We start from the raw sequence: 54942 nt of genomic DNA, 5'->3' as shown, positions 1-54942 counted from the left end.
AGGACACAGCCATGCATATATTGCTGACAGGTGGTACAGGGTTGATCGGCCAGCACCTTTGCCATTACTGGCTTGGCAAGGGCCATAGTCTGACCGTCTGGAGCCGGCGCCCTGAGCAAGTGCCGCGATTGTGCGGCAGCGGGGTGCGGGGCATTGGCCGGCTGGAAGACCTGGGCGCCGATGAGCAAGTGGACGCAGTGGTCAATCTGGCCGGTGCGCCGATCGCCGATCGGCCCTGGTCGGCAGCGCGCCGCAACCTGTTGTGGGCCAGCCGCATCACGCTCACCGAGCAACTGCTGGCCTGGCTGGGCAGCCGTGAACAGCGCCCCGAGGTGCTGATTTCCGGTTCCGCCGTGGGCTGGTACGGCGATGGCGGCGAGCGCGAACTGACCGAAGCCTCGCCGCCGGTTCGCGAAGATTTCGCCAGCCAGCTGTGCATTGCCTGGGAAGAAACCGCCCAGCGGGCACAGCACCTTGGCATTCGCGTGGTGCTGGTGCGCACCGGGTTGGTACTGGCCAGTGACGGCGGCTTCTTGTCGCGCCTGCGCCTGCCGTTCAAGTTGGGGTTGGGCGGGCCGTTGGGTGATGGCCGGCAGTGGATGCCGTGGGTGCATATCGACGACCAGATCGCCCTGATTGATTTTCTCTTGCAGCACAAGGATGCCAGCGGTCCTTATAATGCCTGCGCGCCAGAGCCGGTACGCAACCGCGACTTCGCCAGGCAGCTGGGGCGTGCCCTGCACCGGCCAGCGTTCGTGCCCATGCCCGGCCTGCTGCTCAAGGCCGGTCTCGGCGAGTTGTCGACCTTGCTGCTCGGCGGCCAGCGAGCGCGACCTGTGCGCTTGCTGGCGGCGGGCTTCACCTTCCGCTTCAACGATCTGCAATCGGCCCTGGGCAACCTGTCCAGCCGCCTCTGACATAGGACGCTGCATGACCGATCACGCTCTGTTGCTGGTCAACCTGGGTTCCCCGGCCTCCACCTCGGTGGCCGATGTGCGCCGCTACCTCAACCAGTTCCTCATGGACCCTTATGTGATCGACCTGCCATGGCCGGTACGGCGTCTGCTGGTGTCGCTGATCCTGGTCAAGCGGCCGGAGCAGTCGGCGCACGCCTACGCCTCGATCTGGTGGGATGAAGGCTCGCCGCTGGTCGTGCTGACCCGGCGCCTGCAGGCGGCGATGGTTGAGCATTGGCCACACGGCCCGGTGGAAGTTGCCATGCGCTACGGTGAGCCGGCGTTGCCCGAGGTGCTGGCGCGCCTGGCTGCACAAGGTGTGCGCAAGGTGACCCTGGCGCCGCTTTATCCACAGTTCGCCGATAGCACGGTGACCACGGTGGTGGCGCAGGCACAACAGACTGTCGCCGAGCGGCACTTGCCGCTGGAGCTGCGGGTGCTGCAACCGTTCTACGATGATGCGGCGTATATCGATGCCCTGGTCGCCAGCGCCAAACCGTATCTGCAACAGGATTACGACCACCTGCTGCTGAGCTTCCATGGCCTGCCTGAGCGCCACCTGAAGAAGCTCGACCCGACCGGCAAGCATGACTTCCAGGCGGCAGACTGCTGCAAGGATGCCAGCGCCGAGATGCGCGCGGTGTGCTACCGCGGGCAATGCCTGGCAACGGCCAAGGCTTTCGCGACGAAGATGGGCATTCCGGACGGCAAGTGGTCGGTGTCGTTCCAGTCGCGCCTGGGCCGGGCCAAGTGGATCGAGCCCTACACCGAGACGCGTCTGGATGAGCTGGCCAAGGCCGGGGTGAAGAAGCTGCTGGTGATGTGCCCGGCGTTCGTTGCCGATTGCATCGAGACGCTGGAAGAGATCGGCATGCGCGGAAGCGAGCAGTTTATCGAGGCGGGCGGCAAGGAGTTGGTGCTGGTGCCGTGCCTGAATGATCATCCGGAGTGGGTGAAGGTGCTGGCGCAGATGTGCGAAAAGGTTTGAAGTGAGGGGGCCGCTTTGCGGCCCCTTCGCGACACAAGGCCGCTCCTACAAGAGACCGCGATCTTTCTGTAGGAGCGGCCTTGTGTCGCGAAAGGGCTGCAAAGCAGCCCCGAGGATCTCAAGGCAGTTGATCATCCAGCTTCTTGTGCTTCCAGCCGTCATTGCCCGGCAGGATCAGGTTCAGGGCAATCGCCACGATGGCGCACAGGGCAATACCCTTCAGGCCCCAGTCGTCCGGGCCGTCGCCGCTACCGATCAGCACGCCGCCGATACCGAACACCAGTGTCACCGAAACGATCACCAGGTTGCGCGCTTCGGCCAGGTCGATCTTGTGGCGGATCATGGTGTTCATGCCCACCGCCGCGATCGAACCGAATAGCAGGCACAGGATGCCGCCCATCACCGGTACCGGGATGCTCTGCAGCAGCGCGCCGAACTTGCCGATGAAGGCCAGGGTGATGGCAAAGACTGCCGCCCAGGTCATGATCTTCGGGTTGTAGTTCTTGGTCAGCATCACCGCGCCGGTCACTTCGGCGTAGGTGGTGTTGGGCGGGCCGCCGAACAGGCCGGCTGCGGTGGTGGCCAGGCCATCACCCAGCAGGGTGCGGTGCAGGCCGGGCTTCTTCAGGTAGTCGCGGCCAGTCACGCTGCCGACTGCGATCACCCCGCCAATGTGCTCGATCGCTGGCGCCAGGGCGACCGGGACGATGAACAGGATGGCCTGCCAGTTGAAGGCTGGCGCGGTGAAGTTGGGGATTTCCAGCCACGGCGCGGCGGCGATCTTGGCGGTGTCGACCACGCCAAAGGCGAACGACAGGGCAAAGCCTACCAGTACGCCCGAGATGATCGGTACCAGGCGGAAAATACCTTTGCCGAACACGGCGACGATCAATGTCGTCAGCAAGGCCGGCATGGAGATCAGCATCGCAGTCTTGTATGGCATCAGCGCAGTACCATCACCGGCCTTGCCCATCGCCATGTTGGCGGCGATCGGGGCCATGGCCAGGCCGATGGAAATGATCACCGGGCCGATCACCACGGGCGGCAGCATGCGGTCGATGAAGCCGGTGCCTTTGATCTTCACCATCAGGCCCATGAAGGTGTACACGAAGCCTGCGGCCATCACGCCGCCCATGGTCTCGGCCAGGCCGAACTGGCCCTTGGCGAGGATGATCGGGGTGATGAAGGCAAAGCTCGAAGCCAGAAATACCGGAACCTGACGGCCGGTGACCAGCTGAAACAGCAGGGTGCCTATACCGGCGGTGAACAACGCCACGTTCGGGTCGAGGCCGGTGATCAGCGGCATCAGCACCAGCGCGCCGAATGCCACGAAGAGCATCTGCGCGCCCGAAACGACCTGGCGCCAGAGCGGGTCGTTGAAGCCGTCCTGCATGGTCAGGCGTCCTTCTGCTTGGTGCCGAAGATCTTGTCACCGGCATCGCCCAGGCCTGGGACGATGTAACCATGCTCGTTCAGGCGCTGGTCGATCGAAGCGGTGTAGATCTGGACGTCCGGGTGGGCTTTTTCCACCACCTCGATGCCTTCTGGTGCGGCGACCAGCACCATGGCACGGATCTCCTTGCAACCGGCCTTCTTCAGCAGGTCGATGGTCGCGACCATCGAGCCGCCGGTGGCGAGCATCGGGTCGATGATCAGGGCCAGGCGCTGGTTGATGTCCGGTGCGAGCTTTTCCAGGTAGGTGTGCGCTTCGAGGGTTTCCTCGTTGCGGGCAACCCCTACGGCGCTGACCTTGGCGCCCGGGATCAGGCTGAGCACGCCGTCGAGCATGCCGATACCGGCGCGCAGGATCGGTACCACGGTGATCTTCTTGCCGGCGATTTTTTCAACTTGCACCTTGCCGCACCAGCCGTCGATCTCGTAGGTTTCGAGGGGCAGGTCCTGGGTGGCTTCGTAGGTCAGTAGCGCGCCGACTTCCTGGGCGAGTTCGCGAAAATTCTTGGTGCTGATGTCGGCACGGCGCATCAGGCCGAGCTTGTGGCGGATCAGCGGATGGCGGATCTCACGAGTGGGCATAGGGGGCTCCGAAAGGCGGGCAAAAAAACCGCGCTAGATTAATCTATTCAGCCTTTGCTGTCGTGCAGTCCTTTTGCACGTTAGTCCATAAATGCTTGATCTGTGACGAGCGGATGCGTACCTTTGCCCGCTTTTCCAAAATGCACCCCCCGGAGAGCGCCATGTCCGCCGATCTCGAGCACATCCGTCAAGTCATGCGCGAGGCAGACTGCCTGTACAACGAAGCCGAAGTCGAAGCGGCCATCGCCAAGGTCGGCGAGCAGATCTGCAAGGACCTGCACGACACCAACCCAGTGGTGTTCTGTGTGATGAACGGCGGCCTGATCTTTGCCGGCAAACTGCTGACCCACCTGCAGTTCCCGCTGGAGGTCTCGTACATTCATGCCACCCGTTACCGCAACCAGACCAGTGGTGGCGAGTTGTTCTGGAAGGCGAAGCCGGAAGTGTCGTTCATCGACCGCGACGTACTGATCGTCGATGACATCCTCGACGAAGGCCACACCCTCAGCGCCATCATCGAGTTCTGCAAGCATGCCGGCGCACGCGCCGTGCACACCGCCGTGTTGATCGACAAGGACCACGACCGCAAGGCCAGCCCAGGCCTGAAGGCGAGCTATGCCGGCCTGCCGTGCATTGATCGCTATATCTTTGGTTACGGAATGGACTATAAAGGCTACTGGCGTAACGCAAACGGCATTTTCGCAGTCAAGGGACTGTAACCATGATCCAGCCTGAATTCATCGATCAAACGCTGTTTACCGGGCTGGCAAAAAAAGCCGCCGATGCGCCGCGTTTGCGGCACCATCACAACTTCCATGACATGGCAGACCCTTGTCATCGCCTGGCGATCGGCATGCAGCCCTCAACCTATATCGCACCGCACCGGCACCTGAGCGATGACAAGGCCGAAACCTTGCTGGTGCTCAAGGGCCGCCTCGGCCTGCTGCTGTTCGATGAGCAGGGCACGCTGACCAGCACGCGTGTTCTCGAAGCCGGTGGCGAGTGCATGGGCGTGGACTTGCCGCCTGGCGTCTACCATGGCCTGGTGGCGCTCGAAGCCAATACCATCATGTTCGAGTGCAAGGCCGGGCCTTACCGCCAGCTGGTCGAGGGTGAGCATGCGGCCTGGGCGCCACGTGAAGGCGAACCCGGCGTGGCTGAGTACCAAGCCTGGATGCTCGCACAGTTCGATTGAGGCCTGCCGTTGCCTGCATGCTAGAGTGCTCCTTCATGCCAAGGAGCCTCACATGCGTGCGATTCTTCCCCTGCTGCTGGCGGTGAGCCTGCCTCTCGCCGCCGCACCGCTGCACAGCCAGTTCCTCCCGCCCGATGACCAGTCCCTGCGCCAGGAAGCGCCGACCGGCCAGCAGTTGCTGCAAGTAACCGATTACTCGGTGGTGGTGGGGGCCCAGCGCCAGTCCGACCAGCAGCCTATCCCGATCACCGCTTCGCTGCAGATGCGCCTGAAGGGCAAGCCGCTGAGCAAGGGCGCGACGGTCAGTCAGGTGCTGGTGAATTTCGACGGTGAGGCCGGCAAAAGCCTCAAGAAACCGGTGTACGACGACAAAACCCGCACCCTGAGCCTCAATTACCCCGTCAGTGACTACCGGGTGATCATGGACCTGCTGCGCAACGAGACGGTCTATGTGCAGTTCCTGACCTACGCCAATGGCCACATCTGGGCCGACCTGCACACCGGCACCGTACGTTCGCGTTGAGGCGTGCTACCTGTGGGGGGTAAACTGCCGGCCTTCGAAATTCCATGATGGTCAGTTGGAGCCGGCAATGCGCAAAGACAAGAAGCAGGTGATTGGTGACGAAATCAGTGACGACTACATCAAGTCGTTCCTCCAGTTTGAGCCGGCCGATGGCGTGACCTCGCCTTCGCATCACAAACTGATCAAAGGCTACCGTGGCCTGCGCGTCGATGACTTCGAGCGCTTCGTGGGCTTCTTCGTCGAGGCTGGCCTGGACCTGGATGGCAAGGACGAGCACGGCAAGACCTTCGTTGAAGTGATCGCCGACCAGCGCAACGCTCCGGAGTACGTCGAGATCATCGCCAAGGCCCGCGGCTGATAAAGCCCAGGCACAAAAAAACGCCCCGCGGGGCGTTTTTTCGTTTCAGGCCGGCTCAGGCGTAGTGCTTGGCCGGGCTGTCTTCCACCAGTTCCAGCGCCACATCGTTGTCGGCACTGATCTTGCGGTACAGCGCTGCATCGGTGGCCAGGGCCTTTTCGCGGGCCGGGAAGATTTCCTTGAGCTTGGCAGCCCAGGCACCTTTGGCCTGCTCGGGGAAGCAGCGCTCGATCAGTTCGAGCATGATCGACACGGTTACAGACGCGCCTGGTGAGGCGCCGAGCAGTGCTGCCAGGCTGCCGTCCTGTGCCGAGACCAGCTCGGTACCGAACTGCAGGATGCCGCCTTTCTTCGGGTCCTTCTTGATGATCTGCACGCGTTGGCCAGCCACTTCCAGGCGCCAGTCTTCAGCTTTGGCCTGTGGGTAGAAGCGGCGCAGGGACTCCAGGCGCTGTTCCATCGATTGCATCACTTCGCTGACCAGGTACTTGGTCAGGTCCATGTTATCGCGGGCTACAGCCAGCATCGGGCCGATGTTGCCCATGCGCACCGACAGCGGCAGGTCCATCAGCGAGCCGTGCTTGAGGAACTTGGTGGTGAACCCGGCGTAAGGGCCGAACAGCAGCGAAGTCTTGCCGTCCACCACGCGGGTGTCCAGGTGTGGCACCGACATCGGCGGTGCACCGACTGCAGCCTGGCTGTACACCTTGGCCTGGTGCTGCTTGACGATTTCCGGGTTGTCGCAACGCAGCCACTGGCCGCTCACCGGGAAGCCGCCGAAGCCTTTGCTTTCCGGAATGCCGGACAGTTGCAGCAGCGGCAGCGCCGCGCCACCAGCACCCAGGAACACGAAGCGGGCGTCGACTTCGCGGGCGCCGCCGCTGTTGACGTCCTTGATACTCACGGTCCAGCCGCTGCCATTACGGCGCAGGCCGACGACTTTCTTGCTGTACTTGACCTGCGCGTCCGCGCTGTCGCCCAGCACCTTGAGCAGCTTGTTGGTCAGTGCCCCGAAGTTGACGTCGGTGCCTTTGGCCACGCGGGTTGCGGCGATGTGCTGGTCGGCCGGGCGGCCTGGCATCATCAGCGGCATCCACTGGTTCATCACGGCCTTGTCTTCGGTGTATTCCATCTCGGCGAAGGCGTGATGCTGCTTGAGCATTTCGAAACGCTTCTTGAGGAAGGACACACCCTTGTCACCTTCGACGTAGCTCAGGTGCGGGACCGGGTTGATGAATGCACGTGCCGAGCCGAAGGTGCTCTTCTTGCTCAGGTATGCCCAGAACTGGCGCGAGACCTCGAACTGGGTGTTGATGTGCACGGCCTTCTTGATGTCGATGCTGCCATCGGCGGCCTGGGGCGTGTAGTTGAGCTCGCACAGGCCGGCATGGCCGGTACCTGCGTTGTTCCAGGGGTTGGAGCTTTCCGCGGCTCCGGAGTCCATTGCCTCGACGACCTCAAGCTTCAGGGTCGGGTCAAGCTCCTTGAGCAGTACGGCCAGGGTGGCACTCATGATGCCTGCGCCTACCAGTACCACATCAACCGATTCGTTCTGCGCCATTTAACGCGTCTCCACAATCTACAGCTACCTAATTGACAGCATAGGACCACTGGGGTTGCCAGGATCGCCATGTCCGACTCTTCGCAGTTCTTGCCACTTCCGCGGACACCGCCAATCAGTCTTTGGGTTGCGATATTGAACCCTGATTGCCACGGGTGCGGCAATTCGACTTATGGTCAAGGTGTCGTGCGTGCGCTATGGAACGACCTCAGGCACTCATCCGAAATGAATGCATAAGCCGCCTGTTCAGGGCTGTTCGGGACACATCTGCTGCTTTTGCACATGCCAGACTGTTCATTTGCTCGCCACACTCTTGTGAAGTAGTGAAAACCGTTTTTTCACGCTCTTTTGGAGACGTGAACCTCAAAAGGGGACTGCGCGATGGCAACCCACAGGTTCATGCAGTGCGAAGGGCCGGAAAAGCAGGCACGACAGCCGATGCAAGACCTGAGTGGAAGGCTCTCTGTGGGCGAAGCGGGTGAAGGTGCCGGGGTCAGTCGGCGAGTGCGGGGCCCGATCAGGAGACGTCCTTATAATCGGGGGGAGATTATAACGATGTCGCGGGCAGAAAGGTCGTAATTCGTGGTTTTTATTGCAGCGTTTGTCAGGCCGCTAGGATGCGCTGGTGCCAACGGCGGCTTGCGCGGGCGCAAACCCGGGCTTCGGCGGGCAGTTCACGGCCCAACCAGGCCAGCTGGATTTCGCTAATCTGCACCCATCCGCTACCGCTGGGGACCTGGCTGCATTGCTTGAAGGCTAGGCATTTGCCCTCGCCGTCGAGGCGGGCGTAGGCATTGTGGCGCGGGCGTTGGCAGAGCAGTGTCCAGAGCGAGGCCATGGCGGTACGTCCTGTTCGTTTGGGCTTGGCGCAAGGATAACGGCGCGGCCATGAAACGATTGTGACAAGCGGGCCGGACCGATGACTGGTCTGTGCCTGGCTGGGTATACTGTGGGCCTTTGCCGTATTTTCTGGAGAAACGCGCATGTTGCAACGTCTGTTGTTCGGTTTGATTGCCGTGGCCAGCCTCAGCCTGGTCGGTTGTGCCCACAGCCCGCAACAACTCAGCCCGCAACCCACGCTCAAGGCTCAGCTCGCCCCGGTCGGCCACGGCCAGCCGGTGGTGGTCAAGGTGGTCGACGGGCGTGCTTCGCAGTCCCTGGGCACCCGTGGTGGCATGTACCCTGAAACCAGTACCATCAGCGTCAGTGGCAATGATGTCGTGCCCAAGCTGCAGGCCCAGGCCGAAGCCGCCGTGCGCCTGCTCGGCTTCACCCCGACGGCTAACGCCTACAACGCACCGCAGCTGACCGTGACCCTGGCCGAACTGAAGTACCAGTCGCCGAAAGACAACCTGTACGTGACCGAAGCTACTATCGGGGCCACCTTCCGTGCCGATGTGCAGAATGCCAGCCGCCGTTACAGCGGCCGCTACGGTGCTTCGCTGGACCAGCGTTTCGGCATGGCGCCGAACCAGGACACCAACACCCAGCTGGTGGGCGATGTGTTGAGCGATGCACTGACCCGCCTGTTCAAGGACCCGACCATTGGTCAGGTGCTGGGCGAGTAAGCCTCACGCTGCAAATGAAAAACCCGCTGCCTGAGCACCAGGTAGCGGGTTTTTTGTTGTCTGTAACGACCTAGGCGGCTTCGATGTGAAAATCCAGCAAGCTGACGCCGGTGCTTGCATCCACCTCGGGCAGGTCCTCGTGCATATGCCCACCCAGCGCGCAGTACACCAGCCACTGGCGGTCCTGGACATTGATGGCAAAACCATCGATCAACGCCTGCTGCTCATCGCTCTGGGTCACGAGATAGAGGCGGTCCTGGTTTTCGGCGTGCAGCATCAACAAGCTCCGGTAGGGGAAAAGGCCGGTAGAATGGCCTGCCCTGATGACGAGCATGTGACAGATGAAATCTAGTGACACTTTGTCGCCAAGACCGGGCGGGCAGGGCGGACTCCGGTAGAATGCCGGGCTTCGCTGTGGCTATGACCGAGGTTGAGTGATGTCGTTGCAAGTGCTCTGGGGCTTTCTTTCCGCCCACCCTACCAAGCTGATCAATCTGCTGGCGCTGTTGCTGACCTGCCCTGGCGGGTTGCTGCTGCAGAGCGCGCGGCGGCGTGAGGCGACCAGCCGTGAGAGCCTGGCAGTGGAAGAGGGGCTGGTGGATGCCTTCGACCAGCGCGTGCCGCGCTACTACTACATCCTCGGTTTTTCCTGCCTGGCCATGGCGCTGCTGCTGTCCTGGTTGAGCACCTGGATCTGAAACGACTGGGGCCGCATTGCGGCCCCAGGAAGATTGATCAGGCGACAGGTGCCTGCTGCTTGACCTGATACTGGTTGCGCACCGGTGTCGCATACTGCAACACCAGGTACGGTCGCTGCTCCTCGGGGCAGGCATCCAGGCGGCGCTGCCATTCTTCCCTGGCCTTGGTCAGCTCTTCGGCCGGGAACACCTTCTCGGCGCTCGGCACCTGCAGTGCCTCATCCTTCTCGCTCCACAACGCATAGGCCAAGTAATGCACCGGGAACAGGCGGTAGCCGCCGAGGATCTGCCGGTCGGTTTCCTGTGCCAACTGCTTGGTGTCCTCGTAGTACTCGGTCACCGGCGGGGCGAAGTGGATGTGCACCCGGCCTTTATAGCCGGTGATGCCCTTGGCGATGCTGTTGTCGTCCTCGCCCGGTGCCTTCTTGTAGGTGCCGGTGGTGGCGCGGATGTACAGCTCGCGGGCCTTGGCCTGGTCGCAGGGGTCGTACTCGTAGCTGATCGACACCGGGATCAGGTTCAGGCTCTGGATCACCGCCCCGAACGGCTCGTCCTTGCGGCTCATGTGGAACATCTTGAGGATCGCCGAATCGGTACGGTCATCACCGTCCTTGGCGCGGCCTTCGGCCTGGGCGATCCAGATCGACGTGCCGTCATTGCGGATCGAGTGGTTGATGTAGGCCGAGAGCAACTGGTAGGCCGCGAGCTTTTCGCGGCGGCCGCTGATCGAGCGGTGCACGATGAAGCTCTTGTTCAGGCGCATCATGTCGCTGACGAACGGCTTCTGCAGCAGATTGTCGCCGATGGCGATGCGCGGAGTCGGCAGGCCGGCGTGGTACACCGCGTAGTTGACGAAGGCCGGGTCCATGACGATGTCGCGGTGGTTGGCCAGGAACAGATAGGCCGTGCCCGACTTGAGCTGTTCGACGCCGGAATAGGTGACGCCGTCGGTGGCGCGCTCGATGGTCTGGTCGACGTAGTACTCGACTTTGTCCTGCAGGGTCGACACACAGGTGACACCGGCAAATTCCTTGCGCAGGCGCCGGGCGATCAGCGGCTTGAGCAGCCAGCCGAAGGCGCCGGCCGCGCGCGGGAACTTGAAGTGGGTGAGGATATCGAGGAATGCCGGGTCGCTGAGCAGGCGTGCCAGAACGGCAGGGACCTCAGCATCGTCGTACGGTCGGATGGCATCGAATTCGCCCATCATGCTCTCTTGTTGGAAACGGCTAGGGTAATAAGGTAAGGGGTGGGGCCCGAAAAACGGCTCGTGCACACGCAAGCCCTGTAAACAGACCGGCAATTATACGCACAAGTCACCCCGGAGGCCGCGATGCTCGAACAAGCGTTCTACGATTGCCCTTATTGTGGTGAAGAAGTTGAAACGACAGTGGACCTGTCCGGCGGCGATCAGGAGTACATCGAGGACTGCCAGGTGTGCTGCAAGCCTATCCGCTTTGTGCTGCAGGTTCATGGCGACGAATGGATGCTGGATGTCTACGGTGAGAACGACTGATGCGGCGGATCTACGAACCGGAAAACCTGCTGGAGGCCGAAATGCTGCTGGGCATGCTCGTCAGCGAGGGTATCGAAGTGCACTTGGTCGGCCGCGACCTGATCGGCGCTGCCGGTGAGTTGCCGTTGCAGGGGCTACTCGGGCTCGCGGTGCCCGACCAACAGGCCGAATACGCACGGCAACTGATCGATGCGTACAATGGTGCCGAGCCGCTTGCCGGCGACGAGCCGGAGAGTCATCCCGGTACCTTGATCTGCTAGGTTCTGAAATCGCCCATGTGTGGACGTTACGCCCTCTTTCGCTGGCCCCAGGCGCTGGCCAGTCTGCCGGGCTTCCCTGCCGGCCAGCCGGCCCAATGGAATATCTCGCCCGGTGCTTCGGTGCTGATCCGGCGCCAGCTCGACGGCCAGCAGCAGCTGGCCAAGGCGCGCTGGGGGTTGACCCCCGCCTGGCTCACCGACCTTTCGCGTACCCCCGCCCATGCCCGGGCCGAGACCTTGGCCGAGCAGCCGATGTTCCGCGAAGCGTTTCGCCTGCGCCGTTGCCTGATGCCGGCCAACGGTTTCTATGAGTGGCGCGGCACGGTGCGCAAACGGCCTTACTGGCTGACACCAGGGGAGGGCGCCTCGCTGTATTTTGCCGCCATATGGGAGGCCTACCCAGTGCAGGACCAGGTGTGGTTGAGCTGTGCAGTGGTGACCCAGGCCGCGATGAACCAGCGCCGGCCGCTGATTCTCGACGAAGCCGGCCAGGCCGCCTGGCTGGACCCGGACACACCCTTGCCGCGCTTGCACGAGTTGCTCGCCAGCCCGCCGGCGACGCTGCGCGAGCGGGCCCTGGCGAACTTCGTCAATGACCCGAAACTGGACGCGCCAGAGTGCCTGACCCCCGCCTAGATAAAATCTTCCCTGCGGCTATGGCGGGTTACAGGCGACTCAGCCTAGGATACGGCGCATGTAAAAAGGGAGTGTTTTGATGCGTAAGTCTTTTGTCGTCAGTCTGTTGAGTGCTGGCATCCTGCTAGCCGGCTGCCAGGCGGTGAATACCACCAGTGGCGGTGCTGTCGGCGTCGAGCGCCAGCAGTACATGTTCAGCATGCTCTCGACCGACGAGGTCAACCAGATGTACGCCCAGTCGTACCAGCAGACCCTCGGCGAGGCGTCGAGCAAGGGCGTGCTGGACAAGTCCAGTGCCGATGCCAAGCGCGTGCAGGCCATCGCCAGCCGGCTGATCGCCCAGGCGCCCAAGTTCCGCCCCGATGCGGCGCAATGGAACTGGGAAGTCAACGTCATCAAGAGCGACGAGCTCAATGCCAACTGCGGGCCGGGTGGCAAGATCATCGTGTACACCGGGCTGATCGACCAGCTCAAGCTCACCGATGCGGAAATCGCCGCAGTGGTTGGCCACGAAATCGCCCACGCCTTGCGTGAGCACAGCCGTGAAGCGATGTCCAAGGCCTACGGCGTGCAGATGGCGCGCCAGGGCGCAGGTGCATTGCTTGGCCTTGGCCAGGACAGCATGGCGCTGGCCGACGCGGTGGTGAACTATTCCATGACCCTGCCCAACAGCCGCGCCAACGAGAACGAAGCCGACCTGATTGGCCTGGAGCTGTCGGCGCGTGCCGGTTATGACCCGAACGCCGCGATCACCTTGTGGAACAAGATGAGCAAGGCTTCGGAAGGTGCGCCGCCCGAGTTCATGAGCACTCACCCGGCGTCCAGCAGCCGGATCGCCTCGTTGCAGGCGGCGATTCCGAAGGTGATGCCGCTGTACGAAGCTGCGAAGCAGTAAAGCCGATAGGGGCTGCTTTGCAGCCCATCGCCGGCAAGCGCGGCTCCCACAGGTATCGCGTTCCTGTGGGAGCCGCGCTTGCCGGCGATGGGCGCGCAAAGCGGCCCCAGCTTTTTCAGATCAGCCCACCCAGCCACTGGTCTTCATCGCTGAGTACACGGCCACGATTGCCAGCACGAAGAACGCGGTCGCTGCCAGGCGACGAATCAGCGTCAGTGGCAGTTTCTCCGCAGCGAAGTTACCTGCCAGTACCACCGGCACGTTGGCAATCAGCATGCCTAGGGTCGTCCCGACGATGACCAGGATCAGGTGTGGATACTGGGCAGCCAGCATCACCGTGGCAACCTGGGTCTTGTCACCGATTTCAGCCAGGAAGAAGGCGATCAGCGTGGTCAGGAACGGGCCGAAGCGGCGGGCGGGGTTCTCGTCATCGTCCATCTTGTCCGGTACCAATGTCCACAGCGCAGTAGCGGTGAAGCTGGCGGCAAGAATCCAGTGCAACACCGACTCGGTGAAGAAACTGCCGACCCAGGCACCCACGGCACCGGCCGCGGCATGGTTGGCCAAGGTGGCGGCAATGATGCCGGCGATGATTGGCCAAGGCTTGCGGAAGCGTGCGGCGAGGATGAGCGCGAGCAATTGCGTCTTGTCGCCGATTTCGGCCAAGGCAACGATTGCGGTGGGGACCAACAGAGATTCCAGCATCAGGATTCCTACGGGGGCGGGTCGACACGGCTATGACACGTACAACCTTCCCGCCCCGGGTAAGGTGTGCGTGTCATAGGTCTTGTCAAACCGAGGACCTGTCTGTGCAGGTCGCTGGGTCGCACGCGCCATGGCCTGTGGGCCAAGTATGTTGACGCGTACCGGGCGAGCAGGGTGCTCGCGGGAGACTACTCCCCTAGGACGGTGCGGATTCTGCCTAGCCGAAACCGTTTCGGCAAGCCCTGTTTTTATCCGCGTGTGGCGCGATAGATGCGGAAGCCATCGGCCTCGGCGCAAGTCTGGCAATTGCCCAAGGCACCTTCGATCAGTGGCTGGTAGCGCAGAAAGCTATTGGCAACAAGGCGCATTTCCCCGCCTTTTCGCAGATGTTGGCCGGATTTTTTCAGCAGGTTTTCCGATGCCTGGTAATTGGTGTGCACCCCGGTGTGGAACGGTGGGTTGCTCAGGATCAGGCTCAGGTCGGCGGGCGCAGCATCGATGCCATCGCCGCTGATGACTTCGCCTTCCAGACTGTTGGCTGCAAGGGTCAGGCGGCTGGCTGCCACGGCGAAGGCGTCGACATCCAGCAGAGTGACCCGGCTCTGTGGATAACGACGCTTGACCGTGGCACCGAGCACGCCAGCACCGCAGCCGAAGTCGAGCACTTGGCCGACCGGCAGGTTGTCCAGGTGCTTGAGCAACAGGGCAGTGCCGCGGTCGAGGCGGCCATGGCTGAATACCCCCGGCAGGCTCACCACCTGCAGTGGGCCATCTTCAAGTTCGAGGGTGAAGCGCTCGGCCAGGCTCTCCAGCGGTCTGGCTTGAGGGGCGTTGTCCACGGTCACCTGCCACAGCTGGCAATGCCGCGCGCTGTCCAGTTTGCGCGGCTTGCCGAAAGCTTGCAGCTGTTTGGCCGCGCCTTCGATGCCGCCACGCTTTTCACCCACCAGATACAGCTCGCGGCCCGCCAGGCCGGACGCCAGGGCATTGAGCAGGTAGGCCGCCAGCTCGCGGGACTTCGGCAGGAACACCACGGCCGTCTCGAAATCGACCGGCGGCACATCGACGCCGTAGTGGCTGCGCCCGCTGAAGCGGCTGTCGAGCATGGCCTGGTCACCGGCATGCCAGGTCCAGCCATGGGCCTGGGGCAGTTGCCCGAGCAGGCCGTCGGCGGGGGCGCCGGCGAGCAGCAACGGGCCCTGGAACAGCTCTGCCTGGCGGAGCAACACTTCACTGCGCGGGTCCATGGACGACGCCTCCTGAAAAAAGTGGCGCAGTGTAGCAGAGCCGGGCGTGGGACTGAGCTGGCGCTCAGCTGACCACGCGGCGTGGCTGGCCTTCGAAGAAGGCCTTGGTGTTTTCGCTGAGCTGACCGACGATGCGCTGGCGCGATTCGACCGCACCCCAGGCGCTATGTGGGGTAATCAGCAGCCGCGGGATACCCTTTTCCAGCAGCGGGTTGCCGTTGACCGGTGGCTCGACGCTCAGCACATCGGTGGCCGCGCCGCCCAGGTGGCCGTTGCGCAAGGCATCGGCCAGGGCCTGTTCATCGATCAGTCCGCCACGGGCGGTGTTGACCACCAGCGCGCCTTTTTTCAGCAGCGCTAGTTCGTGGGCACCGATCATGTGCCGGGTATGTTCGTTGAGCGGGCAGTGGAGGGTCAGCGCGTCGACCTGCGGCAGCAGTTCGTCCAGCGCCAGGCGATCGTCACGGGCCGGGCGGCCAGGGATCTGCCCGCTCAGCACGCGCATGCCGAAGGCTTCGGCCAGCCGTGCCACAGCACCACCCAGTTCGCCATGGCCGAGCAGACCGAGGGTCTTGCCTTCCAGTTCGACGATCGGGAAGTCCAGCAGGCAGAACTGGCTGGCCTTGGCCCACTGGCCGTCGGCCACCGCCTGGTTGTAGTCGCACAGGCGCGTGGCCAGGGCCAGCAGCAGGGCGAGGGTGTGCTGGGCCACCGACGGCGTGCCATAGCCCTGGCAGTTGCAGACGGTGATGCCCTGGGCGCGGGCTGCGGCCAGGTCGACATTGTTGGTGCCGGTGGCGGCCACCAGGATCAGCTTCAGCTGCGGGTTGGCGGCCAGTGCGGCGGCATCGAGCATGACCTTGTTGCTGACCACCGCGACAGCGCCCTGCAGGCGTTCGGCGACCTGCTCCGGGCGGGTGGCGGCAAACAGCTCGAATTCGTCGAACTGCTCCTGCAACGGCGACAGGTCGAGGTCGCCAAGGTCCAGGGATTGGTGGTCGAGAAACACGGCACGGCGCAAGCTGGGCATCACGGGAAGCTCCGGAGGCAGGGCAGGGGTTGATCCATCTCCCCGCACAATGCCACTCATACCTTGTGCCGCCAAATCATTCCTTCGGCTGATTTGACCGTCACATTGAGCTACTACAGTAGATCCAGACTTGTTCGGCATGCTTTTCAGAAAAGGGATCACCATGTTGCAGACCCGCATCATCAAGCCCGCCGAGGGCGCCTATAACTTCCCTCTGTTGATCAAGCGCCTGCTGATGTCCGGCAGCCGCTACGAAAAGACCCGCGAGATCGTCTATCGCGATCAGCTGCGCCTGACTTATCCACAGCTCAACGAGCGTATCGCCCGCCTCGCCAACGTGCTGACCGAAGCCGGGGTCAAGGCCGGTGACACCGTGGCGGTAATGGACTGGGACAGCCACCGTTACCTGGAATGCATGTTCGCCATCCCGATGATCGGCGCGGTGGTGCACACCATCAACGTGCGCCTGTCGCCCGAGCAGATCCTCTACACCATGAATCACGCCGAAGACCGTTTCGTACTGGTCAACAGCGATTTCGTCGGCCTCTACCAGGCCATCGCCGGGCAACTGACCACCGTCAACAAGACCCTGCTGATCACCGATGGCCCGGACAAGACCGCCGACCTGCCGAACCTGGTCGGCGAATACGAGCAACTGCTCGCGGCCGCCAGCCCGCGCTACGACTTCCCGGATTTCGACGAGAACTCGGTGGCTACCACCTTCTACACCACCGGTACCACGGGCAATCCCAAGGGCGTCTACTTCACCCACCGCCAACTGGTGCTGCATACCCTGGCCGAAGCCGCGGTGACCGGTAGCATCGACAGCGTGCGCCTGCTTGGCAGCAACGACGTGTACATGCCCATCACGCCGATGTTCCACGTGCATGCCTGGGGCATCCCCTACGCGGCCACCATGCTTGGCATGAAGCAGGTCTACCCGGGCCGCTACGAGCCGGACATGCTGGTCAAGCTGTGGCGCGAAGAGAAGGTCACCTTCTCGCACTGTGTACCGACCATCCTGCAGATGCTGCTCAACTGTCCGAATGCCCAGGGCCAGGACTTCGGCGGCTGGAAGATCATCATCGGCGGCAGCGCCTTGAACAGCTCGCTGTACAAGGCCGCGTTGGCCCGTGGCATCCAGCTGACCGCCGCCTACGGCATGTCCGAAACCTGCCCGCTGATTTCTGCCGCGCACCTGAATGACGAGCTGCAGGCCGGCAGCGAGGATGAGCGCGTTACCTACCGCATCAAGGCCGGCGTGCCGGTGCCGTTGGTGGAGGCGGCGATCATCGATGGCGAGGGCAACTTCCTCCCGGCCGATGGCGAGACCCAGGGCGAACTGGTGCTGCGTGCGCCGTGGCTGACCATGGGTTACTTCAAGGAGCCGGAAAAGAGCGAGGAACTGTGGCACGGCGGCTGGCTGCACACTGGTGACGTCGCCACCCTCGACGGCATGGGTTACATCGATATCCGCGACCGCATCAAGGACGTGATCAAGACCGGCGGCGAGTGGATCTCCTCGCTCGACCTCGAGGACCTGATCAGCCGTCATCCGGCCGTGCGCGAAGTGGCGGTGGTCGGGGTGGCCGACCCGCAATGGGGCGAGCGTCCGTTCGCCTTGCTGGTGGTGCGTGATGACAAGTCGATCGATGCCAAGGCGCTCAAGGAGCATCTCAAGCCTTTTGTCGAGGAAGGGCACATCAACAAATGGGCCATTCCAAGCCAGATCGCCGTTGTTACTGAAATTCCCAAGACCAGTGTCGGCAAGATCGACAAGAAGCGTATCCGCCAGGACATTGTCCAGTGGCAGGCCAGTAACAGCGCCTTCCTGTCTACCTTGTAAGCCCGTTGCGGGTCGCATGCGACGGTTTGCGACCCGCATGCTAGACAGCTTGTGGCCTTGCCAAACGAGAAAAATCGGCCATGCTTGAGCACGGCCGATGCGCTACCCGGGAAACACCGGGGCGATTTGGCAGACGGTGCGCAAATCACACTTTAGAGGGATCAAGCACCTGAGCCTGCTGGCTATAGTCGGGGCCAGGGGATCTTCAGGAATGGGGAGAGCGGTACGCGCAAGACGTGCCGCTGCAGGGCAAACCTGCACACCGGTCGCTCGGGCCGTTTCTGAAAGGACTCACTGCCATAACAATAAAGTACATGGAGTAGCGTCGATGAAATCTGCAAACCCGTTCTGGCGCCGGGCCAAGCTGCCCTTGGCCGTCAGCCTTGCTTCCACGCTCGCAAGTCCTGCTTTCGCTGTCAGTTTCAACATTGGTGAAATCGAAGGCCAGTTCGACTCGTCGCTCTCCGTCGGGGCCAGCTGGTCCACTGCCAATCCCAACAAGAATCTGATCGGGGTCAACAACGGCGGCAAGGGCCTGTCGCAGACCTCTGACGACGGCCACCTGAACTTCAAGAAGGGCGAAACCTTCTCGAAGATCTTCAAAGGTATCCATGACCTTGAACTCAAATACGGCGACACCGGTGTGTTCGTACGTGGCAAGTACTGGTACGACTTCGAGCTGAAGGACGAAAGCCGTCCGTTCAAGGACATCAGTGACTCGGGCCGCAAGGAGGGTGCCAAGTCGTCGGGCGCGGAGCTGCTCGATGCCTTCGTCTACCACAACTACTCGATCGGCGATCAGCCGGGTTCGGTACGCTTCGGCAAGCAGGTGGTGAGCTGGGGTGAAAGCACCTTCATCGGCGGCGGCATCAACTCGATCAACCCGATCGATGTGGCCGCGTTCCGCCGCCCGGGTGCCGAGATCAAGGAAGGCCTGATCCCGGTCAACATGTTCTACATCTCGCAGAGCCTGACCGACAACCTGTCGGCCGAAGCCTTCTACCAGCTTGAGTGGGACCAGACCGTCGTCGACAACTGCGGCACCTTCTTCTCCCAGCCCGATATCATCGCCGACGGCTGTACCGACAATCTGCGCGTGCTCAACAGCAGCCGCACGGTGCCGGCAGCAGCACAGCAATTTCTCGCCACCCGCGGCGTCAACATCAACGAAGAGGGTGTGATGGTGGCGCGTGGTGCTGACCGCGATGCCCGTGACAGCGGCCAGTTCGGTGTGGCCATGCGCTACATGTTCGAACCGCTCGACACCGAGTTCGGCGCCTATTTCATGAACTACCACAGCCGTGCGCCGATCTTTAGCGCCACTGGCGCCTCACCGTCGGTATTCGCCGGCCTCAGCCAGTTGCCACCGCAACTGCGCGCACTGGCGCCGCTGATCGTGGCGGGTAATTCGAAGTACTTCGTCGAGTACCCCGAAGACATCCGCCTGTACGGCCTGAGCTTCTCCACCACGCTGCCTACCGGTACCGCCTGGAGCGGTGAGGTCAGCTACCGGCCGAACGCGCCGGTGCAGCTGAACACTACCGATATCCTGTTCGCCGGTGTCCGCCCGATCGGTGGCGCGCTGAGCAACGCCTCATTGCTCACTGGCACCCCGGGCCAAGACCTGCACGGCTACCGTCGCAAGGAAATCACTCAGTTCCAGACCACCCTGACGCACTTCTTCGACCAGGTGATGGGCGCCAGCCGCATGACCGTGGTCGGTGAAGTCGGCGTTACCCATGTGGGTGGCCTGGAGAACGCGCACGATACCCGTTACGGTCGCGACCCGGTATTCGGCCCTGGCCCGCTGCCAGCAACCGGCGGCGCCGACACCTGCCAGGCGCTCAACGCCAGCACCATCGCCGGTGCCGGTGCCGGTGCCTCGACCACCAACCTCAACCGCAAGTGCGAGAACGACGGCTACACCACCAGCACCTCCTGGGGTTATCGCGCCCGGGTCATCTGGGACTACAACGACGTGTTCGCCGGAGTCAACCTCAAGCCCAACGTGGCCTGGTCGCATGACGTCTCCGGTTACTCGCCGGGCCCTGGCGGCAACTTCGAGGAAGGGCGCAAGGCCGTCAGCCTGGGCCTGGATGCCGAGTACCAGAACACCTATACCGCCAGCCTGTCGTACACCAACTTCTTCGACGGCAAGTACAGCACCGTGGATGATCGCGACTTCGTCGCCCTCAGCTTCGGCGTGAACTTCTAAGAACATTGATCCAGGACGACACGAGATGAACAAGACCAGAAGTCTGCTGCAAGCCGGTGTACTGGGCCTGTCCCTGCTGGCGACCAGCGTCATGGCTGCGGTATCCGCCGATGAAGCGGCAAAACTGGGCAGCACCCTGACCCCGATGGGTGCAGAAAAGGCCGGTAATGCCGATGGTTCGATCGGCCCCTGGGAGCCGCTGGCGAAGACCGCGGGCAGCGTCGATGCCAAAGGCTTCCTTGCTGACCCCTATGGCAGTGACAAGCCGCTGTTCACGATCACCGCGCAGAACGCCGAGCAGTACAAGGACAAACTCTCGCCGGGCCAGCTGGCGATGCTCAAGCGCTACCCGGACACCTTCAAGATCCCGGTCTACAAGACCCACCGTGGCTCCACGGTGCCTGACGATGTGTTCGCTGCGATCAAGAAGAACGCCACCGCGACCACCCTGGTCGAAGGCGGCAACGGCCTGAACAACTTCCAGACTGCCGTGCCTTTCCCGATCCCGAAAAGCGGCCTGGAAGTGATCTGGAACCACATCACCCGCTACCGCGGCGGCAGCGTCACCCGCCTGGTAACCCAGGCCACGCCGCAGCAGAACGGGTCGTACAGCCTGGTGTACTTCCAGGACCAGTTCGTGTTCCGCGACCGGATGAAGGACTACGACCCGAACAATCCGGGCAACATCCTGTTCTACTTCAAGCAGGAGGTTACCGCTCCGGCACGCTTGGCCGGTACCGTGCTGCTGGTGCACGAGACCCTCGACCAGGTCAAGGAGCCGCGCAAGGCTTGGATCTACAACGCCGGCCAGCGCCGTGTGCGCCAGGCCCCGCAGGTGTCGTATGACGGCCCGGGTACCGCGGCCGATGGCCTGCGCACCTCGGATAACCTGGACATGTACAACGGTGCGCCGGACCGCTACGACTGGAAGCTCGAAGGCAAGAAGGAGATGTACATCGCCTCCAACGCCTTCAAGCTGGACGACCCCAAGCTCAAGTACGCCGACATCCTCAAGGCCGGGCACATCAACCAGGACCTGACCCGCTACGAGCTGCGCCGCGTCTGGCACGTGGTCGCGACGCTGAAGCCGGGCCAGCGGCATATCTACGCCAAGCGTGACTTCTACATCGACGAAGACACCTGGCAAGCTGCGGTGATCGACCAGTATGACGGCCGCGGCCAGCTGTGGCGCGTGTCCGAGGCCCATGCCCAGCCGTACTACAACGTGCAGGTGCCGTGGTACACCCTTGAAGCCATCTATGACCTGCAGTCGGGCCGCTACCTGGCCCTGGGCATGAAGAACGAAGAGAAGCGTGCCTACGACTTCGGCTTCAGTGCCAGCAAGGCCGATTTCCAGCCAGCCGCCCTGCGCCAGTCGGGTATCCGCTAAGCTGAAAACCTGCAACTCCGTGTGACCCTCCCAGAACGCCCCGGCTTGCCGGGGCGTTTCTGTCTGCCCTGCCGATAAGGCCGATGAATACCTCGCCAAAGCCCCGCGCCAGCCACAGTCCATCAGCCATGTTGCTTTTTGTCGCAGTCTTTTCCGGGGCAATGGCTCCCATCGTCTTCAAATGCGTTCCATTACCCGCTAGTCTCGCAAGGATCCGTACCGCCGTAGTCTTCCCAACAGAACGAGCCGGCCATGACAGACCTGTCCCGTACGCATGGATTCGCCAGCCAGGCCCTGGGCCTGCTGGACGGGCGCTTCTTCCGGCCGCCGCAGCCGGACGGCCACGTGCCGCGTGCCCGTCTGTGTCAGCGGCTGCAGAGTGGCCTTGGCGGGCGCTTGCTGCTGGTCAACGCACCTGCCGGCTTTGGCAAAAGCTCCCTGGCCATCGAATTCTGCGAGTCGCTGCCCGGCCATTGGCGCAGCCTCTGGCTCGGCCTGAGCCAACGGGATGCCGACCCCGGCCGTTTCCTCGAACGCCTGCTCGAAGGGCTGCAGCAGTACTGCCCGGCATTGGGCGGCCAGGCCATGGGCCTGCTGAAGATGCGCCAGCGCCACCAACCCTTTGCGTTCGAAGAGTGGATCGACAGCTTGCTCGACGAGTTGGCGCTCTACCTCCAGGCCGATACGCCTTTGCTGCTGGTTCTGGACGACTACCACCTGGCCCAGGGGCCGGTACTCGATCGCTGCCTGCAGTTCTTCCTCAATCACTTGCCTGCAGGCCTGGTACTGCTGGTGACCAGCCGCCAGCGCCCGGACTGGCACCTTGCGCGGCTGCGCCTGTCGCGGCAGTTGGTCGAGCTTGGCGAGCAGGATCTGCGCCTGACCGCGGACGAATCACTGGCGGTGATTGGCCGCCAGCCCACGGGGCTGCGCGGTCAGGCGCTGGACAACCTGATTCTGCGTAGCGATGGCTGGGTGGCCGGGCTGCGCTTCTGGCAGCTGGCCGCCAGCGAAGCCGGTGACGAGCATGCCTTGCCCCAGGCCCTGCACGGTGGTGAAGGGCTGATCCGTGATTACCTGTTGGAAGAAGTCATCGTGATGTTGCCGGCGGACGTGCAGGCGTTTCTGTTCGACACGGCTTGCCAGGAGCGCTTCTGCGCAGCGCTGTGCGATGCGCTGCGTGAACGTCACGACAGTGACGCGATCCTGCGTTATCTGCAGGCGCATCAAGTGTTTCTGGTGCCGCTGGACGAGCATGGCCACTGGTATCGCTACCATCACCTGTTCTCCGACTTGCTGCGCAGCCGCCAGTCCAGCGAACCGTTGGCGCGCCTGCACCTGCGTGCCTGCCGCTGGTTCCAGGCCCAAGGGTTGCTCGACGAGGCGGTTGAACAGGCGTTGCGTGCCGGCCACCTCGATGTGGCAGCCGACCTGGTGCAAAGCCTGTCCGAAGAGCAACTGCTGGCTGAGCAGAACGTCGGCATGCTGTTGCGCTGGAAGATGGACCTGCCCGACAGCCTGCTGATCAGCACGCCGCGGTTGATCGTGCTGTACAGCTGGGCACTGGGCCTGGCCTGCCAGCTGGATGCCGCGGAGGATCTGGCCGGTTACCTCAGTCGTTTCTTGCCCGCCCCTTCAGCCACTGCCCAGAAGTCGATGCTGGCGCAGTGGCTGGCGCTCAGCGGAGTCATTGCCCGTGGCCGGGGTGACCGCGAACGGACCCTGGCCTATTGCGGCGAAGCGCTGCAGAGCCTGCCGAGCAAGCGCTATGGTCAGCGTCTGGTGTGCCTGTCGACGCTGTCCAACCTGGCCATTGCCGACGGCGACTTCTGGCGTGCACGTGGCTGGAACCGCGAAGCGCTGGAGCTGGCGCAGCGTGTCGGCAACCCGTTGTTCGAGGCGCTGGCGCATTACGATCGTGCGCGGGTGCTGCATGCCCGCGGCGAGGTATTGCGGGCGCTGGATGAAGTGCGCCAGGGGCTGCAACGCCTGCAGGGGTTGTCGGCCCAGCGGCTGTATGCGGTGCGGGCGCGGCTGACTCTGTACGAGGGCTACTTGCTGGTGGCGCGCCTGCAACCCGCGCAAGGGCGCGCGCGTTTGCGTGCTGGGCTAGGCGAGGCGCGCGCCTGCCGCGACATCAGCGTGCTGATCGGCCATTGTGTGATTGCTTCGCTCGATGGCCGTGAGGGCCAGTATGCCGAGGCGTTCGCCGAGCTGGCCGAGGCAGAACGGCTGATGCACATCTGGGATGTGCCACCGATCTTCTACCTGGCGATGATCACCCTGGTGAAGTGCGAGCTGTGGCTCGCGCAGGGGCGTATCGACCTGGCCGAGTCCTGGTTGCTGCGCCTGGGGCAGACCTACGGCGGTGAGCACCCAGCGGCGGCGCCAGAGTTCCACCCTTTGCTGCCGTTGCATATCGAACTGCAGCAGGCCCTGCTCGAGCGTGTGCAGCAGCGCAGTGAAGACGCCGTGGCGCGCCTGTGCGCCCTGGCCGAACGCGGCCAGGCCAGTGGCGGCATGATGCTCACCCTGCACGCACTGTCGCAGTGGGTCGACCTGTTGTTGAGCGAAGGGCGTGAAGCACAGGCAGCGCAGCTGTTACCCATGGCGTTGAGCGCAGCCCGGGGCGGGGTGGTGCAGCCCTTCCAGCGACTGATCGAATTGCACCCTTCATGGCTGCGTGAGCAACTCCTGGCGCAACCCGCCTGCCAGGCCCAGGCCGAACTGCTGGCGCGTCTGCCAGAGCCTGTGGCACTGACAGGCAGCGCCACCGAAGCATTGAGTGGTCGCGAGCTGGCGGTGCTCGAGTTGATCGCCCAGGGCTGTTCCAACCAGCAAATCAGCGAGCGGCTGTTCATCTCTCTGCATACCGTCAAGACCCATGCCAGCCATATCAACAGCAAGCTGGGGGTGGAGCGTCGCACCCAGGCAGTGGCCCGCGCCAAGTCGTTGGGCTTGCTGGCCTGAAGCTGGCCGCAAGGGGGATGGCACTGTAAAATGATGGCGCAAAGCCATTGTGCCGTTAGCGAGTGAGTGCGCTGCATTCTCCACCCTCATCTTTCCTGACCGGCTGCCGATACAAGTTTCGGCGGTATGCATCGCCTCGCGCCATCCACCCATCCACCCAATACAGGTCGTGTTGATGCTGCAGTACGGGCAAAAGAGCTTTCTGATCGTCGACGACTTCACTGACTTTCGCACGTCGACCCGTTCCATGCTGCGCGAACTGGGCGTGCGCGATGTGGATACCGCGGACAGTGGTGAGCAGGCCCTGCGCATGTGCGGGCAGAAGCGCTACGACTATGTCCTCCAGGACTTCCACCTTGGTGACGGCAAGAAGAACGGCCAGCAGGTCCTTGAGGACCTGATCCTCGACAAGCTGATCAGCCATGAGTGCGTGTTCATCATGGTCACGGCCGAGAGCAGCCAGGCCATTGTGCTCAGTGCCCTTGAGCATGAGCCGGATGCCTACCTGACCAAGCCGTTCAACCGCGTGGGGCTGGCCCAGCGCCTGGACAAACTGACCCAGCGCAAGACCCTGCTCAAGCCGATTCTGCAGGCACTCGACCGTGGTCGCCCGGCCGAAGTGCTGGCGGCGTGTGCCGAGCTGTGCAAGAAGGACCCGCGTTTCGCGCCGTTGTGCCTGCGCTATCGCGCCGACGCACTGCGTGACCTCAACCGCTTCGATGAGCTGGAGAAGTTTCTCAAGAGCATCCTCGCCAGCCGCCCGCAACCTTGGGTGTATTCGGCACTCGGCAGCCTGATGCACAAGCGCGGGCAGAACGCCCAAGCCCAGGGTGTCTACGAGCAGGCACTCAAGGCATTCCCGATCATGCCCGGGCTGTACGATGGCATGGCCGAAGTGCTGGTCGCTCAAGGCGAAACCAAGCGTGCCCAGGGCATGCTCGAAGAAGCGGTACGCTTGTCGCCCCTGGCAGTGCGCCGACAGGCCGCCCTAGGCAAGCTGGCGTTGGATAACGAAGACTTCGAGAGCGCCTCCAAGGCCTTCCGCCATGCGGTTAATCAGGGCCAGAGTTCGCGTTACAAGGACGCCGAAAGCAACCTTGGGCTGGTCCAGGCGTTGATGAGCAAGAACGCCGGCTTCGGCCTGGATGCCCGCGCCCGGGTCGAGATCAATACCGTGCTCAGCGAAGTGGCCAAGGACAACCTCGAAGACCAGGGCCTGCAAGTGCGTGCCCGGCTGATGAAGGCCGCCAGCCTGCAGCAGGCGGGCGACCCCGAAACCGCCGACAAGCTCACCGAGCAGGCCATGCAGCGGTTGGAGAAGATGGACCAGTTCTTCTCGGTCGAGGCCGCCTTGACCGTGGCCAGGCAACTGCAGTCGCTTGGCCAGGAAGCGGCCGGTGGCAGCATCCTCAAGGGCTGTGTGGAAACCTACGGCGATGACCCCAAGGTCATGCAGAGCGTGGCCAAACTGACTGACGACCCAGCCGTACTGGGCGCGGTCACCGAAGCGGTCGACCTCAACCGCCAGGGCGTGCGCAGCTACCAGGCCGGGCAACTCAACGAAGCCTTGCAGATGTTCCGCAAGGCCCTGTCGTTGCAGCCGAAGAACATCAGTATCGCGCTCAACACGGCGCAAGCCCTGCTGCGCATCGGTGGCGAGGTGACACCGCCGGCGATCCAGCAGGAATGCCGCGACTGCCTGACCCGCGTGGCCGGCATCCCGACCAGCGACAGCCGCTACGACCGCTACCGCAAACTGCACATCAAGGTCTTCGGCGCATGAGCCAGGATAACCAGGGGCTGGATTTTTCCACGGTGATCGCCTCCACCGTGCATGACCTGAAGAACTCGCTGTCGGCGCTGATCCAGTCCCATGACCAATGGCTGGCACGGCTGCCTGAAGAATGGCGCAGCGGTACTGAGCAGGGCGTGATCGAGCATGAGTTCCGCCATCTCAACGGCATGCTGGTGCAGTTGCTGGGGCTGTACAAACTGGGGGTGAATCAGCTGCCGGTATGCCCCGACTACCACGAGCTGGATGACTTCATCGAAGCGCAGCTGGCGGCCCACCAGGAAGTGCTGCAGCACAATGACATCCTCGCCACCTGGCGTGTCGAGACCGACAACCCGCTGGGCTTTTTTGACCGCGAACTGGTGGCCTCGGTGATCGCCAATGTGATCACCAACGCCACCCGCTATGCCGGCCATGCGCTGCTGGTCAGCATTGGCGAGGAAGACGAACACCTGGTTATCAGCGTCAACGACGACGGCCCGGGTTACCCGGCACGGATGCTCGAGCGCCAGCAGGATTACGTGCAGGGTATCGACTCGCAGAGCGGCAGCACCGGGCTCGGGCTGTATTTCGCGGCGCGGATTGCGGCACTGCATGAGCGCAACGGCGTGCGCGGGCGAATCGAGATTGCCAATGGTGGGGCGCTTGGGGGCGGACTGTTCAGGCTGTATTTGCCTTGAGTAATTTGCTTCGAATGTATGGTGCTGTTCAGGTTTGAGGGCTATTTCCCAAGGGCTAGTAGGAAAAATCCTAGTCGTGTTATCGGCTCTGTTTTCGATGGCGGCTGAGTGGCAGTGTAGATACGAGGTTTCTACATTTCACTTGCAATCGTCGGGAGGGTTTCTACTATGTATCTACCTTGGGAGATACTTATGCAGATCAAGATTCAGCAATGGGGCAACAGTGCGGCTATCCGTTTGCCGGCCACTGTGCTCAAGCAGATGCGCCTTGGCGTTGGCTCGACATTGAGCCTGGATGCGGCAGGGGAGACTCTGGTCCTCAAGCCCATCAGGCCCAGGCCGAAGTACACCCTTGAAGAATTGATGGCGCAATGTGATCTGAACGCGCCAGAACCTGAAGACATGGCTGAGTGGAACGCAATGCGCCCAGTGGGGCGTGAGGTGTGAAGCGGGTCAAGTTCGCCAGGGGCGATATTGTTCGGGTCAATCTGGACCCTACCGTTGGACGAGAACAGCAAGGTATCGGGCGCCCAGCACTTGTGCTCACCCCTGCGGCTTTCAACGCGTCCGGTTTGGCGGCCATCGTGCCCATTTCTCAAGGTGGTGACTTCGCCAGGCATGCGGGCTTTGCGGTTACCCTCAGCGGGGCAGGCACGCTGACGCAAGGTGTGTTGCTCTGTAACCAGATACGCACGGTGGACCTAGACGCCAGAGGTGCCAAGCGTGTCGAGTCAGCTCCTGAAGTTGTAATTCTCGATGCTTTGGCACGCATTCAAACCCTGTTCGAATAACCGATTGCTGAATTTACTCATGGAAAATGCAATAGCGCTGATCCGAGAAACCTTCCCCGTAGGCCCTCTGCAGTGCAACTGCACCCTGATCGGCGACCCGGTCAGCAAGAAGGCCATCGTCGTCGACCCAGGCGGTGACCCGGACAAGATCCTCGCCCGCCTGCAGGCCCATGGCCTGACGCTGGTGAGCATCATCCACACCCACGCGCACTTCGACCATTTCCTCGCGTCGGGCAAGCTCAAGGAACTCACCGGCGCTACCTTGCATCTGCACAAGCAGGACCAGCCGCTGTGGGACAACCTGGAGATGCAATGCCAGATGTTCGGCGTGCCCTACACCCCGGTGCCGTCGCCAGACCGTTGGCTGGGCGATGACGAGGAGCTTGCCTGCGGTTGTGGCGTGGCCCTGCACACGCCTGGGCACACGCCAGGCTCGATGAGTTTCTGGTTCGCCGATGCCAAGCTGCTGATCGCCGGCGACACCCTGTTCCGTCGCGGCATCGGCCGTACCGACCTGTGGGGCGGTGACCAGCGCGCCATCGTTCGCTCGATCAAGGAGCGGCTGTATCGCCTGGACGAAGAAGCCATCGTGGTCACTGGCCACGGGCCGGATACGCGCCTCGGCGACGAGATGCGCGAGAACCCGTTCGTACGGGCGTGAGCCTGGATGAAAAGCCTTTCATGGAATTTTTCCGTATCCTAGGGATCTACGCCTGGCATAGATCCCTGTGCGATCTGCCGAACACACGAATTTTTGTAGGAGCTTGTCCATGTTCACCATGCGTCGTCTGATTATCGTCGCAACCGTTGCAGCCCTGATGACTGGCTGCGCCGGGCAGAATCCTTATGACAGCCAAGGCCAGGCTCAGGGCGAGTCCTCGGGGATGAGCAAGACCGCCAAGTACGGCGGCCTGGGCGCGCTGGCCGGTGCCATTGCCGGTGCTGCCATCGACCACAACAACCGTGGCAAGGGCGCGCTGATCGGCGCCGCCGCAGTCGGTGCAGCCGCTGCTGGTTACGGCTACTACGCCGACAAGCAGGAAGCCGAACTGCGCGCGAAAATGGCCAACACGGGCGTTGAAGTTCAGCGCCAGGGCGACCAGATCAAGCTGATCATGCCGGGCAACATCACCTTCGCTACCGACTCGGCCAACATTTCGCCGAGCTTCTACAACCCGCTGAACAACCTGGCCAACTCGTTCAAGTCGTTCAACCAGAACACCATCGAAGTGGTGGGCTTCACCGACAGCACCGGTAGCCGCCAGCACAACATGGACCTGTCGCAGCGCCGCGCTCAGGCAGTCAGCACCTACCTGACCTCGCAGGGCGTGGATGCTTCGCGTGTCACGGTACGTGGCATGGGCCCGGACCAGCCGATCGCCAGCAACGCCGACGCCAATGGCCGCGCACAGAACCGCCGCGTAGAGGTCAACCTGAAGCCTATCCCAGGTCAACAGTATGACCAGCAGCAGGGCCAGGTTCAGCAGTACCCGTAAGCCGTTCGGTATGGCGCAATGAAAAGGGCAGGCCGGTAACGGCCTGCCCTTTTCATTTCAGCGGATGCTGCTGGCCTGAATAGCAGTAAGGGCGATGGTATGGACGATATCGTCCACCTGCGCCCCTCGCGGCAAGTCGTTCACCGGCTTGCGCAACCCCTGCAGCATTGGCCCCAGGCTGACCCCATCGGTACTGCGCTGCACCGCCTTGTGGGTGGTGTTGCCAGTGTTCAGGTCAGGGAACACGAACACCGTCGCCCGCCCGGCCACCTGGCTCGCAGGGGCCAGCTGGCGAGCGACCTGCGGGTTGGCAGCGGCGTCGTACTGTAGCGGCCCGTCGATCAGCAGCCCTTGCTCCGCAGCCTGCGCCAGGCGCGTGGCTTCGCGTACTTTCTCCACTTCCTCATCACTGGCCGAATCGCTCGAGTAGCTGATCATCGCCACCCGTGGCGCGATGCCGAAGGCCTGCGCCGATTCGGCGCTCTGCCGGGCGATCTCGGCCAGTTCGCTGGCGCTGGGGTGCGGGTTCATCACGCAGTCGCCGTACACCAGCACCTGCTCGGGGAACAGCATGAAGAACACCGACGACACCAGGCTCGCGCCGGGTGCAGTCTTGATCAGTTGCAGCGCCGGGCGGATGGTGTTGGCGGTGGAATGCACCAGGCCCGAGACCAGGCCATCGACCTCATCCAGGGCCAGCATCATGGTGCCGATCACCACCGGGTCTTCCAGCTGCTGCTCGGCCATGGGCGCGTTGAGGTTCTTGCTCTTGCGCAGATTGACCATCGGCTCGACATAGCGCCCGCGAATCAGTTCTGGGTCGAGAATCTCCAGGTCCGGTGGCAGGGTGATGCCCTGTGCACGGGCCACGGCTTCGACTGCCTCGGGCTTGGCCAGCAGCACGCAACGGGCGATGCCGCGCGCCTGGCAGATCGCTGCGGCCTGCACCAGCAGCGGCTCGGCGCCTTCCGGCAGGACGATGCGCTTGTTGGCCTGTTGCGCTCGCTGGATCAGCTGGTAACGGAAAACCGCCGGCGACAGGCGCATTTCCCGTGGCGTGCCGCAGCGCTGGTGCAGCCAGGCGGCGTCCAGGTGGCTGGCGACGAAGTCGGTGATGAATTCGGCCCGATCACGGTCATCTACCGGGATTTCGCGGTTCAGAGAGTTGAGCAGGTTGGCGGTGTCGTAGGAGCCGGTGCTTACCGACAGAATCGGCAGGCCGGCCTGCAGGGCACCACGGCACAGGCCGAGGATGCGTGCATCAGGCTTGCTGTCGCTGGTCAGCAGCAGGCCGGCCAGGGGCACGCCGTTGATCGCAGCCAGGCTCACGGCCAGGATGATGTCGTCGCGATCACCGGGGGTCACCACCAGAGTACCCGGCGTCAGCAGCGGTACCGTATTGGCCACGGTGCGGGCGCAGATGATGATCTTGTTCATCCGCCGCTGCTCGTAGTCGCCGGCGTTGAGCACCTGGGCGCCGAGCAGATCGGCCACGTCGCGGGTGCGCGGGGCGTTCAGCTCGGGCTGGTAGGGAATGCAGCCGAGCAGGCGGAAGTCGTTGCCGCGCAACAGTGGCGAGTGTTCGCGCAGGCGGGTGGCGAAGTCGGCCATGCTCTCGTCGGTGCGCACCTTGTTGAGGATTACCCCCAGCACTTTCGGGTCACGCGGGCCGCCGAACAGCTGGGCCTGCAGTTCGACCCGCCCGGACAGCTCGCTGAGCACTTCGTTTTCCGGGGCGGAAACCAGGATCACTTCGGCATCCAGGCTCTTGGCCAGATGCAGGTTGACCCGTGCGGCGTAGCTGGCGTGGCGGGTCGGCACCATGCCCTCGACCACCACCACGTCATTGCCGACGCAGGCTTGCTGGTACAGGCGGATGATTTCTTCGAGCAACTCGTCCAGCTGGCCATCGCCAAGCATGCGCTCGACATGGGCCAGGCTCAGTGGCACCGGTGGCTTGATGCCGTGGGTGCGGGCGACCAGTTCAGTGGAACGCTCCGGGCCGGTGTCGCCGGGGTGAGGCTGGGCGATCGGCTTGAAGAAACCGACCTTGAGCCCGGCGCGTTCCAGGGTGCGGACCAGGCCCAGGCTGATGGAAGTCAGGCCGACACCAAAGTCGGTCGGCGCAATGAAAAATGTCTGCATGCGTGCTTCTCGAAATAAGCGGTGCAAGGAATCAACGGCCAAGGGTAGCGCTATCGGCCCCTTGTGCGCACCAGCCGCAAGCGAATGGCTGGCCGATGCGCCCGGCGCGCTGTTCGGCGTCGAGTACCCACGGGCGTGCCTGCCACGGTGGCTGGTGGCGCAGGTGCTGGGTGTGGCCGCAGGACAGCTCGACCACCCAGTGGCCTTCTTCGTCCTGGTGGAAGCCGGTGATCCGACTGATGGGTCGCCCCTCGTCCGCGCTGCGGTCGCATTCAGGCGATGCCTTGGTTACACTTGTCAGTTCTACATACTTTTGCAAAAGGTCTTGCCCCATGCTGATCGCCGCCAACAAGGCTGTCTCCATCGACTATACCCTGACCAACGACGCCGGGGAGACCATCGACAGCTCCGCCGGCGGTGCGCCGCTGGTTTACCTGCACGGTGCCGCTAACATCATCCCAGGCCTGGAAAAAGCCCTGGAAGGCAAGCAAGCCGGTGACGAGCTGGAAGTTGCCATCGAGCCGGAAGACGCCTACGGCGAATACCTGGCCGAGCTGGTCAGCACCCTGAACCGCAGCCTGTTCGAAGGCGTCGACCAACTGGAAGTCGGCATGCAGTTCCACGCCTCGGCGCCAGACGGCCAGATGCAGATCGTCACCATCCGCGACATCGACGGCGACGACATCACTGTCGACGGTAACCACCCTCTGGCTGGCCAGCGCCTGAACTTCAAGGTCAAGGTTGTCGACGTGCGTGACGCCAGCGAAGAAGAAATCGCTCACCGTCACATCCACGGTGAAGGTGGCCATCACCACTGATTTTCTGCGCTAAGCTCAGAAAGTCGCCAGGCGCTCGGACAAGCCGGCATGCCTCCCCAACGGGAGGTGCGCGGCTTGGAAGAGCGCCTTTTTAGTGGGCGCAATTTGCCCCAGCGGCAACCGGGAACCTGAGAGGGATTCATCATGAGTGCATTTCACGACCTGACGTTGAAGGCGCTGAACGGCGAGGACCTGCCCCTGGCACCGTTCAAGGGCCAGGTGGTGCTGGTGGTCAATGTCGCCTCCAAATGTGGCCTGACGCCGCAATACGCTTCGCTGGAAAAGCTCCATCAGCAGTTCAAGGGCAAAGGCTTCAATGTCCTGGGTCTGCCCTGCAACCAGTTTGCCGGCCAGGAGCCGGGCAGCGAGAAGGAAATTCAGGAGTTCTGCCGCCTCAACTATGGCGTCAGCTTCCCGCTGGGGGCCAAGCTGGAGGTCAATGGCCATGAGCGTCACCAGCTGTACCGTCTGCTGGCGGGCGAGGGTGCGGAATTCCCTGGTGATATAACCTGGAACTTCGAGAAGTTCCTGGTGGGCAAGGACGGCCGGGTGCTGGCGCGCTTTGCCCCGCGTACCGCGCCGGATGATCCATCGGTCCTGCAAGCCATCGAGAAAGCCCTGAACTGACTGCGTGCACTGTGGGAGCGGGTTCATCGGAGCGCCAAACCGCAGCGAATGCTGCATTGGCCATACCGATGCATTCGCGGCGGTTCGGCGCTCCGATGAACCCGCTCCCACAGGCGTCCGCCACGATACCTGCGAATCACTCAAATCAATAATGCTGGGCCCAGCCCCGCGCACCCCCTAACCTCAGGCGCATTTCCTCCCCAGACGGAAGCGCCCCATGTCCAGCAACCCCCTGTTCCAGCCATTCACCCTCGGCGCGCTCGAGCTGCCGACCCGCGTCGTCATGGCGCCCATGACCCGTACCTTCTGCCCGGGTGGCGTGCCGCACGCTGGCGTGGTCGAGTACTACCGCCGCCGTGCTGCGGCGGGCGTGGGGCTGATCATCACCGAGGGCACCACGGTCGGGCACAAGGCAGCCAACGGCTACCCCAATGTGCCGCGCTTCCATGGTGAAGATGCCTTGGCTGGCTGGAAGCAGGTGGTCGACGCAGTGCATGCCGAAGGCGGCCGTATCGTGCCGCAGCTGTGGCACGTCGGCACGGTGCGCCGCCTGGGCACCGAGCCGGACGCCAGCGTGCCGGGCTACGGGCCGAGCGAGAAGGTCAAGGACGGCCAGGTGCTGGTGCACGGCATGACCAATGACGATATCCGCGACGTGATCGCCGCCTTTGCCCAGGCGGCCCGCGATGCCAAGGCCATCGGCATGGACGGCGTGGAAATCCATGGCGCCCACGGCTACCTGATCGACCAGTTCTTCTGGGAGGCCAGCAACCGCCGCAGCGACGAATATGGCGGTGACCTGGCCGGCCGCTCGCGCTTTGCCATCGAGCTGATCCAGGCCGTGCGCGCTGCCGTGGGGCCGGACTTCCCGATCATCTTCCGCTTCTCGCAGTGGAAGCAGCAGGACTACAGCGCACGTCTGGTGGAAACGCCGGCAGCTCTGGCAGCTTTCCTCGAACCGCTGTCGGTTGCGGGTGTGGATATCTTCCACTGCTCGACCCGGCGCTTCTGGGAGCCCGAATTCGAAGGTTCCGAGCTGAACCTGGCCGGCTGGACTCGCACACTCACCGGCAAGCCGACCATCACCGTCGGCAGCGTGGGGCTCGATGGCGAGTTCCTGCAGTTCATGGTCGCCACTGACAAGGTGGCCAAGCCGGCCAGCCTGGAAGGCTTGCTGCGCCGTCTGGGCGACGAAGAGTTCGACCTGGTGGCGGTTGGCCGTGCCCTGCTGGTGGACGCCGAGTGGGCGCAGAAGGTGCGCGAAGGGCGTGAAGCGGATGTGCTGCCGTTCAGCCGCGAGGCGTTGACGACTCTGGCTTGATCGCTAGCGCGACGCCTGTCGGTTGGCTGCCGGCAGGTGCCGTGTGGCAAGCGTTGAACAAGTGCGACTCGAATTGCTCGACGATCGCCGGCCAGCCTTGGCGGCTGGCGTGCTGGCGGGCATTCAGGCGAACCCGGCGCAGGGTTTCGCTTTCCTCCAGCAGCCAGCAGGCGGCATCGATGAATGCGCACTGGTCGCCAGGCATGGCCAGCGCGCCGCTGTGGCCATGGCGGATGTGCTGGGCCGCGGCAGCTTCATCGTAGGCGACCACGGCCAGCCCCGAGGCCATGGCCTCGAGCACCACGTTGCCAAAGGTTTCGGTCAGGCTCGGGAACAGGAACAGGTCGCCGCTGGCGTAATGTTCGGCCAGCGCTTCGCCGCGTTGGGCGCCGCTGAACACCGCATCCGGCATCTGCTGTTCGAGGGCGGCCCGCTGCGGGCCATCCCCCACCACCACCAGGCGCAGGCGCCGCTGTGGATATGTTTTCTGCAAGGCGTGCAGACAGGGCTGCAACAGCGTCAGGTTCTTTTCCGCGGCCAGGCGCCCGACGTGCAGCACGGCGATGTCGTCCGCGCCGAGCCCCCAACTTTCGCGTAACGCCTGGCTGCGCCGGGCTGGGTTGAACAGGCTGGCATCGACGCCCCGGGCCATCAAGGCCAGGCGCTCGAACCCGCGGCGTTCCAGTTCCAGGCGCTGGCTGACGCTGGGCACCAAGGTGGCGGCGGTGCGCCGATGGAACCATCGCAAGTAGTGGGTGAGCAGGCGTGCAAGCAAGCCAAGGCCATATTGGCCGGAGTATTGCGGGAAATTGGTGTGAAAGCCGCTGACCACGGCAACCCCCAGGCGCCGCGCGGCGCGCAGGGCACTCAGGCCCAATGGACCTTCGGTGGCGATGTACAGCACGTCCGGGCGATGCCGGCGCCAGCGGCGCAACAGCTTGTGCATCGACACCTCGCCCCACTGCAGGCCGGGGTAGCCGGGCAGTGCCCAGCCACGGCAGAGCAACAGGCCCTGGTCATCGTCCGCCGGTGCCTCGTTGGCTTGCCGTGGGCGAACGATTTCCACCTGGTGGCCACGCTGTCGCAAACCTTCGCTGAGGCGGCCAAGGGTATTGGCCACACCGTTTATTTCGGGTGGGAAGGTTTCGCTGACAAGGCAGATGCGTAGGGCAGGTGTATTCATGACAAAAAGTGTCCACCTGCCGCGTTGCGCTCACATGACAGCCTTGTGACGCGCAGGTGACGCCTGATTTCCGGCAGTTTCGCCAGTGTGAATATTTCTTTGCAGGGTGCTCAAGCAGCACGCGGTGCAGCCGATGAAGATGCATCCGAATCGGTTTGATGCGCTCCGGGAGTGCGGTGATGTTCAACAGCAAGCTCAAGAAAGAAATCCAGCAACTGCGCGAAGAGCTGATGGCCGTCGAGCAGGTCAAGAGCAGCCTCGACAGCGAGATGCTGGTGCTGCAGCTCGATCCTCAGGGACGTATCGAGCAGGTCAACAGCAACTTCGAGAGCGAGATGCTTTACCGTGCCGAGCAGTTGATTGGCCGTAACATCGAAGAAATCGTGCCGGCGCACGTGAAGAAGCTCGACTTCTACCAGCGTATGAAAAACGCCATCACCCGTGGCGAGCACCTCAACGGTGCATTTCGCCTGCTGCGCGGCAACGGCGAAGAAGCCTGGCTGCGCTCCATTCTGCAGCCGGTGAAAACTGTTGACGGTCGGATCAGGCATTTCTCCATGCACTCCAGCGACCTGACCCGCACCATCGAAGCCTCGCGTGAGCATGAGAGCCTGATCAAGGCGTTAATGCGCTCCACCGCCGTGATCGAATTCAACCTCAACGGCGAGGTGCTGACGGCCAACGACCGCTTCCTGCAGACGGTGGGCTACAGCCTGGAACAGGTGCGTGGCAAGCATCACCGCATGTTCTGTGAGCCGGCGGAAGTCAACTCGACGGGTTACCAGGCATTCTGGGACAGGCTGCGCCGTGGCGAGTACGTTGCCGACCGTTTCAAGCGAATCGACGCCCATGGGCGCACGATCTGGCTGGAGGCGTCCTACAATCCGATCTTCGATGCCCATGACGTGCTGTACAAGGTGGTCAAGTTCGCCACCGTGATCACCGACCAGGTCAATCAGGAGCAGGCGGTGGCGCAGGCTGCCGACATTGCCTACAACACCTCCCTGGAGACCGACACCAGTGCCCGCAAGGCCACCGATGTGGTGACCCAGACCGTGGACGTGATGCGTGGGCTGGAAGGCTCCATGCAGGACGCTGCCGAGGGTATCCAGGCACTGGACAGGCAGTCCAAGGTGATTGGCGCCATCATCAAGACCATCAGCGACATCGCCGGCCAGACCAACCTGCTGGCGCTCAACGCCGCCATCGAAGCCGCCCGCGCCGGCGAGCAGGGCCGTGGCTTCGCCGTGGTCGCCGACGAAGTGCGGCAGCTGGCCTCGCGTACCAGCAGTGCCACCGAGGAGATTGCCAAGGTGGTGCAGCAGAACGAGCAACTGGCCCAGGCTGCGGTGGACATCATCGACACCAGCAAGCGCCAGGCCGAACAGGGGCTGGCGCTGGCGGCGGATACTGGTGGGGTGATCGTCGAGATTCAGGAAGGGGCGAAGAAGGTGGTGGATGCGGTGGGGCAGTTTTCCAGCCAGCTGAACCACTGATAACGGCTCAAGAGGGCAAAGGGCTCAGGCTGGCCCCTTTGCCCAGGGTGTAGGTCAATCGGCCTGTTCGGTTTGCTTGATGTGCCGGTAGACGGTCGAGACGGCGTCGTGAACAGCCGCCAGATCGACGTTTACATGAAACTCCTCCCCATTCACACCACGAGCGGCGAAGATGCCTCCGGCTGGCCCGATAGTGGGGGCTTCACTTTGCAGCACTGCATCGACCAGCAACTCCACCAGGGGTTGGCTGTAGTTGACCGCGCCGCTGTTGGAGTCCCAGGTGGTGTAGTGCAAGCGCTCGATTGGCTCATGGATGTCATTGGTTTCCAGAGCCTCGTGCAGCCGCCACTTTACTCGCTGCTCGGCGATGACCTTGCCTTGAAGATGTTCCGGGATTCCCGCAAGTTCAATGAAGTCTTTCGATTTGACGTCTGTGAATTCCATCTTTGATCTCCAGTGGTTTGAAGGCCACGACGGTGCGGCCTCGAGCGCATTGAAGTTCGAACAGAACTGATGCAGGCGTTACTTATCTACTACGCACTACCATCGACGGATCAATGCGTAAATAAAGGGGCTGTTGCTGATTAAAGTAACAAGCAGACCCTTTATGCCGAACATTGTTAGATCAGACGATGGGATCCATTTTCAGCATGCGCTTGAATGTTTCTTCCACGGCAGCCGAGAGGTTACCTTCATCGTCATCGAAGGGCGTTCCGTCAATTTCGAATTGGACGAGGTCCGGTTTTTCCAGTTTTCCCGCAATCAAAGCCCAAATCAGGTAGGTCCTGAGAGAGGACTTGTCGCTGTTCGCGTCATAGACATAAAAGTGGGAGTTTTCATATCCGTCCAAACCATGCTCTGGCAGCACGGTTATGAACGTACCTTGAACTTTCATCTTGACTGCTTCAAAGGCTGCGAACTCTTCGTCGTCAAGGTCGCGCCCACCCTTGCCTTCCTCAAAAAGTCGCGCCAGTGGCCCATGTGGGTCAACCGGGCCAATCGGTGCTTGTGGTTCTTCAATTTCCGGCTCAGCAGGCACTTCTGGTTCCTCAATCTCAGGAACTAAAGGTTCGCCCTCACCAGCAATTTCGTCCGGCAGTTTTCCCTTGAGTTCGTCATCGTCAATCATCTGGTAATCCTCGAAAGATGGACGCCAATAGTTGGCAGCGATGATTCAACCCCTGATTACCGGTTCGATTGCTTTATCTATATACCGCCTGGCCTGTTTACACGGTTGCAGTTCATCGGCACTGGGCATGTGGAAGTCGTGATCCCCAGCTTTCGAACTTCTGATTTGAAGAAAACGCTGCGTAAGGGGCTGCTGGCAGCCCCTCGTTCAATCAGTTGCGCTCGCGCACCCAGAACAGTGTGGCCCCCGCCACCGCCGCCGGCATCATCAGCACGTTCACGCCCGGAATGAGCAAGGCCAGGTAGGTAATCCCGCCAAACCCCATCGACTGCCAGCGCTTCTGCCGCAGCCAGGCCAGCATGTCCTGCCAGCTCATCTTGTTGTTGTCCGCCGGGTAGTCGATGTACTGGATGGCCATCATCCACACACCAAAGATCAGCCACAGCGGCGCGGCCACCACGTTGACCACCGGGATCAGCGACAGGATGAACAGGCCGATGGCCCGTGGCAGGAAGTAGCCGAGCTTGCGCATCTCGCGGCCGAAGGTGCGTGGCACCATGGCCACCAGCTCGCCCCAGCTGAACGCCGGGAACGGGTCCTGGCCGCGCACCACCACTTCGACCTTTTCCGCCAGGAAGCCATTGAACGGCGCAGCGATCACGTTGGCCACCAGGGTGAAGGTGAAAAACACCATCAGCACCAGCAAGGCGACGAACAGTGGCCACAGGATGTAGGAAAGGAAGCTCAGCCAGCTTGGCAGGGTCGGCATCAGGGCGTCGAGCCACAGGCTGAACTCGTGGCCGGCGAAGTAGATCAGGCCGCCGAACAGCAGCAGGTTGATCGCCAGCGGCAGCAGCACGAACATCCGCAGGTTGGGGCTCAGCACCAGTTTCAGGCCTTCGCGCAGGTACTGGGGGCCGGAGAGGACAGGGGCTTGCATCGGGACACTCCGCAGAGAAGGGAAAACGCGCTGACCTTACCGAGTTTGTCGCGCCGACGAAAGGCAGGCGGACATGAAGAAACCGGCTGTAACAAATGCGCCAAGGCTGTTAGACCGAGTGAAATTCGCAGATAGAGGATGCCTATGAGGTGGATTGTCGAAGGATATTTCCTTAATCTCTGCCACCTCGCTACAGTGCGCTCAACTTTCCGCTTTTTGGGCCTGCGCGTTGTAGCACTTCCCCAAGTGCTGCGTGGGTCCTTTTTAATTTCCAGCTGGCGGCCCCCTTGGTCCCGCTCGACAGGAGTTCGACATGTCTGAAGTACGTCATTCGCGCGTCATCATCCTCGGTTCCGGCCCTGCCGGTTACAGCGCCGCGGTCTACGCCGCCCGCGCCAACCTCAAGCCACTGCTGATCACCGGCATGCAGGCGGGTGGGCAGCTGACCACCACCACCGAAGTCGACAACTGGCCGGGCGACCCCCACGGTCTGACCGGCCCGGCCCTGATGCAGCGCATGCAGGAGCACGCCGAGCGTTTCGAGACCGAAATCGTCTTCGACCACATCAATGCCGTCGACCTGGCCAACAAGCCGTTCACCCTGCAGGGTGACAGCGGCAAGTACACCTGCGACGCGCTGATCATCGCCACCGGCGCCAGCGCCCGTTACCTGGGCCTGCCGTCGGAAGAGGCGTTCATGGGCAAGGGCGTTTCGGCCTGCGCCACCTGCGACGGCTTCTTCTACCGCAACAAGCCGGTTGCCGTGGTCGGCGGCGGCAATACTGCCGTGGAAGAAGCACTGTACCTGGCCAACATCGCCAGCAAGGTGACCCTGGTTCACCGCCGCGAGACTTTCCGCGCCGAGAAGATCCTGGTCGACAAGCTCAACGCCCGTGTCGCCGAAGGCAAGATCGAACTCAAGCTCAACGCCAATCTGGACGAAGTGCTGGGTGACAACATGGGCGTGACCGGTGCGCGCCTGAAGAACAACGACGGCAGCAGCGACGAAATCAAGGTCGACGGCGTATTCATCGCCATTGGCCACACCCCGAACACCTCGCTGTTCGAAGGCCAGCTGACCCTCAAGGACGGCTACCTGGTAGTTGCCGGCGGCCGTGAAGGCAACGCCACCGCCACCAACGTCGAAGGTGTGTTCGCTGCCGGTGACGTGGCTGACCACGTTTACCGTCAGGCCATCACCTCGGCCGGCGCCGGCTGCATGGCGGCACTGGACGTCGAGCGTTACCTGGACGGCCTGGCCAACGCCTCGTTCTGATTCAGGCAATAAAAAAACCGGCCATCTGGCCGGTTTTTTCATGCCTGCGGTACACTCACAGGCTCAGTCGCATCGACAGGTCCACGGCCTTCACATCCTTGGTCATGGCGCCAATCGAGATGTAGTCGACGCCGGTCTCGGCAATCACCCGCAGGGTGGTTTCGTTGATCCCGCCACTGGCTTCCAGCTTGGCCTTGCCAGCGTTGATACGCACTGCTTCGCGCATTTCATCCTGCGTCAGCTCGTCGAGCATGATGATATCTGCGCCAGCATTCAGCGCCTGGCGCAGTTCCTCCAGGCTTTCCACTTCGATTTCCACCGGCTTGCCGGGGGCGATGCGGTGTGCCGCCGCCACGGCCTCGGCCACGCCACCGCTGGCGGCAATGTGGTTTTCCTTGATCAGGAAGGCGTCATACAGGCCGATGCGGTGGTTGTGGCAACCGCCGCAGGTGACGGCGTACTTCTGTGCCAGGCGCAGGCCCGGCAAGGTCTTGCGGGTGTCGAGCAGCTGCACTTGGGTGCCTTCGACCAGGTCGGCGAGGAAGCGCGCACGGGTGGCCACACCCGACAGCATCTGCAGGAAGTTCAGTGCGCTGCGCTCACCGCTGAGCAGCGAGCGCGCCGGGCCTTCGAGGTGGAACAGCGGCTGATTGGCGGTAGCGCGCTCGCCATCGGCCACCTGCCAGTGCACGGCCACGCGCGGGTCAAGCTGACGGAACACGGCATCGACCCAGGCGGTGCCGGCAATCACGCAGTCTTCGCGGGTGATGATGGTGGCCTTGGCCAGGCGCTCGGCCGGGATCAGCTGCGCAGTGATGTCGCCGCTGCCGATGTCCTCCAGCAGTGCACGGCGCACATTGGCTTCGATCTCGGCGGTCAGGTCGGCAAGGCGTAGGTTCGGCATGGTCGGCTCCACAAGCTAGATGCCGGCGATTATAGGGCAGGGGGACTGCGCCGTGTACAGCTTGCCTTGCAGCTGACCATTGGTCAGGTCAAATGAGCATTTGCCCGAAAACAGAGTCACTTGCCCGCCAGTGAAGAGTGCTGGCAGCTGTCGGCATTTTTACCGATAATGGCGCCTAACAATTGGCGTCATAGCTTTGACGATTTTTCGCGCTGTCGAACACATTACCCAGCAAGGAGTCCGGGATGCATAAAGAAGGCAAGGTGGTGCCCCTGGCGGCGGCCATCGACCGAGGCGCACACACGCCCTTGCCTTGCCTTCCTGTGTTACTCCTGCAGGTGCGTGACAAGGCCGCCCTGCAACTGCGCCAGGGCTTGCAGGCGCTGTTCGACAATGCCGACGACACGCTTTTCGAAATGGCCGACCGGGCCGCCGACCGCTTCGACCAGAATCTGTACTTCGAAGCCATGCGTGACCTGCGCCTGAAGCGCAAGCACATCGAACGCGGCTTTCTCGACATCTTCTACGACACCTTCGCCCGGATCGGCCAGTTCGACCCGTTGGGCCAGCAGGCGTCGAAAAACCAGGCTTACAGGGAGCGTGCCGTCGCCGTCGATGGCATGGTCGCTCGGGTGCTGTCGCGTGATGGCCTCGCCCTCGAGCAACTGGGCATGCGTTTGCAGTGCCTGCTTGCGCGTAGCTTCGACGAACAACAGAACCCGTTCGGGCCTGCTGCGCTGTGTGGCTATTTCCTCGATGCCGGGCGCAACCTGGGCGTGGGCCTGCGGGTCAAGCTGATCCTGCTCAAGCTGTTCGAGCGCTACGTGCTGCGCGACATCGACGTGCTTTATGTTGAAGCCAACCAGTTGCTGGCCGCTGCGGGCGTGATGCCGGAACTGCAGCCAGCACCGCGTCGGCGCGCCGAGGATCGCCGCCTGAGCTCACGGTGCGTGCCGGCCAACCGCGAGCCCGATGCCATGGGGGCAGACAGTGCCGGGCAGGCCTTCATGCATTCGCTGGAAGGCTTGCTGGCGCCGTGCCGAGGGCGCATCGCCCCGCGCCTGCAAGCAGCTGCCAGAGCCGAGCCGATCAGCACCGCCGACTTGCTGCGTCTGCTTTCGCACTTGCAGCATTATGTGCCGGCCACGATCGACGATGACGACTTCGACCTGGGGCAGCAGCTTGAACAACTGCTGCTGCGGGTCAGTGTGCGCAGCGGTACGCGCCGGCGTATCGCCTGCGCCGACGAGGACATGATCAACCTGGTCGGCCTGCTGTTCGCCTACATCGCCGGCGATGACAACCTGCCGCTGAGCCTGCGCGCGCTGATCGTTCGCCTGCATATTCCGCTGCTCAAGGTGGCGCTGTTGGACAAAGGCCTGTTCAGCCGTGCCAGTCATCCGGCGCGGCGCCTGCTCAACGAGATCGCCGCTGTCGCGATGGGCTGGGAAACCGGCAGCGAAGGTCTGCGCGACAGCCTGCACCTGCGCGTGGAGCGCATCGTCCAGCGGCTGCTCAACGATTTCACCGAAGATGCCATGCTGTTCGCCGAGTTGCTGGAGGAATTCCTCGCCTTCAGCCAGGACGAGCGCCGGCGCAACGAACTGCTGGAGCAGCGTACGCGCGATGCCGAGGAAGGGCGCGCCCGTGCCTTGCAGGCCCGCCAGCAGGTACAGCAGGCGCTCAACCAGCGCCTGCGCGGGCGCACCTTGCCGCAGGGAGTGGTGAACATGCTGGTTCAGGCCTGGAGCCAGGTGCTGTTATTGGCCTGGCTGAAGCAGGGCGAAGCGTCCCCAGCCTGGCAGCAGGCGCTGGCAACCATGGATACCTTGCTCGCCAGTATCGCCCCGCATCAATCGCCGCAGGCGTTACTGCAACAAGTACCAGGCCTGCTCAAGTCACTGCGTGACGGCCTGGCCAGTGTGGCGCTGGACTCAGCGGCCGCCCGCGAATTCTTCCTGCAACTGGAGCAACTGCACTTGCGTGCCTGTGCGGGGGCCGAACAGCCAGTTGGTAACCATGAACTTGCCGAAGTCCTGGTCGCCGAGGACATCGTGCTGGCTATCGCCGAAGAGTCCGCTTGCGCGCCACTGCATCAACTCGATGAGCATGCGGCGGAGATGCGCCAGGTGCAGCGCTTGCGGATCGGCACCTGGGTAGAAATACTCGATGACGATGAGCCTTTGCGCTGCAAGCTGGTCGCGCGCATCGACAGCAGCGACCGCCTGGTCTTCGCCAACCGTACCGGGATGAAGGTGCGTGAATGGAACTCGGCCGGCCTGGCGCAAGCCCTGCGTCGAGGCGAGGCGCGGTTGCTGGATGATGGCCTGCTGTTCGAGCGGGCATTGGAAGCCGTGCTCGAAGGCCTGCGTCAGCAACAGGTGCACTGAGGCGACGGCATTACAATCATTCACATGCAATGCGGCCCGTGTGCAGGGCATACTGCAGCTCTGTAACGGCGTTTTTCAGGATTTGCCCCATGCAATTGGACCGTGCCACTGGCTGGTTCCACGGAAACGGAATCACCCTCTGCCCCTCGCCGAACTTCAACGCCCGCCCGGACGGTGAAGCGATTTCCCTGCTGGTAATCCACAACATCAGCCTGCCACCGGCCTGCTTCGGCAGCGGCAAGGTGCAGCAGTTCTTCCAGAATCGCCTGGACCCGAACGAACATCCTTACTTTGCCAGCATCAGCCACCTGACCGTCTCGGCGCATCTGTTCGTCGAGCGTGACGGAGCGGTGACCCAGTTCGTGTCGTTGCTCGACCGTGCCTGGCATGCCGGCGTTTCGTGTTTCAACGGGCGTGAGGGCTGCAACGACTTTTCCATCGGGATCGAACTGGAAGGTACCGACGATCTGCCCTATACCGATGCCCAGTACGCCGTGCTGAAGCAACTGACCCGGCAGATCCAGGCCGCCTGGCCGGTGATCGACCTGGACCGCATCCAGGGCCACAGCGACATTGCCCCAGTGCGCAAGACCGACCCTGGCCCGGCCTTTGACTGGGCGCGGTACCGCAAGGCCGTAAGGGACAACGAGGACAACGGATGAGTTTTCTGGTGCTGTTACTGGCGCTGTGGGTAGAGAAGTTTTCTGCACTGCGCCATCAGGTACAACGAGACGGTTTCTTCCTGGGCGAGCTGGTGCGCCTGGAGCGCAGCGGCAAGGTGCATCCCTGGTGGACACTGGCAATCCTGGTGCTGGCGCCCGTGGCGGTACTTGTGTTGTTGCTGCATGTGCTGGACCCGGTGGCCTACGGTTTGCTGGCTTTGCCGGTGCACTTGCTGGTGCTGATCTACAGCCTGGGGCGCGGCGATGCCAAGGCCTCCCTCGGGCCATTCCGCGATGCCTGGCGGCGTGGCGACGACCAGGCCGCACTGCATGTGGCCGAGCGCGACCTCGGCCTGGCGGCCGACGAGCCCCACAGCCTGCTGGTGCGTGTGCAAGGTTACCTGTTGTGGCAGGCCTACCAGAGCTTCTTCGCGGTGATCTTCTGGTACTTCGTGCTCGGCCCTGGCGCGGCGCTGGCCTACCGCCTGCTGGCGCTGACCGGCGATCATAGCCGCCAGCCTGCGCTCAAGGCCCGTGCCGAACAGCTGCGGCATATCATGGACTGGCTGCCAGTGCGGATGCTCGCCCTGAGCTTCGCGCTGGTCGGCAATTTCGTCGCGGTGATGCGGGTGATGCTGCACGAGCTGCTCAACTGGCATATCAGCGCCGGGCACCTGGTGGCCAGGATCGGGCGCATTGCCGATGATATCCCCGAGGAGGAGGACCCCCAGCGCGGGTTGGGGCGGCTGGACAGCCTGTGGGAGCTGCTGCTGCGCTGTGCGGTGTTGTGGTATGCAGGGTTTGCCCTGTGGACAGTGCTGGTGTAGGAGCGGCCTTGTGTCGCGAAAGGGCCGCAAAGCGGCCCAGGCAATTTGTGCGTTGACGCTGAAAACCGGGGGCTGCTTCGCACCCCTTTCGCGACACAAGGCCGCTCCTACAAAAAGAGCGCCGTCAGCCTGCGGTTAACCTTAAGTTACAAACCTCCGATTCGATCTGCGATATACAAGTGGCCTAGTGCTATCTCTGCAGAACAACAAGAATCCATGGAGGTGCCCCGTGAAGCGTCTGCTCTACCCGGCCATCGCATTGATGAATCGGCTGAGCTTCGGTCAGAAGTTCAGCCTCATCAGCGTCCTGTTCTTCCTGCCCATGCTGGGCACCAGCGTTTATCTGGTGCGCGATGCCTACCAGCAGTTCCATGCCACCCGCGCCGAGTTGCAGGGCATTGCCCCGCTGACGGACAGTCTGACCCTGCGCGCCGACCTGGAGGCGCTTGGCAACCTGTTGCAGGTCAATGCCGTGCTCGGCCAGTCGGGCCAGGCGGGGGACCTGGAGGCGCGTATCGCTGCGTTGCAGGACAAGGTCCAGGGGCAGTTGCACACGCTGCAAGGGGATGAGGCGGTGCCACAAGGCAAACTCGAGGAATTGGCCACTGCATTTGCCAGTGCCCAGGCGGAATCCTCGCTGCAGAACAAGGCCGCGCTGTTCGACAAACTGCTGGCCCAGGCCCAGATACTGGGCAAGCAGGTGGTCAGCCAGTCCGGCCTGAGCCAGGACCGCCAGGCTTCGGTGCGCCAGCTGAGCGAACTGCTCGGGGTCGCCACGGCGCAAGTCACCCAGGTTCTGGGTGAGGGGCGGGCCATGGGCGCCGTTGCACTGGGCCGGGGGTTCATCGACTCTGCTGGCAGTGCCCGTTTCGAAGACCTGTTGCAGCGCCTCGATCGCCTTGGCGCCGACTTTGCCTTGCGGCTGGATGATGCCCTGGCGACGGACCCGGCCGCCAAAGCCAGCCTGGCGGGGGCGGCAGCCACCAGCCAGGCGACGGTCAGGCAGGCTGCGTCGTTGTTCGAGGAGCAGGTGGTGGTGGCGGAAACGCTCGATGCCCCTTGGCCGGCGTTCTATCAGCAGGTCAGCGAACTGATGGCGCCGACCTATCGCCTCAACGACGCCGTACTCGCGCACCTGCAGGGGCAGTTGCAGGAGCGCCTGGCCGAGCAGCGCCTGCGCATGCTTGCCCTGGGCTCGCTGCTGGCCGGTGTCTTCGTGCTGATCCTGTACTTGTACGGCGGCTTCTATGTCTCGACCCGGGCCACTTTGCGCCGGCTGGGCGGTGCCATGGACAAAGTGGCCGCAGGCGACATGACGGTCAGCTTCCAGGCCCATAGCCGTGACGAATTGGGTGAGCTGGGCCAGGGCTTCAGCGAAACCGTGCGTCGTATCCGCAGCCTGATCGACCAGGTCGGGCGCACTGTGGTTGCCGTTGAAGAACAGGCCGGGCAGGTGCTGGCCGTATCGGCGCGGAGCAATCAGGCGGTCAGCGGCCAGCGTGAACAGATCGAGCAGGTGGCCACGGCGATGAACCAGATGAGTGCCACCGCGCAGGAGGTGGCGCGCAGTGCCGCGCTGGCGGCCAACGGCGCGCAGCAGGTCAACCTGGAAAGCGCCAACGGCCGTACCCTGGTGGCCAGCCAGCAACACAGCATCGGTCGCCTTGCCGAGGAAATCGACCAGACCGTAGTGGCGATCAATCGGCTGGCCGATGACAGCCAGGCCATTGGCCAGGTGCTGGAGGTGATTCGCAGCATTGCCGAGCAGACCAATCTGCTGGCGTTGAATGCAGCCATCGAAGCGGCGCGGGCCGGTGAGCAGGGGCGAGGGTTTGCCGTGGTGGCCGATGAAGTGCGTACCCTGGCCCGGCGTACCCAGGACTCCACTGCGCAGATCGCGCAGATGATCCAGCGCCTGCGCGACGGCGTGGAGCAGGCGGTGCGGGCGATGGGCAGCAGCCATCAGATGGCCGCAGGCACTGTCGATGAAGCGCGACAGGTGCAGCAGGCGCTGGGCAATATCCTGGGTGCGGTGGGTGGCATCGTCGAGCAGAACCAGCAGATCGCCGCAGCGGTCGAGCAGCAGACGGCAGTGGCCCATGACATCGACCGCAATATCGTCGCAATCAACCGGGCGGCGCAGGATACGACCCAAGGCGCTTGCCAGACCGAGGATGCCAGCCGGGTGCTGTCGACGCAGGTGGTGGAGTTGAAGCGTTTGATCGGGGCGTTCAGGGTCTGAGGCCAGTGCTACCAGCCGAAAAGCTCGCAGGCATTTCGGCTGCTGACTTCAGCCAATACCTCAGCCTCGATGCCCATCACCTCGGCCAGGGCCGCGGCAATCTCCGGCAGGTGCTCCGGGCTGTTGCGCTGCCCGGCAAACATCACCGGGGCCATGTCTGGCGAGTCGGTCTCCAGCACGATGCTTTCCAGCGGCAGGCGCGGCAGGGTTTTGCGCAGGCGCAACGCCTGCGGCCAGGTCGCTGCACCGCCCAGGCCAAGGCGGAAGCCCAGCTTGATGTACTCGCGCGCCTCTTCGTAACTGCCGGCAAAGGCATGGATCACCCCCGCCCGCGCCGGCTTGTAGCGCTTGAGCGTGGCAATCACCTGGGCGTGGCTGCGACGCACGTGCAACAGGGCTGGCAGCGCGAAGTCACAGGCCATTTGCAGCTGCGCTTCAAACAGCGACTGCTGGCGTTCCTTGTCGAGCGCTTCGAGGTAGTAGTCCAGGCCGAACTCGCCGACCGCGCACAGCCGAGGGTTGCCCTGCAGGCGTTCCAGCCAGTCACGCAGTTGCGTCAGGTGCTCCGGCCGGTGCTGCTCCAGGTAGACCGGGTGCAGCCCCAGCGCCGCATGCACGTTGCCTTCGGAGCAGGCCAGGTCCCACACTCGCTGGAAATTCGCCTGGTACACCCCCAGCACCACCATCCGCTCCACTCCACGCGCCGCTGCGTTGGCCAGCAGGCGCGGGCGGTCGGCGTCGAAGTCCGGGAAGTCCAGGTGGGTGTGGGTGTCGATCAGGCGCATGGTCAGGCCGCAGTGATGCGTTGCTTGAAGGTCCGGCCAATGGCGTGCACGCCGGGCTCGTAGCGCTTTTCCTCAATGGCGGCCAGGGCCAGTTCCAGCGCGGTGGCGGCGATCAGGCCGTGCTGCTGGGCCATGGCGTTGACCGGCAGTGGCAGGAAATCGAGCAACTGGTTGTCACCGAAGGTGCCCAGGTGCAGCTGGCGCGAATCGGCCGGGCGCGCCTGCAAGGTATCGAATACCCCCTGCAGCAGCACGTAGGAGGTGGTCACCAGGGCATCCGGGAGGCCGCCTTGTTCGTCGATCAGCTGCTGCATCAGGCGTTGGCCGCATTCACGGCTGAAGCTTTCGCCCTGATAGCGGCGGACCACGCCGCCGAAACCTTGCATGGCTTCGTCGAAACCACCGGCGCGCGCCTGGCTGACCGACAGCTCCGGGCGGGCACCGATCAGCGCGATGCTGTTGGGCGCGGTAGCCAGCAGGCTGTTGGCCAGCTGGCGGCTGGCATCGCGGTCGTCACTGATCACCGAGCAGAAGTGTGCCGGGTCCAGGCGCCGGTCGATGGCGATCACCGGCAGGCCTTTGTCCTGCAGCTCACGGTAGCTGTCGTCCTCCGGTGGCAGGCAGCTGGCGACGAACAGGGCATCGCAGCGGCGGGCGCGGAACAGCTGCTGCAACTGGCGCTCACTGTCGGGCTGGTCGTCGCTGCTGGCGATCAGCAGCTGGTAGCCACGGGCGCGGGCGCCTTGCTCGAGCTGTTTGGCGATGCGGGCATAGCTCGGGTTCTCCAGATCCGGGAGAATGAAGCCCAAGGTGCGGGTGTGTCGGCTGCGCAGGCCGGCTGCTTGCGGGTTTGGGGTGAAGCCATGGGCCTCGACCACCGCGCGCACCCGCTCGACAGTGCTGTTGCTGATGCGCTGCTGTTCAGCCTTGCCATTGATGACATAACTGGCAGTGGTCACTGACACACCGGCCAGACGGGCGATATCGCTGAGTTTCACCGAATTTTCCTTGTTATTACCGGGACTGGCTACGGAACCAGGACCGGGTAGTTTGACCCGTGTTGGCCGCCACGCGCAGGCGACCATTGTCGCAATTGTCCGACAGGATGGGGCTTTTTCCTTGGAAGATTATCGAGTAACGTGGCCGCTTGGTCAGATTAAACGTTTCAGCTATTAATTTTTCTGCCTCGACTGCCTGCCGTGCAAGGCTGTCGAACTGGCTGATTCTGTGAATATCACAACAATACCTCAGTACCCGGCATCAAAACCAAGCTGGGGCTGCAAAAGGAGAAGGTCATGCTCGAGCTCGCCAAAGAGCAGATAGCCATGGGCCAGACGGCCGCCGACAAGGCCGGGGCGTTGCGCCTGCTGGCGGATCAGCTGGTGGCCGACGGCCTGGTTGCCGAAGGTTATCTCGAAGGCCTGCAGGCGCGCGAAGCGCAAGGCTCGACGTTCCTTGGCCAGGGCATCGCCATCCCTCACGGCACCCCGCAGACCCGCGAGCTGGTGTTCGCCACGGGTGTGCGCCTGCTGCAGTTCCCTGAAGGGGTGGACTGGGGCGATGGCCAGATCGTCTACCTGGCCATCGGCATCGCCGCCCGTTCCGACGAACACCTGCGCCTGCTGCAACTGCTGACCCGCGCCCTCGGCGAAACCGACCTGGCCGAGGCATTGCGCCGGGCCAGCTCTGCCGAGACATTGCTCAAGCTGCTGCAAGGCGCGCCGCAGGAACTGGCGCTGGACGCGCAACTGGTCGGCCTGAACCTGCCGGCTGAAGATTTCGATGAGCTGGCCTGGCGCGGTGCGCGTCTGCTGCAGCGCGCCGGTTGCGTCGACAGCGGCTTCGCGGCCGTGCTGCAACAGGCCGACCCTCTGCCACTGGGCGAGGGCCTGTGGTGGCTGCACAGCGAGCGTCAGGTACGCCAACCCGGACTTGCCTTCATCACGCCGCAGCAGCCCCTGCGTTATCGCGACCAGCCGCTCAATGGCCTGTTCTGCCTGGCCAGCCTTGGCGCGGCCCATCAGGCGCTGCTCGAGCGCCTGTGCGAAGTGCTGATCGAAGGCCGTGGGCAAACGCTCTATCAGGCAACCAGCAGCCGCGCGGTGCTCGAGGTGCTGGGTGGTGGGGCACCGGTTGACTGGCCTACTGCGCGTATCTTGCTGGCCAACCCGCATGGGCTGCATGCCCGCCCGGCGAAGGTGCTGGCGCAACTGGCCAAGGGTTTCGAGGGCGAAATTCGCGTGCGTGTGCTCGACAGCGCGCAGCCGGCGGTGTCGATCAAGAGCTTGAGCAAGTTGCTCAGCCTGGGCGCCCGTCATGGCCAGGAACTTGAGCTGAGCGCTGAACCGTCGATTGCCGGCGATGCGTTGCCCGTGCTGCTGGCCGCCATCGAGCAAGGCTTGGGCGAAGAGGTTGAGCCAGTGGTACAAACCACCCGCACAGCCGTTGCCAGCGCAGCCGCCGCACTCCAGGCGCCCGCTGCGGGCAGCCGCATCCAGGGCGTCAGTGCATCCCCTGGTATTGCCAGCGGGCCGGCGCATGTCTGCGTCGAGCGCGATATCGACTACCCACTGCGCGGCGAGTCGCCTGCCCAGGAACGCCTGAAGCTGCGCGACGCGCTGGATGTCGTGCATGGCGAACTGCAGGCGCTGGTGCAGCGCAGCAACAAGTCAATCGGCGAGATTTTCGTCACCCACCAGGAAATGCTCGCCGACCCGGCCCTGAGCGACGATGTCGATGCTCGCCTGGCCCAGGGTGAAAGTGCGGCGGCGGCCTGGATGGCGGTGATCGAAGCGGCGGCGCGCCAACAGGAAGCGCTGCACGATGCCCTGCTGGCCGAGCGCGCAGCCGACCTGCGCGACATTGGCCGCCGGGTGCTGGCCCAGTTGTGCGGCGTGCAGGCCCAGGCCGAGCCGGAACAACCCTATGTGCTGGTCATGGGCGAAGTTGGCCCCTCCGATGTCGCCCGCCTGGACCCGGCCCGAGTCGCCGGCATCGTCACCGCGCATGGCGGTGCCACTGCGCACAGCGCGATCGTCGCCCGTGCCCTGGGCATCCCGGCGGTGGTCGGTGCGGGGCCGGCGATCCTGCTGCTTGCTTCCGGCACGCCGCTGCTGCTCGACGGCCAGCGCGGCGTGGTCAGCGTCGCACCGCCCGCCGACGAGCTGCAGCGCGCCCTGGCTGAGCGCGACCGGCGCGAACAGCGCCTGCAAGCCGCCTGGGCCCAGCGCCATGAACCGGCAGTAACCCGCGATGGCCATGCCGTCGAAGTGTTCGCCAACATCGGCGAAAGCAGCGGCATCGACAAGGTGGTGGAGCAGGGCGCCGAAGGCGTTGGCCTGCTGCGCACCGAACTGATCTTCATGGCCCATTCCCAGGCCCCCGATATCGCTACCCAGGAAGCCGAGTACCGCCGTGTGCTCGACGGCCTCGGCGGTCGGCCACTGGTGGTGCGCACCCTTGATGTGGGGGGCGACAAGCCGTTGCCCTACTGGCCGATCGCCGCCGAAGAAAACCCGTTCCTCGGCGTGCGTGGGGTGCGCCTGACCTTGCAGCGCCCGCAGATCATGGAAGACCAGCTGCGCGCCTTGTTGCGTGCCGCTGATCAGCGGCCCCTGCGCATCATGTTCCCCATGGTCGGGCAAATTCACGAATGGCGTGAGGCGCGGGCCATGGTCGAGCGCCTGCGCCTGGAAACCCCGGTCGCCGACCTGCAGGTCGGGATCATGGTCGAGGTTCCGTCCGCCGCCTTGCTGGCGCCGCAGCTGGCCCGTGAAGTGGACTTCTTCAGTATCGGGACCAACGACCTGACCCAATACACCCTGGCCATCGACCGTGGTCACCCAAGCCTGTCTGCCCAGGCCGACGGCCTGCACCCGGCGGTGCTGAGCCTGATCGACATGACCGTGCGCGCGGCACACGCCGAGGGTAAGTGGGTAGGCGTGTGCGGCGAACTGGCTGCCGACCCGCAGGCGGTTGCCGTGCTGCTGGGGCTGGATGTTGACGAGCTGAGCGTGGCTGCCCGCAGCATTGCCGAAGTCAAAGCCCTGGTGCGCCAGGCTGATCACCAAACGGCTCGCGCCCTGGCGCGCGAGGCCTTGCAACAAGACAGCGCCGCAGCGGTTCGTGCGCTGGTGGAGCGTTACTGAATGGCCAAGATTCTCACCCTGACCCTGAACCCGGCGCTGGACATCACCGTCAGCCTCGACGCCCTGCGCCCAGGCCACGTCAACCGTGCCCACGACCAGCAAAGTCATGCTGCAGGCAAAGGTCTGAACGTGGCCCAGGTGCTGGCCGACCTAGGCCACAGCGTCACCGTCGGGGGCTTTCTGGGCCGCGACAACCCGCAACCGTTCGAGGCACTGATCGCCCGGCGCGGTTTTGCCGACTGCTTCGTGCGGGTGGCCGGTGAAACCCGCAGCAACCTCAAGCTGGTCGAGGCCGATGGTCGGGTCACGGACATCAACGGCATGGGGCCGGAGGTGGACGAAGTGGCCCGCGCCGAGCTGCTGCGCCGGCTGCAGCAAGTGGCGCCCGGGCACGACGCGATTGTGGTCGCGGGCAGCCTGCCGCGTGGCATCAGCCCCGAATGGTTCCGTCAGCTGCTGGCGCAGTTGCAGGCACTAGGGTTGAAGGTGGCCCTCGACAGCAGTGGCGACGCATTGCGTGCCGGCCTGCAGAGTGCCCCCTGGCTGGTCAAACCCAATACTGAAGAACTGGGCGAAGTGCTGGGCCTGACCGTGCAGAACGCTGCCGAGCAGCGCGCCGCAGCCGGGCAACTGCTGGCCAGTGGTGTCGAGCATGTGGTGGTTTCGGCGGGCGAGCAGGGGGTCAGCTGGTTTACTGCGGGCCTGGCTCTGCAGGCGCGCCCGCCCCAGGTAAGAGTTGCCAGTACCGTAGGCGCGGGTGATTCGCTGGTCGCCGGCATGGTCCACGGCCTGCTGGCGGCGGAATGCCCACAGCAGACCTTGCGCCGCGCCACGGCCATCGCCGCGCAGGCGGTGACGCAGGTCGGCTTCGGCATCCGCGACCGCGAGCAGCTCGCGCAGCTGGAGGCCGCCGTGCAACTGACAGAACAACAAGAGGGTTGCCGATGAACATCGCCATTGTCACCGCTTGCCCCAACGGGCAGGTGTCCAGCGTGCTCAGCGCCCGCCTGCTCGCGGCCGCCGCCCAGCGCCGCGGCTGGAGCACCAGTGTCGAGGTACAGGATGCCGAACATCCAGAACGCCAGCTGACGCCTGCGCAGATCGCCGAGGCCGATTGGGTGCTGGTGGTCGCCACTGGCCCGGTGGACCTCGCGCGCTTCGCCGGCAAGCGCGTGTACCAGAGCACCCCGGCGCAGGCCCTGGCCGACCGTGAGGGCTTCCTCGACGAGGCCGCAGGCAAGGCCGAAGTGCTGGCTGCCCAACCGGTCAGCGCGGTGCCTTCAGCGGCTGTACGGATTGTCGCGGTCACTGCCTGCCCGACGGGCGTGGCGCATACTTTCATGGCGGCCGAAGCCTTGCAACAGGCGGCGCAACAGCTGGATTACCAGCTCACCGTCGAGACCCAGGGCTCGGTGGGTGCGCGCAATCCGCTGTCGGCCCAGGCCATTGCCGATGCCGATGTGGTGCTGCTGGCCGCTGACATCGAGGTGCCAACGGCACGCTTTGCCGGCAAGCGTATCTACCGCTGCGGCACCGGTATCGCCCTCAAGCAGGCGCGTGCGACCCTGGAAAAAGCCCGGGCCGAGGCTAGGGTCGAAAGTGCCACGGATGCTGCATCAGCGGCACCTGCCAAGGCTGAGAAAACCGGCGTCTACAAGCATTTGCTGACCGGTGTTTCGTTCATGTTGCCGATGGTGGTGGCTGGTGGCTTGCTGATCGCCCTGTCGTTCGTCTTCGGCATCGAAGCCTACAAGGAGCCGGGCACTCTGCCCGCCGCGCTGATGCAGATCGGCGGCGAGGCAGCGTTCAAGCTGATGGTGCCGCTGCTCGCCGGTTACATCGCCTGGTCCATCGCCGACCGCCCGGGCCTGGCGCCGGGGATGATCGGTGGCCTGCTGGCCAGCACCTTGGGTGCCGGCTTCATCGGTGGCATCGTCGCAGGCTTTCTCGCCGGCTACAGCGCCAAGGCCATCGCCCGTTGGGCACGCCTGCCGAGCAGCCTGGACGCACTCAAGCCGATCCTGATAATCCCGCTGCTGGCCAGCCTGTTCACCGGCCTGGTGATGATCTACGTGGTTGGTCAGCCGGTGGCGGCGATGCTCGAAGGGTTGACGCACTTCCTCGACAGCATGGGCACCACTAACGCCATCCTGCTCGGGCTGCTGCTGGGCGGGATGATGTGCGTCGACCTCGGTGGGCCGATCAACAAGGCCGCCTATGCCTTCTCGGTGGGGCTGCTGGCGTCCTCCAGCTATGCGCCGATGGCGGCGACCATGGCCGCTGGCATGGTGCCGCCGATCGGCCTGGGCATTGCCACTTTCCTCGCACGGCGCAAGTTCGCCCAAAGCGAGCGCGAGGCGGGCAAGGCGGCGTTGGCGCTGGGGCTGTGCTTCATCTCTGAAGGGGCGATACCGTTCGCGGCCAAGGACCCACTGCGGGTGATCCCTGCGAGCATTGCCGGTGGCGCCTTGACCGGTGCTCTGTCGATGTACTTCGGCTGCAAGCTGATGGCGCCCCACGGCGGGCTGTTCGTGTTGCTGATCCCCAATGCGATCAACCATGCGCTGTTGTATCTGCTGGCGATTGTGGCGGGGAGCCTGGTGACGGCAGTGGTATATGCGGTGATCAAGAAGAGCGAGCGGGTGGAGTTGGCCGTTGCGCCTGTGAAAGGCTAGAGCCTTCCATTGGCATTGCCGGCCTCA

52 protein-coding genes, 2 pseudogenes and 1 riboswitch are annotated in these 54942 nt (G+C 63.5%); of the genes and pseudogenes, 36 read left to right on the top strand and 18 right to left on the bottom strand.

Translation table 11 applies throughout. The features are described 5' to 3' along the window. Positions 1 to 11 precede the first annotated feature (11 nt). Both ACLEJU_RS22330 and hemH read left to right on the top strand, forming a co-directional pair. Entirely contained in the window at positions 12 to 917 is a 906-nt protein-coding gene (locus ACLEJU_RS22330; RefSeq protein WP_435424760.1) for a TIGR01777 family oxidoreductase, read from the top strand. A gap of 13 nt (positions 918 to 930) precedes the next feature. Continuing rightward, the gene (hemH, locus tag ACLEJU_RS22325; RefSeq protein WP_435424759.1) at positions 931 to 1944 is read left to right on the top strand and encodes a ferrochelatase; all 1014 of its coding nucleotides are present in this window, start codon (positions 931 to 933) and stop codon (positions 1942 to 1944) included. A 118-nt stretch (positions 1945 to 2062) separates the two neighbouring features. Here the strand turns inward: hemH and ACLEJU_RS22320 are convergent, their stop codons facing one another. Together ACLEJU_RS22320 and upp are read right to left on the bottom strand one after the other, a co-directional pair. Next, positions 2063 to 3337 carry a uracil-xanthine permease family protein gene (locus ACLEJU_RS22320; RefSeq protein WP_435424758.1) on the bottom strand — a complete coding sequence of 425 codons (1275 nt, stop codon included), beginning with the start codon at positions 3335 to 3337 and terminating at the stop codon, positions 2063 to 2065. A gap of 2 nt (positions 3338 to 3339) precedes the next feature. Further along, complete coding sequence (gene upp / locus ACLEJU_RS22315) at positions 3340 to 3978, bottom strand: uracil phosphoribosyltransferase (RefSeq protein ID WP_011532223.1); 639 nt, start codon at positions 3976 to 3978, stop codon at positions 3340 to 3342. Between the two features lie 161 nt (positions 3979 to 4139). Between upp and ACLEJU_RS22310 the strand changes: the two genes are divergently transcribed. The 4 genes from ACLEJU_RS22310 to ACLEJU_RS22295 all read left to right on the top strand — a co-directional run bounded on the left by ACLEJU_RS22310 (position 4140) and on the right by ACLEJU_RS22295 (position 6054). Then, positions 4140 to 4697: a hypoxanthine-guanine phosphoribosyltransferase gene (locus tag ACLEJU_RS22310; protein WP_054887476.1), complete on the top strand. Its 558-nt coding sequence runs from the start codon at positions 4140 to 4142 to the stop codon at positions 4695 to 4697. A gap of 2 nt (positions 4698 to 4699) precedes the next feature. Beyond that, positions 4700 to 5173, top strand: coding sequence for a WbuC family cupin fold metalloprotein (locus tag ACLEJU_RS22305; protein WP_435424757.1), 474 nt, complete (start codon positions 4700 to 4702; stop codon positions 5171 to 5173). A 52-nt stretch (positions 5174 to 5225) separates the two neighbouring features. Then, complete coding sequence (locus ACLEJU_RS22300) at positions 5226 to 5696, top strand: hypothetical protein (RefSeq protein WP_435424756.1); 471 nt, start codon at positions 5226 to 5228, stop codon at positions 5694 to 5696. 67 nt (positions 5697 to 5763) lie between these two features. Next, a complete protein-coding gene (locus ACLEJU_RS22295) occupies positions 5764 to 6054 on the top strand; it encodes a PA4642 family protein (protein ID WP_027918322.1) in 291 nt (96 codons plus the stop codon). A gap of 55 nt (positions 6055 to 6109) precedes the next feature. Here the strand turns inward: ACLEJU_RS22295 and mqo are convergent, their stop codons facing one another. Further along, positions 6110 to 7615: a malate dehydrogenase (quinone) gene (gene mqo / locus ACLEJU_RS22290; protein ID WP_435424755.1), complete on the bottom strand. Its 1506-nt coding sequence runs from the start codon at positions 7613 to 7615 to the stop codon at positions 6110 to 6112. A 604-nt stretch (positions 7616 to 8219) separates the two neighbouring features. Beyond that, a complete protein-coding gene (locus ACLEJU_RS22285) occupies positions 8220 to 8453 on the bottom strand; it encodes a hypothetical protein (protein WP_435424754.1) in 234 nt (77 codons plus the stop codon). A gap of 145 nt (positions 8454 to 8598) precedes the next feature. Here ACLEJU_RS22285 and ACLEJU_RS22280 point away from each other — a divergent pair, with 145 nt between their 5' ends. After that, entirely contained in the window at positions 8599 to 9183 is a 585-nt protein-coding gene (locus ACLEJU_RS22280; RefSeq protein ID WP_435424753.1) for a YajG family lipoprotein, read from the top strand. A 70-nt stretch (positions 9184 to 9253) separates the two neighbouring features. Here the strand turns inward: ACLEJU_RS22280 and ACLEJU_RS22275 are convergent, their stop codons facing one another. Continuing rightward, a complete protein-coding gene (locus ACLEJU_RS22275) occupies positions 9254 to 9460 on the bottom strand; it encodes a hypothetical protein (protein ID WP_435424752.1) in 207 nt (68 codons plus the stop codon). Positions 9461 to 9620: 160 nt separating this feature from the next. Here ACLEJU_RS22275 and ACLEJU_RS22270 point away from each other — a divergent pair, with 160 nt between their 5' ends. Continuing rightward, complete coding sequence (locus ACLEJU_RS22270) at positions 9621 to 9881, top strand: hypothetical protein (protein WP_435424751.1); 261 nt, start codon at positions 9621 to 9623, stop codon at positions 9879 to 9881. Between the two features lie 37 nt (positions 9882 to 9918). On the opposite strand, the gene ACLEJU_RS22265 is transcribed toward ACLEJU_RS22270, so the two are convergent. After that, positions 9919 to 11088 carry a 1-acyl-sn-glycerol-3-phosphate acyltransferase gene (locus ACLEJU_RS22265; RefSeq protein WP_435424750.1) on the bottom strand — a complete coding sequence of 390 codons (1170 nt, stop codon included), beginning with the start codon at positions 11086 to 11088 and terminating at the stop codon, positions 9919 to 9921. A gap of 123 nt (positions 11089 to 11211) precedes the next feature. Between ACLEJU_RS22265 and ACLEJU_RS22260 the strand changes: the two genes are divergently transcribed. The 4 genes from ACLEJU_RS22260 to ACLEJU_RS22245 all read left to right on the top strand — a co-directional run bounded on the left by ACLEJU_RS22260 (position 11212) and on the right by ACLEJU_RS22245 (position 13185). Then, on the top strand, positions 11212 to 11394 hold the full coding sequence (locus ACLEJU_RS22260; RefSeq protein WP_027918329.1) for a CPXCG motif-containing cysteine-rich protein: 183 nt from the start codon (positions 11212 to 11214) through the stop codon (positions 11392 to 11394). Further along, the gene (locus ACLEJU_RS22255) at positions 11394 to 11654 is read left to right on the top strand and encodes a putative signal transducing protein (protein WP_110638432.1); all 261 of its coding nucleotides are present in this window, start codon (positions 11394 to 11396) and stop codon (positions 11652 to 11654) included. The genes ACLEJU_RS22260 and ACLEJU_RS22255 overlap by 1 nt, the downstream gene beginning before the upstream one ends. Before the next feature lie 15 nt (positions 11655 to 11669). Beyond that, positions 11670 to 12290: an SOS response-associated peptidase gene (locus tag ACLEJU_RS22250; RefSeq protein ID WP_435424749.1), complete on the top strand. Its 621-nt coding sequence runs from the start codon at positions 11670 to 11672 to the stop codon at positions 12288 to 12290. 79 nt (positions 12291 to 12369) lie between these two features. Continuing rightward, positions 12370 to 13185, top strand: coding sequence for a M48 family metallopeptidase (locus ACLEJU_RS22245; RefSeq protein ID WP_103445691.1), 816 nt, complete (start codon positions 12370 to 12372; stop codon positions 13183 to 13185). 120 nt (positions 13186 to 13305) lie between these two features. On the opposite strand, the gene ACLEJU_RS22240 is transcribed toward ACLEJU_RS22245, so the two are convergent. From ACLEJU_RS22240 to ACLEJU_RS22230, 3 genes are all read right to left on the bottom strand, one after another. Continuing rightward, positions 13306 to 13887, bottom strand: a complete 582-nt coding sequence (locus ACLEJU_RS22240; protein WP_181004450.1) for a TMEM165/GDT1 family protein — start codon at positions 13885 to 13887, stop codon at positions 13306 to 13308. Between the two features lie 22 nt (positions 13888 to 13909). Beyond that, positions 13910 to 14099: riboswitch (yybP-ykoY riboswitch) on the bottom strand. A gap of 39 nt (positions 14100 to 14138) precedes the next feature. Continuing rightward, positions 14139 to 15137 carry a methyltransferase gene (locus ACLEJU_RS22235; RefSeq protein ID WP_435424111.1) on the bottom strand — a complete coding sequence of 333 codons (999 nt, stop codon included), beginning with the start codon at positions 15135 to 15137 and terminating at the stop codon, positions 14139 to 14141. Between the two features lie 64 nt (positions 15138 to 15201). Beyond that, on the bottom strand, positions 15202 to 16167 hold the full coding sequence (locus tag ACLEJU_RS22230; protein ID WP_435424110.1) for a 2-hydroxyacid dehydrogenase: 966 nt from the start codon (positions 16165 to 16167) through the stop codon (positions 15202 to 15204). Between the two features lie 163 nt (positions 16168 to 16330). On the opposite strand from ACLEJU_RS22230, the gene ACLEJU_RS22225 reads away from it, so the two are divergent. The 10 genes from ACLEJU_RS22225 to ACLEJU_RS22180 all read left to right on the top strand — a co-directional run bounded on the left by ACLEJU_RS22225 (position 16331) and on the right by ACLEJU_RS22180 (position 29347). After that, positions 16331 to 18013: a fatty acid--CoA ligase gene (locus ACLEJU_RS22225; protein ID WP_435424109.1), complete on the top strand. Its 1683-nt coding sequence runs from the start codon at positions 16331 to 16333 to the stop codon at positions 18011 to 18013. 328 nt (positions 18014 to 18341) lie between these two features. Next, positions 18342 to 20228: a DUF1302 domain-containing protein gene (locus ACLEJU_RS22220; RefSeq protein ID WP_435424108.1), complete on the top strand. Its 1887-nt coding sequence runs from the start codon at positions 18342 to 18344 to the stop codon at positions 20226 to 20228. 25 nt (positions 20229 to 20253) lie between these two features. Then, complete coding sequence (locus ACLEJU_RS22215; protein ID WP_435424107.1) at positions 20254 to 21618, top strand: DUF1329 domain-containing protein; 1365 nt, start codon at positions 20254 to 20256, stop codon at positions 21616 to 21618. A gap of 252 nt (positions 21619 to 21870) precedes the next feature. Next, the gene (locus tag ACLEJU_RS22210) at positions 21871 to 24588 is read left to right on the top strand and encodes a LuxR C-terminal-related transcriptional regulator (protein WP_435424106.1); all 2718 of its coding nucleotides are present in this window, start codon (positions 21871 to 21873) and stop codon (positions 24586 to 24588) included. A 175-nt stretch (positions 24589 to 24763) separates the two neighbouring features. Continuing rightward, on the top strand, positions 24764 to 26371 hold the full coding sequence (locus ACLEJU_RS22205; protein ID WP_435424105.1) for a response regulator: 1608 nt from the start codon (positions 24764 to 24766) through the stop codon (positions 26369 to 26371). Continuing rightward, a complete protein-coding gene (locus ACLEJU_RS22200; RefSeq protein ID WP_435424104.1) occupies positions 26368 to 27060 on the top strand; it encodes a sensor histidine kinase in 693 nt (230 codons plus the stop codon). The genes ACLEJU_RS22205 and ACLEJU_RS22200 overlap by 4 nt, the downstream gene beginning before the upstream one ends. A 168-nt stretch (positions 27061 to 27228) precedes the next feature. Continuing rightward, entirely contained in the window at positions 27229 to 27507 is a 279-nt protein-coding gene (locus tag ACLEJU_RS22195; RefSeq protein WP_110638441.1) for an AbrB/MazE/SpoVT family DNA-binding domain-containing protein, read from the top strand. Then, entirely contained in the window at positions 27504 to 27851 is a 348-nt protein-coding gene (locus ACLEJU_RS22190) for a type II toxin-antitoxin system ChpB family toxin (RefSeq protein ID WP_294330958.1), read from the top strand. The genes ACLEJU_RS22195 and ACLEJU_RS22190 overlap by 4 nt, the downstream gene beginning before the upstream one ends. A 19-nt stretch (positions 27852 to 27870) precedes the next feature. Continuing rightward, positions 27871 to 28512, top strand: a complete 642-nt coding sequence (locus tag ACLEJU_RS22185) for an MBL fold metallo-hydrolase (RefSeq protein WP_435424103.1) — start codon at positions 27871 to 27873, stop codon at positions 28510 to 28512. 109 nt (positions 28513 to 28621) lie between these two features. Next, complete coding sequence (locus tag ACLEJU_RS22180) at positions 28622 to 29347, top strand: OmpA family protein (RefSeq protein ID WP_110638444.1); 726 nt, start codon at positions 28622 to 28624, stop codon at positions 29345 to 29347. 57 nt (positions 29348 to 29404) lie between these two features. On the opposite strand, the gene pta is transcribed toward ACLEJU_RS22180, so the two are convergent. Together pta and ACLEJU_RS22170 are read right to left on the bottom strand one after the other, a co-directional pair. After that, the gene (pta, locus tag ACLEJU_RS22175; RefSeq protein ID WP_435424102.1) at positions 29405 to 31492 is read right to left on the bottom strand and encodes a phosphate acetyltransferase; all 2088 of its coding nucleotides are present in this window, start codon (positions 31490 to 31492) and stop codon (positions 29405 to 29407) included. Between the two features lie 31 nt (positions 31493 to 31523). Beyond that, positions 31524 to 31826: a DUF3565 domain-containing protein gene (locus tag ACLEJU_RS22170; protein WP_435424101.1), complete on the bottom strand. Its 303-nt coding sequence runs from the start codon at positions 31824 to 31826 to the stop codon at positions 31524 to 31526. On the opposite strand from ACLEJU_RS22170, the gene ACLEJU_RS22165 reads away from it, so the two are divergent. The 3 genes from ACLEJU_RS22165 to ACLEJU_RS22155 all read left to right on the top strand — a co-directional run bounded on the left by ACLEJU_RS22165 (position 31825) and on the right by ACLEJU_RS22155 (position 34258). Continuing rightward, complete coding sequence (locus ACLEJU_RS22165) at positions 31825 to 32310, top strand: FKBP-type peptidyl-prolyl cis-trans isomerase (protein ID WP_027918346.1); 486 nt, start codon at positions 31825 to 31827, stop codon at positions 32308 to 32310. The two genes, ACLEJU_RS22170 and ACLEJU_RS22165, sit on opposite strands and share 2 nt — an antisense overlap. 144 nt (positions 32311 to 32454) lie before the next feature. Next, a complete protein-coding gene (locus ACLEJU_RS22160; protein ID WP_435424100.1) occupies positions 32455 to 32937 on the top strand; it encodes a glutathione peroxidase in 483 nt (160 codons plus the stop codon). A gap of 217 nt (positions 32938 to 33154) precedes the next feature. Then, positions 33155 to 34258, top strand: coding sequence for an NADH:flavin oxidoreductase (locus tag ACLEJU_RS22155; protein ID WP_435424099.1), 1104 nt, complete (start codon positions 33155 to 33157; stop codon positions 34256 to 34258). Here the strand turns inward: ACLEJU_RS22155 and ACLEJU_RS22150 are convergent. Beyond that, positions 34227 to 35441: a glycosyltransferase family 4 protein gene (locus tag ACLEJU_RS22150; RefSeq protein ID WP_435424098.1), complete on the bottom strand. Its 1215-nt coding sequence runs from the start codon at positions 35439 to 35441 to the stop codon at positions 34227 to 34229. The genes ACLEJU_RS22155 and ACLEJU_RS22150 overlap by 32 nt on opposite strands. A gap of 158 nt (positions 35442 to 35599) precedes the next feature. Here ACLEJU_RS22150 and ACLEJU_RS22145 point away from each other — a divergent pair. Both ACLEJU_RS22145 and ACLEJU_RS22140 read left to right on the top strand, forming a co-directional pair. Beyond that, positions 35600 to 36349 (top strand): annotated as a pseudogene (locus tag ACLEJU_RS22145) (PAS domain-containing protein); the annotation flags it as partial. A 156-nt stretch (positions 36350 to 36505) separates the two neighbouring features. Then, the gene (locus tag ACLEJU_RS22140; RefSeq protein WP_435424113.1) at positions 36506 to 36937 is read left to right on the top strand and encodes a methyl-accepting chemotaxis protein; all 432 of its coding nucleotides are present in this window, start codon (positions 36506 to 36508) and stop codon (positions 36935 to 36937) included. Positions 36938 to 36991: 54 nt separating this feature from the next. Here ACLEJU_RS22140 and ACLEJU_RS22135 read toward each other — a convergent pair whose 3' ends face one another. The 3 genes from ACLEJU_RS22135 to cysZ form a co-directional block, all read right to left on the bottom strand. Further along, the gene (locus ACLEJU_RS22135; RefSeq protein WP_435424097.1) at positions 36992 to 37381 is read right to left on the bottom strand and encodes a hypothetical protein; all 390 of its coding nucleotides are present in this window, start codon (positions 37379 to 37381) and stop codon (positions 36992 to 36994) included. Between the two features lie 181 nt (positions 37382 to 37562). Further along, positions 37563 to 38066, bottom strand: coding sequence for a hypothetical protein (locus ACLEJU_RS22130; protein WP_435424096.1), 504 nt, complete (start codon positions 38064 to 38066; stop codon positions 37563 to 37565). A gap of 211 nt (positions 38067 to 38277) precedes the next feature. Beyond that, a complete protein-coding gene (cysZ, locus tag ACLEJU_RS22125) occupies positions 38278 to 39006 on the bottom strand; it encodes a sulfate transporter CysZ (protein ID WP_400720853.1) in 729 nt (242 codons plus the stop codon). A 313-nt stretch (positions 39007 to 39319) separates the two neighbouring features. Between cysZ and trxB the strand changes: the two genes are divergently transcribed. Further along, positions 39320 to 40282 (top strand): thioredoxin-disulfide reductase, encoded by a 963-nt coding sequence (trxB, locus tag ACLEJU_RS22120; RefSeq protein WP_159412085.1) that lies wholly within the window; start codon positions 39320 to 39322, stop codon positions 40280 to 40282. A gap of 55 nt (positions 40283 to 40337) precedes the next feature. Here trxB and nadC read toward each other — a convergent pair whose 3' ends face one another. After that, positions 40338 to 41186 (bottom strand): carboxylating nicotinate-nucleotide diphosphorylase, encoded by an 849-nt coding sequence (gene nadC / locus ACLEJU_RS22115; RefSeq protein WP_435424095.1) that lies wholly within the window; start codon positions 41184 to 41186, stop codon positions 40338 to 40340. Positions 41187 to 41431: 245 nt separating this feature from the next. Between nadC and ACLEJU_RS22110 the strand changes: the two genes are divergently transcribed. The 5 genes and pseudogenes from ACLEJU_RS22110 to ACLEJU_RS22090 all read left to right on the top strand — a co-directional run bounded on the left by ACLEJU_RS22110 (position 41432) and on the right by ACLEJU_RS22090 (position 47307). Next, a complete protein-coding gene (locus ACLEJU_RS22110) occupies positions 41432 to 43576 on the top strand; it encodes a DUF1631 domain-containing protein (RefSeq protein ID WP_435424094.1) in 2145 nt (714 codons plus the stop codon). An 89-nt stretch (positions 43577 to 43665) separates the two neighbouring features. After that, the gene (ampD, locus tag ACLEJU_RS22105; RefSeq protein WP_435424093.1) at positions 43666 to 44238 is read left to right on the top strand and encodes a 1,6-anhydro-N-acetylmuramyl-L-alanine amidase AmpD; all 573 of its coding nucleotides are present in this window, start codon (positions 43666 to 43668) and stop codon (positions 44236 to 44238) included. Next, complete coding sequence (gene ampE / locus ACLEJU_RS22100; RefSeq protein ID WP_435424092.1) at positions 44235 to 45065, top strand: regulatory signaling modulator protein AmpE; 831 nt, start codon at positions 44235 to 44237, stop codon at positions 45063 to 45065. Before ampD ends, ampE begins: the two co-directional genes overlap by 4 nt. Before the next feature lie 262 nt (positions 45066 to 45327). Beyond that, positions 45328 to 46449, top strand: a pseudogene (locus ACLEJU_RS22095) (HAMP domain-containing protein); the annotation flags it as partial. A 144-nt stretch (positions 46450 to 46593) separates the two neighbouring features. Beyond that, the gene (locus tag ACLEJU_RS22090; RefSeq protein WP_435424112.1) at positions 46594 to 47307 is read left to right on the top strand and encodes a methyl-accepting chemotaxis protein; all 714 of its coding nucleotides are present in this window, start codon (positions 46594 to 46596) and stop codon (positions 47305 to 47307) included. Positions 47308 to 47315: 8 nt separating this feature from the next. On the opposite strand, the gene ACLEJU_RS22085 is transcribed toward ACLEJU_RS22090, so the two are convergent. Together ACLEJU_RS22085 and cra are read right to left on the bottom strand one after the other, a co-directional pair. Continuing rightward, positions 47316 to 48092 (bottom strand): TatD family hydrolase, encoded by a 777-nt coding sequence (locus ACLEJU_RS22085; RefSeq protein ID WP_435424091.1) that lies wholly within the window; start codon positions 48090 to 48092, stop codon positions 47316 to 47318. Positions 48093 to 48094: 2 nt separating this feature from the next. Next, on the bottom strand, positions 48095 to 49090 hold the full coding sequence (gene cra, locus ACLEJU_RS22080; RefSeq protein WP_435424090.1) for a catabolite repressor/activator: 996 nt from the start codon (positions 49088 to 49090) through the stop codon (positions 48095 to 48097). Positions 49091 to 49387: 297 nt separating this feature from the next. On the opposite strand from cra, the gene ptsP reads away from it, so the two are divergent. Genes ptsP through ACLEJU_RS22065 form a run of 3 tightly spaced genes read left to right on the top strand, consistent with a single transcriptional unit; the run spans position 49388 to position 54915 of the window. Further along, positions 49388 to 52240: a phosphoenolpyruvate--protein phosphotransferase gene (gene ptsP / locus ACLEJU_RS22075; protein ID WP_435424089.1), complete on the top strand. Its 2853-nt coding sequence runs from the start codon at positions 49388 to 49390 to the stop codon at positions 52238 to 52240. After that, positions 52241 to 53188 carry a 1-phosphofructokinase gene (gene pfkB / locus ACLEJU_RS22070; protein ID WP_435424088.1) on the top strand — a complete coding sequence of 316 codons (948 nt, stop codon included), beginning with the start codon at positions 52241 to 52243 and terminating at the stop codon, positions 53186 to 53188. Next, positions 53185 to 54915: a PTS fructose-like transporter subunit IIB gene (locus tag ACLEJU_RS22065; protein WP_435424087.1), complete on the top strand. Its 1731-nt coding sequence runs from the start codon at positions 53185 to 53187 to the stop codon at positions 54913 to 54915. Before pfkB ends, ACLEJU_RS22065 begins: the two co-directional genes overlap by 4 nt. The last annotated feature ends 27 nt before the right edge of the window (positions 54916 to 54942 follow it).

The organism is Pseudomonas sp. SMN11 (assembly GCF_052041945.1).
Classification (GTDB): domain Bacteria; phylum Pseudomonadota; class Gammaproteobacteria; order Pseudomonadales; family Pseudomonadaceae; genus Aquipseudomonas.
This window is presented reverse-complemented; position numbering and strand designations above follow the sequence as displayed.

What these genes read in the sequence shown, in the direction of transcription:
- ACLEJU_RS22330 (WP_435424760.1), top strand. Translation starts at nt 12, where the DNA reads ATGCATATATTGCTGACAGGTGGTACAGGGTTGATCGGCCAGCACCTT.
- hemH (WP_435424759.1), top strand. Translation starts at nt 931, where the DNA reads ATGACCGATCACGCTCTGTTGCTGGTCAACCTGGGTTCCCCGGCCTCC.
- ACLEJU_RS22320 (WP_435424758.1), bottom strand. Translation starts at nt 3,337, where the DNA reads ATGCAGGACGGCTTCAACGACCCGCTCTGGCGCCAGGTCGTTTCGGGC.
- upp (WP_011532223.1), bottom strand. Translation starts at nt 3,978, where the DNA reads ATGCCCACTCGTGAGATCCGCCATCCGCTGATCCGCCACAAGCTCGGC.
- ACLEJU_RS22310 (WP_054887476.1), top strand. Translation starts at nt 4,140, where the DNA reads ATGTCCGCCGATCTCGAGCACATCCGTCAAGTCATGCGCGAGGCAGAC.
- ACLEJU_RS22305 (WP_435424757.1), top strand. Translation starts at nt 4,700, where the DNA reads ATGATCCAGCCTGAATTCATCGATCAAACGCTGTTTACCGGGCTGGCA.
- ACLEJU_RS22300 (WP_435424756.1), top strand. Translation starts at nt 5,226, where the DNA reads ATGCGTGCGATTCTTCCCCTGCTGCTGGCGGTGAGCCTGCCTCTCGCC.
- ACLEJU_RS22295 (WP_027918322.1), top strand. Translation starts at nt 5,764, where the DNA reads ATGCGCAAAGACAAGAAGCAGGTGATTGGTGACGAAATCAGTGACGAC.
- mqo (WP_435424755.1), bottom strand. Translation starts at nt 7,615, where the DNA reads ATGGCGCAGAACGAATCGGTTGATGTGGTACTGGTAGGCGCAGGCATC.
- ACLEJU_RS22285 (WP_435424754.1), bottom strand. Translation starts at nt 8,453, where the DNA reads ATGGCCTCGCTCTGGACACTGCTCTGCCAACGCCCGCGCCACAATGCC.
- ACLEJU_RS22280 (WP_435424753.1), top strand. Translation starts at nt 8,599, where the DNA reads ATGTTGCAACGTCTGTTGTTCGGTTTGATTGCCGTGGCCAGCCTCAGC.
- ACLEJU_RS22275 (WP_435424752.1), bottom strand. Translation starts at nt 9,460, where the DNA reads ATGCTGCACGCCGAAAACCAGGACCGCCTCTATCTCGTGACCCAGAGC.
- ACLEJU_RS22270 (WP_435424751.1), top strand. Translation starts at nt 9,621, where the DNA reads ATGTCGTTGCAAGTGCTCTGGGGCTTTCTTTCCGCCCACCCTACCAAG.
- ACLEJU_RS22265 (WP_435424750.1), bottom strand. Translation starts at nt 11,088, where the DNA reads ATGATGGGCGAATTCGATGCCATCCGACCGTACGACGATGCTGAGGTC.
- ACLEJU_RS22260 (WP_027918329.1), top strand. Translation starts at nt 11,212, where the DNA reads ATGCTCGAACAAGCGTTCTACGATTGCCCTTATTGTGGTGAAGAAGTT.
- ACLEJU_RS22255 (WP_110638432.1), top strand. Translation starts at nt 11,394, where the DNA reads ATGCGGCGGATCTACGAACCGGAAAACCTGCTGGAGGCCGAAATGCTG.
- ACLEJU_RS22250 (WP_435424749.1), top strand. Translation starts at nt 11,670, where the DNA reads ATGTGTGGACGTTACGCCCTCTTTCGCTGGCCCCAGGCGCTGGCCAGT.
- ACLEJU_RS22245 (WP_103445691.1), top strand. Translation starts at nt 12,370, where the DNA reads ATGCGTAAGTCTTTTGTCGTCAGTCTGTTGAGTGCTGGCATCCTGCTA.
- ACLEJU_RS22235 (WP_435424111.1), bottom strand. Translation starts at nt 15,137, where the DNA reads ATGGACCCGCGCAGTGAAGTGTTGCTCCGCCAGGCAGAGCTGTTCCAG.
- ACLEJU_RS22230 (WP_435424110.1), bottom strand. Translation starts at nt 16,167, where the DNA reads ATGCCCAGCTTGCGCCGTGCCGTGTTTCTCGACCACCAATCCCTGGAC.
- ACLEJU_RS22225 (WP_435424109.1), top strand. Translation starts at nt 16,331, where the DNA reads ATGTTGCAGACCCGCATCATCAAGCCCGCCGAGGGCGCCTATAACTTC.
- ACLEJU_RS22220 (WP_435424108.1), top strand. Translation starts at nt 18,342, where the DNA reads ATGAAATCTGCAAACCCGTTCTGGCGCCGGGCCAAGCTGCCCTTGGCC.
- ACLEJU_RS22215 (WP_435424107.1), top strand. Translation starts at nt 20,254, where the DNA reads ATGAACAAGACCAGAAGTCTGCTGCAAGCCGGTGTACTGGGCCTGTCC.
- ACLEJU_RS22210 (WP_435424106.1), top strand. Translation starts at nt 21,871, where the DNA reads ATGACAGACCTGTCCCGTACGCATGGATTCGCCAGCCAGGCCCTGGGC.
- ACLEJU_RS22205 (WP_435424105.1), top strand. Translation starts at nt 24,764, where the DNA reads ATGCTGCAGTACGGGCAAAAGAGCTTTCTGATCGTCGACGACTTCACT.
- ACLEJU_RS22200 (WP_435424104.1), top strand. Translation starts at nt 26,368, where the DNA reads ATGAGCCAGGATAACCAGGGGCTGGATTTTTCCACGGTGATCGCCTCC.
- ACLEJU_RS22195 (WP_110638441.1), top strand. Translation starts at nt 27,229, where the DNA reads ATGTATCTACCTTGGGAGATACTTATGCAGATCAAGATTCAGCAATGG.
- ACLEJU_RS22185 (WP_435424103.1), top strand. Translation starts at nt 27,871, where the DNA reads ATGGAAAATGCAATAGCGCTGATCCGAGAAACCTTCCCCGTAGGCCCT.
- ACLEJU_RS22180 (WP_110638444.1), top strand. Translation starts at nt 28,622, where the DNA reads ATGTTCACCATGCGTCGTCTGATTATCGTCGCAACCGTTGCAGCCCTG.
- pta (WP_435424102.1), bottom strand. Translation starts at nt 31,492, where the DNA reads ATGCAGACATTTTTCATTGCGCCGACCGACTTTGGTGTCGGCCTGACT.
- ACLEJU_RS22165 (WP_027918346.1), top strand. Translation starts at nt 31,825, where the DNA reads ATGCTGATCGCCGCCAACAAGGCTGTCTCCATCGACTATACCCTGACC.
- ACLEJU_RS22170 (WP_435424101.1), bottom strand. Translation starts at nt 31,826, where the DNA reads ATGGGGCAAGACCTTTTGCAAAAGTATGTAGAACTGACAAGTGTAACC.
- ACLEJU_RS22160 (WP_435424100.1), top strand. Translation starts at nt 32,455, where the DNA reads ATGAGTGCATTTCACGACCTGACGTTGAAGGCGCTGAACGGCGAGGAC.
- ACLEJU_RS22155 (WP_435424099.1), top strand. Translation starts at nt 33,155, where the DNA reads ATGTCCAGCAACCCCCTGTTCCAGCCATTCACCCTCGGCGCGCTCGAG.
- ACLEJU_RS22150 (WP_435424098.1), bottom strand. Translation starts at nt 35,441, where the DNA reads ATGAATACACCTGCCCTACGCATCTGCCTTGTCAGCGAAACCTTCCCA.
- ACLEJU_RS22140 (WP_435424113.1), top strand. Translation starts at nt 36,506, where the DNA reads ATGCGTGGGCTGGAAGGCTCCATGCAGGACGCTGCCGAGGGTATCCAG.
- ACLEJU_RS22135 (WP_435424097.1), bottom strand. Translation starts at nt 37,381, where the DNA reads ATGGAATTCACAGACGTCAAATCGAAAGACTTCATTGAACTTGCGGGA.
- ACLEJU_RS22130 (WP_435424096.1), bottom strand. Translation starts at nt 38,066, where the DNA reads ATGATTGACGATGACGAACTCAAGGGAAAACTGCCGGACGAAATTGCT.
- cysZ (WP_400720853.1), bottom strand. Translation starts at nt 39,006, where the DNA reads ATGCAAGCCCCTGTCCTCTCCGGCCCCCAGTACCTGCGCGAAGGCCTG.
- trxB (WP_159412085.1), top strand. Translation starts at nt 39,320, where the DNA reads ATGTCTGAAGTACGTCATTCGCGCGTCATCATCCTCGGTTCCGGCCCT.
- nadC (WP_435424095.1), bottom strand. Translation starts at nt 41,186, where the DNA reads ATGCCGAACCTACGCCTTGCCGACCTGACCGCCGAGATCGAAGCCAAT.
- ACLEJU_RS22110 (WP_435424094.1), top strand. Translation starts at nt 41,432, where the DNA reads ATGCATAAAGAAGGCAAGGTGGTGCCCCTGGCGGCGGCCATCGACCGA.
- ampD (WP_435424093.1), top strand. Translation starts at nt 43,666, where the DNA reads ATGCAATTGGACCGTGCCACTGGCTGGTTCCACGGAAACGGAATCACC.
- ampE (WP_435424092.1), top strand. Translation starts at nt 44,235, where the DNA reads ATGAGTTTTCTGGTGCTGTTACTGGCGCTGTGGGTAGAGAAGTTTTCT.
- ACLEJU_RS22090 (WP_435424112.1), top strand. Translation starts at nt 46,594, where the DNA reads ATGAACCAGATGAGTGCCACCGCGCAGGAGGTGGCGCGCAGTGCCGCG.
- ACLEJU_RS22085 (WP_435424091.1), bottom strand. Translation starts at nt 48,092, where the DNA reads ATGCGCCTGATCGACACCCACACCCACCTGGACTTCCCGGACTTCGAC.
- ptsP (WP_435424089.1), top strand. Translation starts at nt 49,388, where the DNA reads ATGCTCGAGCTCGCCAAAGAGCAGATAGCCATGGGCCAGACGGCCGCC.
- pfkB (WP_435424088.1), top strand. Translation starts at nt 52,241, where the DNA reads ATGGCCAAGATTCTCACCCTGACCCTGAACCCGGCGCTGGACATCACC.
- ACLEJU_RS22065 (WP_435424087.1), top strand. Translation starts at nt 53,185, where the DNA reads ATGAACATCGCCATTGTCACCGCTTGCCCCAACGGGCAGGTGTCCAGC.